Annotated in this window: 47 protein-coding genes, 3 tRNA genes and 1 pseudogene; 15 read left to right on the plus strand and 36 right to left on the minus strand. The window is 58.1% G+C overall.

Going from position 1 to position 53,023, the window contains the following annotated elements; translation table 11 throughout:
* The first annotated feature begins 214 nt into the window (after nt 1-214).
* Complete coding sequence (locus tag AC13CN_RS02470; RefSeq protein ID WP_044630773.1) at nt 215-1,123, plus strand: cation diffusion facilitator family transporter; 909 nt, start codon at nt 215-217, stop codon at nt 1,121-1,123.
* A gap of 106 nt (nt 1,124-1,229) precedes the next feature.
* Here the strand turns inward: AC13CN_RS02470 and AC13CN_RS02475 are convergent, their stop codons facing one another.
* Nucleotides 1,230-2,135, minus strand: coding sequence for a cation efflux transmembrane domain-containing protein (locus AC13CN_RS02475; protein WP_042924021.1), 906 nt, complete (start codon nt 2,133-2,135; stop codon nt 1,230-1,232).
* 78 nt (nt 2,136-2,213) lie between these two features.
* On the opposite strand from AC13CN_RS02475, the gene cadR reads away from it, so the two are divergent.
* Both cadR and AC13CN_RS02485 read left to right on the plus strand, forming a co-directional pair.
* A complete protein-coding gene (gene cadR / locus AC13CN_RS02480; RefSeq protein ID WP_170968092.1) occupies nt 2,214-2,624 on the plus strand; it encodes a Cd(II)/Pb(II)-responsive transcriptional regulator in 411 nt (136 codons plus the stop codon).
* A gap of 43 nt (nt 2,625-2,667) precedes the next feature.
* Nucleotides 2,668-2,844, plus strand: coding sequence for a type 2 periplasmic-binding domain-containing protein (locus AC13CN_RS02485; protein ID WP_228247729.1), 177 nt, complete (start codon nt 2,668-2,670; stop codon nt 2,842-2,844).
* 122 nt (nt 2,845-2,966) lie between these two features.
* Here the strand turns inward: AC13CN_RS02485 and guaA are convergent, their stop codons facing one another.
* Both guaA and guaB read right to left on the minus strand, forming a co-directional pair.
* Nucleotides 2,967-4,544, minus strand: a complete 1,578-nt coding sequence (gene guaA, locus AC13CN_RS02490) for a glutamine-hydrolyzing GMP synthase (protein WP_058578693.1) — start codon at nt 4,542-4,544, stop codon at nt 2,967-2,969.
* Between the two features lie 89 nt (nt 4,545-4,633).
* Complete coding sequence (gene guaB / locus AC13CN_RS02495; protein ID WP_228168722.1) at nt 4,634-6,103, minus strand: IMP dehydrogenase; 1,470 nt, start codon at nt 6,101-6,103, stop codon at nt 4,634-4,636.
* Nucleotides 6,104-6,320: 217 nt separating this feature from the next.
* Between guaB and xseA the strand changes: the two genes are divergently transcribed.
* Together xseA and AC13CN_RS02505 are read left to right on the plus strand one after the other, a co-directional pair.
* Complete coding sequence (gene xseA, locus AC13CN_RS02500) at nt 6,321-7,679, plus strand: exodeoxyribonuclease VII large subunit (protein WP_253557163.1); 1,359 nt, start codon at nt 6,321-6,323, stop codon at nt 7,677-7,679.
* Nucleotides 7,680-7,813: 134 nt separating this feature from the next.
* Nucleotides 7,814-8,083 (plus strand): helix-turn-helix domain-containing protein, encoded by a 270-nt coding sequence (locus AC13CN_RS02505; protein ID WP_044630769.1) that lies wholly within the window; start codon nt 7,814-7,816, stop codon nt 8,081-8,083.
* Here the strand turns inward: AC13CN_RS02505 and AC13CN_RS02510 are convergent.
* Nucleotides 8,038-8,610, minus strand: a pseudogene (locus tag AC13CN_RS02510) (transposase); the annotation flags it as partial. The gene AC13CN_RS02505 and the pseudogene AC13CN_RS02510 sit on opposite strands and share 46 nt — an antisense overlap.
* A 165-nt stretch (nt 8,611-8,775) precedes the next feature.
* Nucleotides 8,776-8,898 carry a hypothetical protein gene (locus AC13CN_RS02515; RefSeq protein ID WP_266100169.1) on the minus strand — a complete coding sequence of 41 codons (123 nt, stop codon included), beginning with the start codon at nt 8,896-8,898 and terminating at the stop codon, nt 8,776-8,778.
* Nucleotides 8,899-9,269: 371 nt separating this feature from the next.
* On the opposite strand from AC13CN_RS02515, the gene AC13CN_RS02520 reads away from it, so the two are divergent.
* Complete coding sequence (locus AC13CN_RS02520) at nt 9,270-10,124, plus strand: SDR family oxidoreductase (RefSeq protein ID WP_062372389.1); 855 nt, start codon at nt 9,270-9,272, stop codon at nt 10,122-10,124.
* 58 nt (nt 10,125-10,182) lie between these two features.
* Here AC13CN_RS02520 and AC13CN_RS02525 read toward each other — a convergent pair whose 3' ends face one another.
* The 4 genes from AC13CN_RS02525 to AC13CN_RS02540 form a co-directional block, all read right to left on the minus strand.
* A complete protein-coding gene (locus tag AC13CN_RS02525; protein WP_082051466.1) occupies nt 10,183-10,629 on the minus strand; it encodes a DUF2335 domain-containing protein in 447 nt (148 codons plus the stop codon).
* 255 nt (nt 10,630-10,884) lie between these two features.
* Nucleotides 10,885-12,201, minus strand: a complete 1,317-nt coding sequence (gene argA, locus AC13CN_RS02530) for an amino-acid N-acetyltransferase (protein WP_058578697.1) — start codon at nt 12,199-12,201, stop codon at nt 10,885-10,887.
* A gap of 179 nt (nt 12,202-12,380) precedes the next feature.
* Nucleotides 12,381-13,646 carry an inorganic phosphate transporter gene (locus AC13CN_RS02535; protein WP_044629977.1) on the minus strand — a complete coding sequence of 422 codons (1,266 nt, stop codon included), beginning with the start codon at nt 13,644-13,646 and terminating at the stop codon, nt 12,381-12,383.
* A 9-nt stretch (nt 13,647-13,655) separates the two neighbouring features.
* A complete protein-coding gene (locus AC13CN_RS02540; RefSeq protein WP_253557162.1) occupies nt 13,656-14,336 on the minus strand; it encodes a TIGR00153 family protein in 681 nt (226 codons plus the stop codon).
* Nucleotides 14,337-14,472: 136 nt separating this feature from the next.
* Between AC13CN_RS02540 and AC13CN_RS02545 the strand changes: the two genes are divergently transcribed.
* Both AC13CN_RS02545 and AC13CN_RS02550 read left to right on the plus strand, forming a co-directional pair.
* Complete coding sequence (locus AC13CN_RS02545) at nt 14,473-15,372, plus strand: CYTH domain-containing protein (RefSeq protein ID WP_253557161.1); 900 nt, start codon at nt 14,473-14,475, stop codon at nt 15,370-15,372.
* Between the two features lie 42 nt (nt 15,373-15,414).
* Nucleotides 15,415-16,317, plus strand: coding sequence for an ion transporter (locus AC13CN_RS02550; RefSeq protein ID WP_253557160.1), 903 nt, complete (start codon nt 15,415-15,417; stop codon nt 16,315-16,317).
* Between the two features lie 62 nt (nt 16,318-16,379).
* Here AC13CN_RS02550 and AC13CN_RS02555 read toward each other — a convergent pair whose 3' ends face one another.
* Both AC13CN_RS02555 and AC13CN_RS02560 read right to left on the minus strand, forming a co-directional pair.
* On the minus strand, nt 16,380-17,003 hold the full coding sequence (locus AC13CN_RS02555; RefSeq protein WP_058579610.1) for an L-threonylcarbamoyladenylate synthase: 624 nt from the start codon (nt 17,001-17,003) through the stop codon (nt 16,380-16,382).
* A 54-nt stretch (nt 17,004-17,057) separates the two neighbouring features.
* On the minus strand, nt 17,058-18,014 hold the full coding sequence (locus tag AC13CN_RS02560; protein WP_058579621.1) for a PHP domain-containing protein: 957 nt from the start codon (nt 18,012-18,014) through the stop codon (nt 17,058-17,060).
* 131 nt (nt 18,015-18,145) lie between these two features.
* Here AC13CN_RS02560 and AC13CN_RS02565 point away from each other — a divergent pair, with 131 nt between their 5' ends.
* Both AC13CN_RS02565 and mnmC read left to right on the plus strand, forming a co-directional pair.
* Complete coding sequence (locus AC13CN_RS02565; RefSeq protein WP_054641335.1) at nt 18,146-18,445, plus strand: YciI family protein; 300 nt, start codon at nt 18,146-18,148, stop codon at nt 18,443-18,445.
* A 157-nt stretch (nt 18,446-18,602) separates the two neighbouring features.
* On the plus strand, nt 18,603-20,642 hold the full coding sequence (gene mnmC, locus AC13CN_RS02570) for a bifunctional tRNA (5-methylaminomethyl-2-thiouridine)(34)-methyltransferase MnmC2/FAD-dependent 5-carboxymethylaminomethyl-2-thiouridine(34) oxidoreductase MnmC1 (protein WP_253557159.1): 2,040 nt from the start codon (nt 18,603-18,605) through the stop codon (nt 20,640-20,642).
* Here the strand turns inward: mnmC and AC13CN_RS02575 are convergent.
* From AC13CN_RS02575 to ccmA, 13 genes are all read right to left on the minus strand, one after another.
* Nucleotides 20,636-20,908 carry a YheU family protein gene (locus AC13CN_RS02575; RefSeq protein ID WP_054641334.1) on the minus strand — a complete coding sequence of 91 codons (273 nt, stop codon included), beginning with the start codon at nt 20,906-20,908 and terminating at the stop codon, nt 20,636-20,638. The genes mnmC and AC13CN_RS02575 overlap by 7 nt on opposite strands.
* Nucleotides 20,905-22,941, minus strand: coding sequence for an NAD-dependent DNA ligase LigA (ligA, locus tag AC13CN_RS02580; RefSeq protein WP_044629985.1), 2,037 nt, complete (start codon nt 22,939-22,941; stop codon nt 20,905-20,907). The genes AC13CN_RS02575 and ligA overlap by 4 nt, the downstream gene beginning before the upstream one ends.
* Before the next feature lie 89 nt (nt 22,942-23,030).
* Nucleotides 23,031-24,809 carry a cell division protein ZipA gene (gene zipA / locus AC13CN_RS02585; protein WP_213262837.1) on the minus strand — a complete coding sequence of 593 codons (1,779 nt, stop codon included), beginning with the start codon at nt 24,807-24,809 and terminating at the stop codon, nt 23,031-23,033.
* Between the two features lie 583 nt (nt 24,810-25,392).
* The gene (smc, locus tag AC13CN_RS02590; protein ID WP_253557158.1) at nt 25,393-28,893 is read right to left on the minus strand and encodes a chromosome segregation protein SMC; all 3,501 of its coding nucleotides are present in this window, start codon (nt 28,891-28,893) and stop codon (nt 25,393-25,395) included.
* Nucleotides 28,894-28,926: 33 nt separating this feature from the next.
* Complete coding sequence (gene ccmI, locus AC13CN_RS02595; RefSeq protein WP_062361579.1) at nt 28,927-30,168, minus strand: c-type cytochrome biogenesis protein CcmI; 1,242 nt, start codon at nt 30,166-30,168, stop codon at nt 28,927-28,929.
* Nucleotides 30,165-30,635, minus strand: coding sequence for a cytochrome c-type biogenesis protein (locus AC13CN_RS02600; protein ID WP_062361584.1), 471 nt, complete (start codon nt 30,633-30,635; stop codon nt 30,165-30,167). Before AC13CN_RS02600 ends, ccmI begins: the two co-directional genes overlap by 4 nt.
* Nucleotides 30,626-31,153: a DsbE family thiol:disulfide interchange protein gene (locus AC13CN_RS02605; protein WP_058579615.1), complete on the minus strand. Its 528-nt coding sequence runs from the start codon at nt 31,151-31,153 to the stop codon at nt 30,626-30,628. Before AC13CN_RS02605 ends, AC13CN_RS02600 begins: the two co-directional genes overlap by 10 nt.
* Complete coding sequence (locus AC13CN_RS02610; RefSeq protein WP_058579616.1) at nt 31,150-33,156, minus strand: heme lyase CcmF/NrfE family subunit; 2,007 nt, start codon at nt 33,154-33,156, stop codon at nt 31,150-31,152. Before AC13CN_RS02610 ends, AC13CN_RS02605 begins: the two co-directional genes overlap by 4 nt.
* Nucleotides 33,157-33,206: 50 nt before the next feature.
* Nucleotides 33,207-33,716 (minus strand): cytochrome c maturation protein CcmE, encoded by a 510-nt coding sequence (gene ccmE, locus AC13CN_RS02615; protein ID WP_044629992.1) that lies wholly within the window; start codon nt 33,714-33,716, stop codon nt 33,207-33,209.
* Nucleotides 33,706-33,960 (minus strand): heme exporter protein CcmD, encoded by a 255-nt coding sequence (ccmD, locus tag AC13CN_RS02620; RefSeq protein ID WP_044629993.1) that lies wholly within the window; start codon nt 33,958-33,960, stop codon nt 33,706-33,708. The genes ccmE and ccmD overlap by 11 nt, the downstream gene beginning before the upstream one ends.
* Complete coding sequence (locus AC13CN_RS02625; RefSeq protein WP_062361588.1) at nt 33,960-34,700, minus strand: heme ABC transporter permease; 741 nt, start codon at nt 34,698-34,700, stop codon at nt 33,960-33,962. Before AC13CN_RS02625 ends, ccmD begins: the two co-directional genes overlap by 1 nt.
* 14 nt (nt 34,701-34,714) lie before the next feature.
* A complete protein-coding gene (gene ccmB, locus AC13CN_RS02630) occupies nt 34,715-35,449 on the minus strand; it encodes a heme exporter protein CcmB (RefSeq protein ID WP_054641333.1) in 735 nt (244 codons plus the stop codon).
* Nucleotides 35,450-35,462: 13 nt separating this feature from the next.
* Complete coding sequence (ccmA, locus tag AC13CN_RS02635; RefSeq protein ID WP_044629996.1) at nt 35,463-36,083, minus strand: cytochrome c biogenesis heme-transporting ATPase CcmA; 621 nt, start codon at nt 36,081-36,083, stop codon at nt 35,463-35,465.
* 261 nt (nt 36,084-36,344) lie between these two features.
* Between ccmA and AC13CN_RS02640 the strand changes: the two genes are divergently transcribed.
* Entirely contained in the window at nt 36,345-36,800 is a 456-nt protein-coding gene (locus AC13CN_RS02640) for a LexA family protein (protein ID WP_228169011.1), read from the plus strand.
* 27 nt (nt 36,801-36,827) lie between these two features.
* Nucleotides 36,828-37,445, plus strand: a complete 618-nt coding sequence (locus AC13CN_RS02645; protein WP_044629998.1) for an IMPACT family protein — start codon at nt 36,828-36,830, stop codon at nt 37,443-37,445.
* A gap of 75 nt (nt 37,446-37,520) precedes the next feature.
* Here AC13CN_RS02645 and AC13CN_RS02650 read toward each other — a convergent pair whose 3' ends face one another.
* The 3 genes from AC13CN_RS02650 to AC13CN_RS02660 all read right to left on the minus strand — a co-directional run bounded on the left by AC13CN_RS02650 (nt 37,521) and on the right by AC13CN_RS02660 (nt 41,007).
* Nucleotides 37,521-38,843, minus strand: a complete 1,323-nt coding sequence (locus AC13CN_RS02650; RefSeq protein ID WP_044629999.1) for a sodium ion-translocating decarboxylase subunit beta — start codon at nt 38,841-38,843, stop codon at nt 37,521-37,523.
* 13 nt (nt 38,844-38,856) lie between these two features.
* A complete protein-coding gene (oadA, locus tag AC13CN_RS02655; RefSeq protein ID WP_172515474.1) occupies nt 38,857-40,659 on the minus strand; it encodes a sodium-extruding oxaloacetate decarboxylase subunit alpha in 1,803 nt (600 codons plus the stop codon).
* Nucleotides 40,660-40,749: 90 nt separating this feature from the next.
* Nucleotides 40,750-41,007 (minus strand): OadG family protein, encoded by a 258-nt coding sequence (locus AC13CN_RS02660; protein WP_044630001.1) that lies wholly within the window; start codon nt 41,005-41,007, stop codon nt 40,750-40,752.
* Between the two features lie 127 nt (nt 41,008-41,134).
* Between AC13CN_RS02660 and AC13CN_RS02665 the strand changes: the two genes are divergently transcribed.
* On the plus strand, nt 41,135-42,139 hold the full coding sequence (locus tag AC13CN_RS02665; protein WP_232068217.1) for a tRNA dihydrouridine synthase: 1,005 nt from the start codon (nt 41,135-41,137) through the stop codon (nt 42,137-42,139).
* 239 nt (nt 42,140-42,378) lie between these two features.
* Here the strand turns inward: AC13CN_RS02665 and AC13CN_RS02670 are convergent.
* The 9 genes from AC13CN_RS02670 to AC13CN_RS02710 all read right to left on the minus strand — a co-directional run bounded on the left by AC13CN_RS02670 (nt 42,379) and on the right by AC13CN_RS02710 (nt 49,595).
* Nucleotides 42,379-42,455, minus strand: a tRNA-Arg gene (locus AC13CN_RS02670).
* A 68-nt stretch (nt 42,456-42,523) separates the two neighbouring features.
* Nucleotides 42,524-42,600: transfer RNA gene (locus tag AC13CN_RS02675), tRNA-Arg, on the minus strand.
* A 30-nt stretch (nt 42,601-42,630) separates the two neighbouring features.
* Nucleotides 42,631-42,723 (minus strand) — tRNA-Ser (locus AC13CN_RS02680).
* 124 nt (nt 42,724-42,847) lie between these two features.
* On the minus strand, nt 42,848-43,036 hold the full coding sequence (csrA, locus tag AC13CN_RS02685) for a carbon storage regulator CsrA (protein ID WP_009722197.1): 189 nt from the start codon (nt 43,034-43,036) through the stop codon (nt 42,848-42,850).
* A 192-nt stretch (nt 43,037-43,228) separates the two neighbouring features.
* On the minus strand, nt 43,229-44,479 hold the full coding sequence (locus AC13CN_RS02690; protein WP_044630003.1) for an aspartate kinase: 1,251 nt from the start codon (nt 44,477-44,479) through the stop codon (nt 43,229-43,231).
* Nucleotides 44,480-44,585: 106 nt separating this feature from the next.
* Nucleotides 44,586-47,195, minus strand: coding sequence for an alanine--tRNA ligase (gene alaS / locus AC13CN_RS02695; RefSeq protein ID WP_062372353.1), 2,610 nt, complete (start codon nt 47,193-47,195; stop codon nt 44,586-44,588).
* A 224-nt stretch (nt 47,196-47,419) separates the two neighbouring features.
* Complete coding sequence (locus AC13CN_RS02700; protein ID WP_044630005.1) at nt 47,420-47,881, minus strand: regulatory protein RecX; 462 nt, start codon at nt 47,879-47,881, stop codon at nt 47,420-47,422.
* 38 nt (nt 47,882-47,919) lie between these two features.
* Nucleotides 47,920-48,981 carry a recombinase RecA gene (gene recA, locus AC13CN_RS02705; RefSeq protein ID WP_089675711.1) on the minus strand — a complete coding sequence of 354 codons (1,062 nt, stop codon included), beginning with the start codon at nt 48,979-48,981 and terminating at the stop codon, nt 47,920-47,922.
* Nucleotides 48,982-49,070: 89 nt separating this feature from the next.
* Nucleotides 49,071-49,595 carry a CinA family protein gene (locus AC13CN_RS02710; protein WP_044628864.1) on the minus strand — a complete coding sequence of 175 codons (525 nt, stop codon included), beginning with the start codon at nt 49,593-49,595 and terminating at the stop codon, nt 49,071-49,073.
* 121 nt (nt 49,596-49,716) lie between these two features.
* On the opposite strand from AC13CN_RS02710, the gene mutS reads away from it, so the two are divergent.
* Together mutS and fdxA are read left to right on the plus strand one after the other, a co-directional pair.
* Complete coding sequence (gene mutS / locus AC13CN_RS02715) at nt 49,717-52,284, plus strand: DNA mismatch repair protein MutS (protein WP_062361599.1); 2,568 nt, start codon at nt 49,717-49,719, stop codon at nt 52,282-52,284.
* 182 nt (nt 52,285-52,466) lie between these two features.
* Entirely contained in the window at nt 52,467-52,790 is a 324-nt protein-coding gene (gene fdxA, locus AC13CN_RS02720) for a ferredoxin FdxA (RefSeq protein ID WP_044628866.1), read from the plus strand.
* Nucleotides 52,791-53,023 lie beyond the last annotated feature (233 nt).

Genomic DNA, 53,023 nt, shown 5'->3' on the forward strand with positions numbered 1-53,023 from the left:
GTTTTCCTTTTGGTTCATGGTGTTAGGGGTAACAACATGATACCGGCGGGAAAGCCCCCGATCTCGTTGATAGCACTGAAATTTTCAACGCTATTCAGGCAGTTACAGCACCACCTGTGGAAAAGTGGGGAGACGCTAGACAGGCGACCAGGCACAGAGTAAGCTGAATACAGCAGATGCCTCTTTATAAATAGCCACCAACTAGGTTAACCCAATGAGTCACGACCATGTGCATATACCCCCCGAGACCAAGGATAAACGCGTTGCCATCGCCATCTGGGCGAACGGGATCCTGACCCTGGCTCAGATTGGGGGAGGTATCTTTGCCGGCAGTCTCGCCCTTATCGCGGACGCCTTGCATAACTTCTCTGACATGGCCGCACTCGTCATCGCGTTCGCGGCGCAAAAAATTGCGCGCCGCCAGGCTGACGCAAGGATGACCTTTGGCTACGGACGCATTGAAATCGTTGCAGCTCTCATCAACTACACTACCTTGATCATTATCGGGATCTACCTGGTTTACGAAGGTGGCATGCGGATAATCGATCCTCCAGAGGTAAAGGGCTGGTGGGTCGTCTGGCTTGGTGGTATCGCTCTGGCTGTGGACGCCTTGACAGCGTTGCTCACCTATTCGATGCAGAAAGACAGCGTCAATATCCGTGCACTGTTTCTTCACAATCTGTCGGATGCACTCGCGTCGGTCGCCGTGGTCATTGGCGGGACTCTTATTTTGCTCTACGACATGCGCTGGGTTGATCCTGCCATCACCATCGGTATCGCGGGCTATATTCTCTACCTGGGCCTGACAGAAATCGGCGGCACCATCAGAACACTCATGCTGGGTAGCCCGGTGGACATCGATACCGATGCCGTCATTGTTGCCCTCTCCAATATCGAAGGCGTTATCGACCTTCACCATGTGCATTTTTGGCAGATGGGCGAACACGATGCCTCGCTGGAGGCCCATGTGATTATCGAGGAAAGTGCATGGGATCAGCTTGAGAATATCAAATACAGGATAAAACAGGCTCTGGCGCAGGAATTCAACATACGTCATTCAACACTGGAATTCGAGCACCCGGACCACATGCACAAGGATGCCCACACCTATGGGCACGGTTGACAGAAAATTCTCCATAAGCATCGGCGAGAGCGGCGACTATTTTAATAGGCCGCCCAGGCGCGGAATTTTGCCGGCATGAATCCGAGCAGCGAGAAAGGACCAGAGACTAATAGCGCAGTTGCAGAATTCGCCGGGCGCCATTCAGCACAATCAGCCCGATGATCAGACCAATAACCAGGTCGGGATAACGGGAACCCGTCCAGGCGACCAATACACCGGCGACGATAACGCCCACATTGGCGATGACATCGTTAGCGGAAAAGATCCAACTTGCTTTCATGTGTGCGCCGCCGTGCCGGTTTCTTGCGATAAGCACCAGACACCAGACGTTGGCCGCCAGGGCCACAAGACCAAAACCCATCATTAACGCGGATACGGGTTCGCTGCCGAAAACAAATCGCCGCCCGACTTCAGCCAGGACTCCCAGCGCCAGAATCAACTGCAGCCAGCCTGACAAATGCGCCGCGCGCAGCTTGGTGCGAAGGCTGTTCGCCACCGCATAGAGGGCGACGCCATAGACCGCGGCATCAGCAAACATGTCCAAAGAATCCGCTATCAAGCCAGTGGATTGCGCCAGCCAGCCTACCGTCAGTTCAACCACGAACATAACGCCGTTGATGGCCAGCAACCACTTCAGTATACCGGCTTCGACCTGGGCGGTTGCCTCTTCCTTCTCCCTGGCCAGGACTAAATCCTCTTCCCCCGCCGGGGTGGTTTTTTCGAGCGTGGCACCCAGCCCCAGGGAACGCATCCTCTCCTCGATGGCAGCCCCATTGTCGCCATGGAATACCCGCACCTTCCGATTCGGTGTATCGAACTCCAGTAAAACCCGGGGCTCAATACTGTCCAGAGCCATGCGGATCATCCCCTCTTCCGACGGGCAGTCCATTTTTGGTACCCGGTAGTCACTGACATAGCCATGTTGAAAAGCCGTATCAGTATTCGCTATCCCAGAAGTGGGGGCACTGGCAATCTTGTTGCTCTGGCAGTTGTCATTACACGGGTCAGACATCGAAAAAAGCCCTTGAGAATGTACAGACGGTCACTATAAACTCTATAACAACTATAGAGTCAATCGGAATATTGAGAGATGATAAAAATCGGCGAACTGTCGAAAGTGACTGGCTGCTCCGTGCAAACCATCCGGCATTATGAAAAGGAACAATTGATTGCCTCCGCAGAACGCAGTGAAGGTAATTTTCGCCTGTACGATGAAGTTGCCGTTGAGCAATTACTGTTCATCAAGCACTGTCGCAGCCTGGATCTCAGTTTGCCGGAGATCCGGCAATTATTGGGATTAAGCCGTTCCCCCGGCGCACAATGTGATGACGTGAATCGGATGATGGATAGGCATATCGAGCAGGTGGAGGCGCGTATCCAGGAACTAACCAAACTGAACGAGCAACTGAGAATGCTGCGCCGCAGCTGTTCAAACCGTCGGACAGTCGAGCAATGCGGCATATTGCGGAATTTGTCGGCTACTCCGGTTTCGAGCGGCTGACACCCGGTTCCAAAAACTCTCCTGAACGTTCTGTAACAGGGGCATTTTTCCAGCGTGGGCGCCGACCGCAATGGTGAGAGAAGAACTGCACAGCGGAAAACCGGTCAGTCTGTTGAATGACTGGTTTACCACCTATGACGGCTATTACCTGTATTACCCGAGTCGCCGTCAATCATCCCCGCTGTTTCGCTTGCTGGTGGATGCACTGAGGTTCAAATAGAAAAACCGGGTAATTCCAGGTAATTAATCAAAGTCCAAAAACAAACAACCCGGCAATGGCGCCGGGTTGAATGAACGCCTGTCATTGACAGACGGTTACCAGAGAGTGCCCGTCGTTGCCGGCTACTCCCACTCAATCGTAGCAGGCGGCTTACTGCTCACATCATAAGTCACCCGCGAAACGCCTTCCAACTCGTTGATAATCCGGTTGGAAACCTTCTCCAGCAGCTCGTAGGGCAGGTGCGCCCAGCGGGCGGTCATGAAGTCGATGGTTTCGACGGCGCGGAGCGCGATGACCCATTCGTAGCGGCGGCCGTCGCCAACCACGCCTACGGATTTCACCGGCAGGAACACGGCGAAGGCTTGGCTGGTTTTTTCGTACCAACCGGCGGCGCGCAGTTCTTCGATGTAGATGGCATCCGCATCGCGCAGAATGTCGGCGTACTCTTTCTTCACTTCACCGAGAATCCGCACGCCCAGGCCGGGGCCAGGGAATGGGTGGCGGTAGACCATATCGTAGGGCAGGCCGAGTTCGAGGCCGAGTTTGCGCACTTCGTCTTTGAACAGTTCGCGCAGCGGCTCGACCAGCTTGAGCTTCATGGTTTCCGGCAGGCCACCCACGTTGTGGTGGGATTTGATCACGTGCGCTTTGCCGGTTTTCGAGGCCGCGGATTCGATCACGTCCGGGTAGATGGTGCCCTGGGCCAGGAACTCCACGCCTTCGATTTTGCTGGCTTCTTCATCGAACACGTCGATAAAGGTGTTGCCGATGATTTTGCGCTTGGCTTCCGGGTCGTTTTCGCCTTTCAGCTTCTCCAGGAACAGCTCTTCGGCGTCAACGCGGATCACCTTTACGCCCATGTGCTTGGCGAAGGTTTCCATCACTTGGTCGCCTTCGTTCTTACGCAGCAGGCCGTTATCGACGAACACGCAGGTGAGCTGGTCGCCAATCGCTTTGTGCAGCAGCGCAGCCACAACGGAAGAGTCGACGCCGCCGGAAAGGCCCAGCAGTACGTGGCGGTCGCCGACTTGCTCGCGTACGCGCTGTACTTGGTCTTCGATGATTTGCGCGGGCGTCCACAGCTTCTCGGCTTTACAGATATCCAGCACGAAGTGCTCAAGAATCCGCTGGCCTTGCAGGGTGTGGGTCACTTCCGGGTGGAACTGTACGCCGTAGAACTGCTTCTCTTCCCAGGCCATGGCCGCAATCGGACAGCTCGGGGTAGAGGCGGTCACGGTGAAGGTGTCGGGGGCTTTGGCGACTTTATCGCCGTGGCTCATCCATACATCCAGCAGCGCGTTGCCGGTGGCGGCGTCTACGTGGTCTTTGATGTCTTTGAACAGCGCGCTTTCTGCGTCCAGGCGAATCTGGGCGTAGCCAAACTCACGCTGGTTAGAGCCTTCTACCTTGCCGCCTAGCTGCTCGGCCATGGTTTGCATGCCGTAGCAGATACCAAATACCGGCAGGCCCATTTCGAACACGCACTGCGGGGCGCGGGGGGAATCCAGCTCGGTGACGGATTCCGGGCCACCGGCCAGGATGATGCCGTTAGGGTTGTATTCGCGAATCTCTTCTTCGGTGATATCGAAGGCGCGGATTTCAGAGAATACGCCGATTTCACGTACCCGGCGGGCGATCAGCTGGGTGTACTGGGAGCCAAAGTCGAGAATCAGGATCTTATGGGCGTGAATGTCACTCATGGCGGAGCCTCTATAACGCGGAACGGGCCGCATTGGCTAAAAAGCAAGCGGCGGGGCAATGCCCGCCGCCGTGTAACTTAATGCGCTGGTTAGCTCACCCGGTAGTTGGGGGCTTCTTTGGTGATCTGCACGTCGTGAACGTGGGACTCGTTAAAGCCAGCGCCGGTGATTTGTACGAACTCGGGCTTGGTGCGCATTTCTTGAATATCGCGGCAGCCGGTGTAACCCATGGAGGCGCGCAGGCCGCCCATCAGCTGGTGGACAATAGCGCCCATCATGCCTTTATAAGGCACGCGACCTTCGATGCCTTCCGGTACCAGTTTTTCGGCACCGGCATCTTTGTCTTGGAAGTAGCGGTCGGCGCTGCCTTGGTTCTGGGACATCGCGCCCATGGAACCCATGCCGCGGTAGGCTTTGTAGGTACGGCCTTGGTAAAGCTCCACTTCACCCGGCGCTTCTTCGGTACCGGCCAGCAGGCCACCCACCATCACGGCGCTTGCGCCAGCGGCAATGGCTTTCGCCAAGTCGCCAGAGAAGCGTACGCCGCCATCGGCAATCAGCGGAATGTCGAACTCTTTCAGCGCTTCGGCTACGTTGGAAACGGCGGTGATTTGCGGTACGCCAACGCCTGCCACAATACGCGTGGTGCAGATAGAGCCGGGGCCGATGCCTACTTTCACGGCGTCTGCGCCTGCTTCGGCCAGCGCTTTGGCAGCGGCGGCGGTGGCGATGTTGCCGCCGATCACTTGAATCTCGGGGAAGTGCTCTTTGATCCAGCGAACGCGGTCGATGACGCCTTGGGAGTGGCCGTGGGCGGTATCGACGATGATCACGTCAACGCCGGCTTCGGCCAGTGCCGCGACGCGGTCCGGGGTTTCCGGGCCGGTGCCTACCGCTGCGCCTACTAGCAGGCGGCCGTCGCTGTCTTTAGCGGCCATCGGGTAGGTGCGGGCTTTTTCGATGTCTTGGAAAGTTACCAGGCCGCGCAGGTGGAAGGCGTCATCGACAATCAGCATTTTCTCGATGCGGTGTTCGCGCATCTTGGCTTTGCTGGTTTCAAGGTCGGTGCCTTCTTTCACTGTTACCAGTCGCTCGCGGGGAGTCATAATGTCGGCAACGCTGTCGCCCACGTTGGGCTGGAAGCGCATGTCGCGCTCGGTCACGATGCCTACCAGGGTTTCGCCTTCTACCACCGGGAAGCCGGAGAAGCCGTTTTCGCGGGCCATCGCCAGCAGGTCTTCCAGCTTGGCTTTGGGGCTAACGGTGACCGGGTCTTTGACAATGACGCTTTCGTGCTTCTTCACCTTGCGCACTTCAGCGGCCTGTTGCGCCATGGTCATGTTCTTATGGATGATGCCGATGCCGCCTTCCTGAGCCATCGCAATGGCTAGACGCGCTTCAGTTACAGTATCCATTGCAGCGGAAAGCAGGGGAATATTCAGGAAGAGATTGCGGGTCAGGCGGGTTTTGAGGCTGACATCCTTTGGCAGAATGTCGGAGAAGCCGGGAACGAGGAGTACGTCATCGAACGTAAGCGCTTCTTGGGCCATACGTAGCATAGCGGCAACACCCATTGAGAAGTGGGAAGATGGGGCGTAAAAAGTTAATCGCCTATTATAACGTTTTGAGGGCCGCCCCAGCAATGCAGAGTCGCGGTTAGGCTTATACCAGTTGCTAATGACGCTCAAGGCCCTGCGGGAATAAGCGCCGTTGGCAAGGCTCACGCACCTCGTTTGAGGTATCGTGTCATCTACGAAATGATCACCAAGGCCAACGATGGAACTGACAAGCACATCACCCACTCCCAAAGCGCTCTCCGTGAGCCAGCTGAACCAGCGCGCCAAGCAAACCCTGGAGCGCGATGTGGGGGAAGTGTGGGTAGAGGGCGAGCTTTCTAATGTGTCTCGCCCGGCCTCGGGGCATATCTATTTCACTTTAAAAGACGACCGGGCGCAGATTCGCTGTGCGCTGTTTCGTCAGCGGGCGCGCTTTGTGGCCGCCCCCATGCGCAACGGCGACCAAGTGAAGCTACGCGGACGGGTCTCGCTGTTCGAGCCACGGGGCGATTACCAGCTCATTGCTGAAGCGGTGCAAGCCGCTGGCCTTGGCGAGCTGCTGGCGGCCTTCGAGCGTTTGAAAGCGCAGCTGGAAGGCGAAGGCGTGTTCGCCAATACGCGCCCCCTGCCCTTTCCCCCGCGCAAGATTTTGATTTTAAGCTCCGCCACTGGGGCGGCCATTCGCGATGTGCTGGCCGTATTGGCCGCTCGCTGGCCGCTGGCGGACGTGACGCTGATTCCCGTACCGGTTCAGGGCGCTGAAGCCGCCCCGGCGATGATCTCGGCGCTGGGCCTGCTCAACCGGCAGTCGCGGCTAGACCCCGAGCAAGATGTGGTGCTAATCACCCGTGGTGGCGGCAGCCTGGAAGATCTCTGGGCGTTTAATAACGAGCATCTGGCGCGGGCGATTTTTCACTCCCGGCTGCCGGTGATGTCGGCAGTGGGCCACGAGGTGGATGTCACCCTGGCGGATTTTGCCGCCGATATGCGCGCCCCGACTCCGTCTGCCGCCGCTGAACGGCTAGTGCCCGACCAACACGCTCTTAAGCGCCAGCTCGCTCAAGCGGAGCAGCGTTTGCACCGAAGCATACAGGCGCGGTTAGAACGCGATAGCCAGCGGCTAGATACCCTACGCGCCCGCCTTCGTCACCCCGGTGAGCAGTTGGCTCGCCAGCGCCAGCACCTCACTACGCTGCAGCAGCGCCTTACCCGCGCCATGCAGCAAACGCTCGCCCAGCAAAAAGCCCACGTGGCCCAGCTCACCCGACGCCTCGCCAGCCAAGATATGGCACGGCTGCACCGCGCCGAAAGCGAGCGTATCAGCAGCCTACAGCGTCGTTTAGCCAGCGCCATGCAGCGCCTGTTGGAAACGCGGCAAGCACGCCTGCACAGCGCCGCCCGCGAGCTAAACGCCGTCAGCCCGCTGGCCGTACTCGGCCGCGGCTACGCCATCGCCCAAGATACCCAAGGCCAAGTCATCCGCCGCGCCGAAGACACCCAGCCCGGCCAACTGCTCAAACTGCGCCTGGGCGAAGGCCGCCTCAACGTCGAAGTAAAACGGCGCTACAAGAAGCACTGAATTACCGCTCGGTAATCATTAGACGCCTTTAGATACAGAGATAGCAAAAAATTACCGTTCGGGAATATTTTGCCAGCAAGATCATTGCCTTTCGGCTATTCTTACCGAACGGTAATTTACGAGAGGCACTCGCAATGGCGACTTCAACTCCTCCTGCGACTCGAGTACGCACCTCACAAGAACTCGGCGCGCTGATAAAACAGGTGCGCCAATCCCAAGCACTACTGCAAAGCGACGTGGCAGGCCTTGCCGGTACCGGCAACCGTTTTATTGTCGACCTAGAGCGCGGCAAGCCTACGCTTCAACTGCAGAAGGTACTCGATACACTCGACTTGATGGGCTTAGAGGTCGTGGTTCAGCGTAAAAATCCGTTTAATCGCTGGTACAAGATCAGCCGCCACTGATTGGCCCACCAGTGCGTGCTGGAGGTACGGTCAGCGAACAGGCTCAGTTGTTGATCCTTGATCCGGTTCTCCATGTCACCCCGGGCACAGTACTGCTCGTAGTAAAGCTTGAAGCCGTCATCGTAACGGGAACTGATGATAAACCGGGGATTAGAGCCCAGCTCGCCTTCTTCCAGACGGGCCACCACCCAGCGTGGGTATTTCCAGGAGTGTGCTTGATACGGAAAGCGAAACGTCTCTGCCACTTTCCCTCCCACCTGCCATTGGGTCTTGCGTACCAGCATCATGGGCACATCCACTTCCTTGAGCAGCCGGCTGTTCTTGGCGATTCCCACGATGTAGTCGACGTGATGCCGATCGCACCAGTTCAGCATCCGGGGACGACAAAAGTGGCTATCACCTCGTAACACGATGCGGGTATCGGGCCAGTATTGGCGGATAAAGCGTACCAGTAAGGCGAGGATCGCCCAGCTATGGCGGCTGTCGCTGCGGTCACTGGTGCGCAGATAGTCGGCTTCAATTTGGCGGCGTGAGAGTGGCGAGAAGGTCAGCTTTTCAGGTACCATTTTGGAAGCGGCTGTTGGTGCTTGATGGATTGGTTAGGTTCTTGAAATCATAGCACTTTCAGCCGCTTTCTTTTATACCCTGTGAGAAATCCAGGCTAACAACAGCGCCTTTTTAATCTCTCTTACTTACTTTTTCTCTGACTTTTTCTCGGCATCAGGATTGACGTGGTGCGTGTCAGGCATTGGGTTTGCGTCATCGTGGTGGTCGTCACGCTGATCTTTCTTCTGGTCGTCTTTATCAGGGGACATAGTACCTCCTACTCCTTGCCGGTGGTCGAGATATTACTGGGATAAAGCCTCACTCACTATAGCTGCTGCCGGGGTTCTTGCCATGGTGCGCTATCCGCCTAATACCATCACCACTTACTTACGCTTAATCAAAAACCATTTATAACAGTCACTTAAAAAAATAAGCAGGAGCAATCTCCTATTGATCGTCTGTTTAAATAGCCTTTATTAATTCTCGCTATTCCAGGTTACTGATGCGCCCGCACTATTTGCTCTATCCTTCGCCTTTGGTCTACGTTGAAAGCTCGACATTCGGCAGCTAGCCGCCTGAGGAGACGGGCAGCCCTGCCAGCTAATCGAAGCGATTCGTGCACACAAAGGAGTGACCGCACATGAGCGACCAACAGCAGCCCCCGCAGCACCAGAACAAACAGCCCGGCGATGAACACGCCATGCGCCCAGCACCTGAATACATCCGCAATAGCTATCGCGGCGCTGAAAAACTGCTCGATAAAGTAGCCATTATTACCGGCGGCGACAGCGGCATTGGCCGTGCCGTGGCCGTGCACTACGCCCGTGAAGGGGCGGATAGCGTGATCGTGCATCTCAAAGAGACCAAAGACGCCGAGGAAACCAAGCGGCTAGTGGAAGCAGAAGGACGCCGCTGCCTGGTGTTGAAAGGCGATGTGGCCGCCCCGGCATTTTGCCGCGAGATTGTTAAGCGCACCCTGGATCACTTCGGCAAGATCAACATCGTGATCAATAACGCCGCTGAGCAGTACGACTGGGACGATATTACCGAGATCCCCGACGAGCAGCTGCAGCGCACGTTCCAGACCAATATCTTCAGCCACTTTTACCTGACCAAAGCGGCGCTGCCCCATTTGAGTGAGGGCGATACGATCATTGCCACCTCCTCCATCAATGCGTTCAAGGGCAACGACACGCTGATTGACTACACTGCCACCAAGGGCGCCATTCAGGGGCTGATACGCTCGCTGGCGATGTCGCTGATGGACCGAGGCATCCGTGTCAACGCCGTGGCTCCCGGCCTCATCTGGACACCGCTGATTCCGGCCAGCTTCGATGAAGAGAAAGTCGCGGAGTTCGGCAGTCAGGTGCCGATGAAACGCGCCGGACAGCCCAGTGAAATCGGCCCGGCCTATGTGTACCTGGCCTGTGAAGAGTCATCCTACATGAGCGGCCAAACGCTGCACCTGAACGGTGGCGTGATTCTGAATACCTAGCAACCCTCTGAGGCGGCGATGCCGCCTCACCCGTAGAACACGACTATTACAGCCTACCCTACTGCTTGTTACGCACCTTTATAAATACAGTCGCCACCGCCGCAACCCCGCCAAGTCCTAATGTTGACGCAGCAACTTCATGCCCGTTCAGCCCGAGCATCACTGTAATACCCAGAAAGATAAGGCCAAGGCTGTAGGCCATCCACTGCCCGCGCTTGATCTCGCTGATACTGGCATCCTGCGAGCGTATATTGGACTCAGCAATACGAGAGTTGACGGCGTTTTCTTTCTCTTCTTGCGCGTGGCGATGCGCTTGCTCCTTCTCGGCCATGGCTAAAATACGATCTGCCGCGCCGGGGCTGATGCGCTCGTATTTTTCCATTTCTGCAGAGGGCGGCAAGGGACCTGAGTAGGTCAATTGTTGAGCAATAATGCTCTGATTGTTAGAAGATGTTGGTGATTGCTGCGATGAATCACGAGTGTGAGAGTCTGGGGAGTCGGTCATATTGCTCCATCGCCTTTTGCATATCTTTTCCAACCTTCAGAAAATCGCTGCTCAATGCCTCTGCATCGCTCTCGTGCACGACAAACTCGACAGGTTGGATTGCCTGCCGCTTTTGCGGAAAGATCGTAGTGACACTGGCAATGTGTGCGATATGTTTGAGGTTCATTGCGGCATCCCTCGGTTAGTTTCTTTTACCATAGCGCAAAGTGACTCTCGTTAGGTAGTCGATAGCGCGCATGGTGCCGGTTTTCCCCACTAACCCGCCAGATTTTTCACCAGCACCTTGGATTTACGGGCGTGGTTGTAGGCCTCGCGTTTGAGGGGGGGCAGGTCTTCCAGGCTGGCGGCTCGGAAGCCGCGCTCCACGAACCAATGGGCGGTATGGGTGGTGAGCACGAACATATCGGAAAGCCCCCGCTGGCGGGCGCGTCGCTCCAGGGCTTCGACCAGTCGCTCGCCGCGCTCGCCGCCCCGGTAATTGCCATGCACGGCCACGCAGGCCAGCTCGCCCACGGTGGTCTCGGGGAAGACGTGTAGCGCCGCGCAGCCAATTACCATGCCGTCCCGCTCAATCACCATGTAATCATCAATTTCGTGCTCTAACCGCTCTCGGGAGCGTGCTACCAGCATACCGCGCCGCTCTAGCGGCTCTAGCAGCTCTAGCAGGCCTGCCACATCGTTCAGCGTGGCGGGGCGCAGCTGTTCGTAGCGGTGCTGGGTAATCATGGTGCCCACGCCGTCACGGGTGAACAGCTCGCCCAGCAGCGCGTCGTGATTGCGCCACGAGAGCAAGTGAGTACGTGCTACACCCTCACGGGCGGCGGTGCAGGCAGCACTCAAGTGTCGCGCCAATTCGCTACCCGGCGCGGCTTGCTGCAGGCGCGGCTCTGCCTCAAAAGGGGAAAGCTGGCGCAAGAGCGCGCCCTGCTCGTCTTCCAGGCCTTCGGACTCGCCCAGCAGAATCAGCTTGTCTGCCTTGAGCGCCACGGCGGCGTGCTGAGCCACTTCCGAGGCGTCTAAATCGAACACTTCCCCCGTGCTGGAGAATCCCAGCGGCGGCAGTAGCACTAGCGAGCCTTTTTCCAGCAGCCCCTCAATGGCGCTGGCCCGCACCCGGCGCACTTCGCCGCTATGGTCAAAATCCACTCCTTCGCGCACGCCAAGCGGCTTGGCGGTGACTAGGTTGCCGGAAATCACGCTGAGTTCTACGCCGTGTAGCGGCGTGCTCGGCAGGCCAAGGGAAAGCCGGGCTTCCAGCCAGAGCCGCTGGTGCGCCGCTACCTGCTCAACGTGGGCCATCACAGCGCGATCGGCCACCCAGCGGCCATCCACCCGGGTGGGTTCTACGCCAGCGGCAGTCAGTGCCTCATGTACCTGAGGGCGAATGCCGAACACCACTACCAAGCGCACACCTAAGGTGTGCAGCAGCGCTAAATCTTGGATGAGCTGCTCCCCTCGGCCAGAGGCCATGGCTTCGCCCTCAATCAAGATGACAAAGGTTCGCCCCCGGTGCGCATTAATGTATGGGGAGGCGTTACGAAACCAATCTACAAAGGGGAAACGAGTGTCCAAGGGCCGCTCTCCGGCAGCAGGTGAATGAAGGTAACGCTGTTTACTTTAACAGAGCACAAAAAACAGCGGCACCTTCTATTGCAAAGATCTGATTCAAAGATCGTGTGCTAAGAAGGTGCCGCTGTAGGCTTGGCGGTTCAGCCGAGCTGTGGCATTCGGTGCGGAGTTAGCTCCGTCTGTTAACCAAACATGCCTTTAAACATAAAGAAGAACAGAATCGCCAAACCAGCACCAGCAGGCAGCGTAATCAGCCACGACATGGCAATGGTGCCAATCACACGCAGGTTAAGCGCCGCCATACCACGGGCCAAACCTACGCCCAGCACCGCGCCCACTAGGGTGTGAGTGGTCGATATGGGCAGACCAGTACCCGATGCCAGCACTACGGTGGTAGCCGCCGCCAGGGTGGCCGCAAAGCCACGGCTAGGCGTCAGCTCAGTAATGCCGGTACCGACCGTCGCGATGACTTTATGGCCATAGGTAACCAAGCCAACGACGATACCGCCGCCACCTAGTACCAGTACCCACCAGGGCACAAGGGCCGAGCCCTCAATTTCACCGCCGGTTTGCACCACGCTGATCACCGCTGCCAGCGGGCCAACCGCATTGGCAACATCATTAGAGCCGTGGGCAAAGGCCATGGCACAGGCAGTGAAGATCATTAGTACGCCGAACACTCGCTCCACGTTGGCGTAACCAAAATGGTCGTTAGCGGTCTTTTCGAATTTGATGCGGCGCTGCATCAGCATGCCAATGCCCATAATGACCAAGCCGAGCAGGATGGAGAGCAGCAGGCTTTGGTTAAAGGTCAGGTCGAGCCCCACGTGGGAGAGCCCTTTGGTCAGCGTGACCATGGCAACAATAAAGCCCACCAAAAATACATAGCCCGGCACGTAGCGCTTGGCGGCGGTAAACGGGTTATCGTTTTCAAAAATCAGGTGGTGGACCGATTTGAACAGCACAAAGCCGATGGTACCGGCCAGCAGCGGGGAAACGACCCAGCTTGCGGCAATCTTGGTAACCGCCCCCCAATCCACGGTAGAAGCCCCCAGGCCTGCCACCGCGAAGCCCACAATCGCGCCCACAATGGAGTGCGTGGTGGAAACGGGCCAGCCTTTCATGGAGGCCACCAGCAGCCAGGTTCCCGCTGCCAGCAGCGCCGCTAACATGCCGTACACCAGCAGCTGTGGGTCTTCCTGCAACAATTCAGGATCGATGATGCCTTTACGAATGGTGTTGGTGACTTCGCCACCGGCCAGCCATGCGCCTAAAAACTCAAAGACAACGGCAATAAGGATCGCCTGTTTGATGGTAATCGCTTTCGACCCCACCGAGGTTCCCATGGCGTTAGCGACGTCGTTTGCGCCGACGCCCCACGCCATAAAGAAGCCAAATACACAGGCCAGAATGATAAAAATGTCACCGTGCTGGGCAATAATCTGCATGAGTATCCCTTAGCGTGCGGTCAAAATCTGCAGGCGGCTACCTACGCGTTCAGCGCGATCAGAGACTTCGCCCACCCATTCAATGATCTTGTAGAGGAAGATCACATCCACTGGCGGCAGCTGGCTCTCTAGCTCGAACAGCTGGCGACGAATCGCAATCTGCTGGCTGTCAGCCTGGTGCTCAAGGGTGTGTAGCTCGCGAATCATGTTCTGCATCACATCGGACACGTTGCGACCAAAACCGGATTCCAGCAGGTCTTTCAGCTCTTCAAGCGCTTGGCGGGCTTGGGCCACACAGGCCACACTGGTGCGCATGTAGTCGCGCATCGGTTCGGCCAGCTCATTGGGTACGCGCATTTTACGCCCCAGCATAATGCCGGTAATGTCGCGCACTTTGTTGGCAATCTTGTCCTGAACACTGATCAAATCGAGCAGGTCAGAACGCGATACCGGCAGGAACATGGTGTTAGGCAGGTTCAGCCGCAGTTCTGTTTTCAGGGTGTCGGCGTCGTGCTCTAAGCGCGTGACGTTCTCGCGCAGCTCAGCCGCCGTGTCCCAATCACCGACAAGTGTTGCCTCGAAGAACGGCAGCAGTTGGTCGGCACATTCATTGGCCTTGACGATGTGAGCCAGCAACGGCTGGAATGGCGAGCGGCCAAACATCGCGGAAAAAGGGTTGGAGGTTACCATATAGCCTTTAGCCTGTTTTCGGGGAGCCTGGAAATGGCGGGCGCCAGTATAAAGAGTGCGTCCGCCGCCGTCATGAAAAGTTCATAACGTCATCAAAAATTAACCAAAATGTCATAATAGTGAGGTGGCGATTGTCATGAAAAACTCAACCAGCATGCCAGCACCGAACGAGGTAGAGCTAAAACTGGCACTGCCACCCACCCAGATCGACGCGCTGTTACACCATCCGGTGCTCGCCAGCACTCCCCCCGTTCAGCAGCAGCTGGCCAACACCTACTTCGATACCCCGGCGGGAGATTTAGCCGCCGCACGAATAGCGGTGCGCCTGCGCCAGCTGGATAGCCAAGTATTGCAGACGGTAAAAACCGCCGGCCAAGGGGGTGGCGGGCTCTCCAGCCGACAGGAGTGGGAGTGGCAAGTTCCTGACCCCAGCTTAGATCAATCCGCCCTGGCCGCCCTGCCGCCCTTTCAAAACGCGTTAGCAGACAAAATTGCGGCACTGCGCTCGACGCTAAGCACAGACTTCACCCGCCGCAGTTGGCAGCTTGCCTGGCAAGGCAGCAAGATTGAGCTGGTGCTGGATGAGGGCGAGATCGTTTGTGGCAAGGCTCGCGCGCCGATTTGCGAAGTGGAGCTAGAGTTAAAAGCAGGCGACCCTGAGGCGCTATGGTCGCTGGCGGCCGAGCTGGCCAGCCAAGTACCACTGCGTCCCTCCGACAGCAGTAAGGCATCGCGGGGCAATGCGCTGGGCCGCCAGCAGTGGCCGCTGCCTGATGCCCAGCACCCGGCCGAGTGGCTACACCGCGCGACAGTCGCACTCGACGCCTATCACGATAGCGGTGACGCGACGCACTTAATCGCCGCGCAGCAGGCATTGGCAACGCTTGCCCAGCACCCGCAGCTGGATAGCGCCGCACGGGCAGATGCTGAGATGCTGCCTAAGGCATTAGATAGCGCAGGCATGCCCACCACCGCCTACGGCGCGGCTGCGTTAAATTTGGCTCGTCGCTTCGCTTATGAAACCGCGCTACGCTAAACACGTTTCAACCACTCATTAAGCCCACCTCAGGATGACGCGATGAGCTTTCCCCTTACTCCCGGCGCCGAAGGACTCCGCGCCCGGCTGTTCCATATTATTTTTGAATCCGATACGCCGGGGGCGAAGGCGTTTGATATTGCGCTAATCGTCGCCATTCTGCTCAGCGTTGCGGTGATTTTGCTCGGTAGCGTTGAGATCTATGCCGAGCGTTACGGGCATATTTTCTTCTACATCGAATGGGCCTTTACACTGCTGTTTAGCCTGGAACTGCTGGTACGGCTCTACTGCCTTGAACGCCCCACGGTGTATTTAAAAAGCTTTTACGGCGTGGTGGATGTGATTGCAATTATCCCCACTTGGCTAGTGCTGCTGGTGCCTGGCGCGCATGCGCTGGTGATGGTGCGGATTTTGCGGGTGTTGCGCATCTTCCGCATTTTGCGACTGATGGAGTTTGTGGGGGAAGGCAGGCTACTGCTGGATGCGCTTAAACGTAGCCTGCGCCAGATTTTGCTATTTTTCAGTAGCATTCTCATGGTGGTCACACTGTTTGCCGCGCTGATGTACACCATTGAGTCCCCTGAGTCGGGCTTTACCAGCATCCCCATGTCGATATATTGGGCCATCGTGAGCATTACCACCGTCGGGTATGGGGATATTGTGCCCACCACTTCGCTGGGCAAAGCCATCACAGTGATTCTGATGCTGATTGGCTACTCGATTATTGCCGTGCCCACCGGGGTGTTTTCTGCCCAAGTGATCCGCTCGATTCGTGAAGACCGCTACTCAGAAGAAGCCTGCCCTGGCTGCGGCCACGACCGCCACGAAAAGCGTGCCCGCTACTGCCTGCGCTGCGGCACTTGGCTGGATGAGAACAGCGAGGACCCGCGCAAAAAAGCGCACAAAGAGAGCAGCGACGATGAGACGCCAAGCGAGGATAAATAGCACCTCGCCGATACGAAAACGGAGACGCTAAGCGCCCCCGTTTTAATAGTGCTCAGTGACCGCTACTCTTGAAACGGCGTTATATCGCCACGCCCTTCCCGCACGATTTTGGGCGGCAGTTCACGAAGATCAATCACGCTCGTTGGGTCAAGGTGGCAGGCACCGCCATCAATAATCAAATCCAGATGGGCACCAAAGCGCTCACGAATCTCCTCGGGGTCGCTCATCGGCAGCGCTTCGCCTACCGGAATCAGCGTCACGCTCATTAGCGGCTCACCCAGCGCCTCTAGCAGCGCGTGGGTGATGCGGTGATCGGGCACCCGCACACCAATTGAGCGGCGCTTAGGGTGCAGCAGCAAGCGCGGCACTTCGGTAGTGGCATCCAGAATGTAGGTGTAGGGGCCGGGCGTGTGAGCCTTCAGCAGCCTGAACACGGCGTTATCCACTTTAGCGTAAGTGCCTATTTCGGAAAGATCCGAGCACACCAGAGTAAAGTTATGCTTGTCATCCAGCGAGCGCAGCCATTTGATCTTCTCGATGGCCTTTTTTTCGCCTAAATGGCAGCCCAGCGCGTAGCCTGAGTCCGTTGGGTAAGCGACTACTCCACCCTTACGAATAATCTCGGTGGCTTGGTCAATCAGCCGCTTTTGCGGGTTTTCCGGATGAATCTGAAAATATTGGCTCATCGCTTACTCCTGCCTGTAGGCATCTATTAGCTAAGGTTTTTAGCGATATCACTTTTAGCTTAGCTGATTCAGCGGCTTAGCACCCAACATACCGCTCGGGGCATCGCGCAGGTGGGCTAAACGGGGGTGCTGCCAAATAGGCGGCGCGGCGGTACGGGGCACCGAGCTCATGCTGCCAGGCGCGGCATAGCTGCCAGGAAAGTGGAAATCACTGCCCAGCGAGGCGTATAGCTCCCGCTCTACCAGCTGGCGCGCCAAATCACGGGTGGCGTCTGGGTTTTGCTGGCCGCTAACAAGCTCTACGCCTTGACCACCGGCTTCCATAAAGGTATCCATCAATAGGCCGCGCTTGCGCCGGGTAAGCCCGTAGCGCAGCGGATGGGCCAGCACGGCCACACCGCCAGAGGCCACGACCCAGCCCACTGCTTCGCTGATTTCCGGCCAATGGGCTTTAACATCGCCTTTTTTGCCGCTGCCCAGGTAGCGCTTAAACGCGCCAGCCCAATCGGCCACCACACCTTCTGCTACCAACGCTCGGGCAAAATCAGGCCGCCCCAGCGGGCGGTCGCTGCCTGCCTGGGCGCGGGCTTTTTCCAGCGCGTTGGGTAAGCCCATTTTTTCTAAACGCTCGGCGATCACTTCAGCGCGCTTGATACGCGCTTCCCGCTGCTGCTCAAGCCCCTCTATCATCGGCCCCTGCAGCCCGCCGGGCATTAGCGCTACCACGTGAATATTAATTCCCTGCCAGCGGGTGGATAACTCACATCCCGGCACCAGGCAAAGCCCTGCCTGCTGGGCGGCGCGGCTCGCTTCTTCCACCCCTTCCATAGTGTCATGGTCGGTGAGCGCCATGTGAGTAAGCCCACGCCCAGCGCATAGGGTTACCAGATCCGTCGGGGAAAGCGCCCCATCAGAAGCGGTTGAGTGCATGTGCAGGTCAACCGAGTAGCGCTGGTCGGCATCGAATGCGGTAGGCAGTACGGAGGCAAGAGCGTTAGGAAGTAGTGGCATTAGCATGACGCCGTGTGGCGAGTTTAGAATAGGCGTGTTGAACACGAACAAGCTCGCCATGGTGCGCGCTAACCGGAGTGCGGTCAATGCTATGGCCGATACGTTACCCCTGCCTTCAAGGAGTTATCCCCATGCTTTACGCCATTATCAGTGAAGATGTTGCCAACAGCTTAGAGCGCCGCTTAGCAGCCCGCCCCGACCACTTAGCGCGGCTTGAAGCACTGCGCGATGAGGGGCGGCTTATTCTGGCCGGCCCGCACCCCGCCATTGATTCCGACAACCCCGGCAATGCGGGCTTTAGCGGCAGCTTAGTGGTGGCGGAATTCGATAGTTTAGAGGACGCCCAAGCCTGGGCAGATGCCGATCCATACATCATCGCTGGGGTCTATGCCAAGGTAATTGTTAAGCCGTTCAAAAAAGTTTTGCCTTGACCAATAGGGGCGAGCGTGGAGGGTCCGCCCGCTTTTTCACAGAGCCTGTGGAAAACTCTGTGAAAACTCGGCGGACGCTTTTCTATAAGCCAGAGATAGCGCCCCGATTAACAAATTGATCATTTTTTAACCAATTATCGCCACCACGGATGCCCGCGTGACTCAACGCCCTGCTCAACCCCCTAGTGCTCTACCTCCACTTGAGGCGTTAACCGCCCCACAGCTGACGTGGAACGACACTTCTCCCCATTCAGACGCCTTCGACGACGTCTATTTTTCCCGTGAGGATGGGCGTGCAGAAACCGAGCACGTTTTTTTAGGGGCCAACCGACTTCCCGAGCGGTTTGCGGCTTGGCAGGAAGCACGGGCCTTTGTGATTGGCGAGACAGGCTTTGGCACCGGGCTAAATATACTGTGCGCCTGGGCCTGCTTTGAGCAGCACGCCCCAAAAGGCGCACGGCTGCATCTGTTATCCACAGAAAAATTTCCCCTCGACCGGGAAGCGCTTACCCGCGCCCTAAGCGCCTGGCCGTCGCTGGCCAGTTATTCACAAGTGCTGTGCGAACTATGGCCAGAGGCGGTAAGCGGCATCCACCGTTTGCACCTAAGCGAGCGCGTCACCCTCGACCTGCACTTTGGCGACACCACCGAGCGGCTGAACCTGCTGGAGGGCCAAGTGGATGCTTGGTTTTTAGATGGCTTTGCCCCCTCTAAAAACCCGGATATGTGGCAGCCGGAACTGTTTGAAGCCATGGCGGCCCGTTCCCGCCCTGGCGCCACCTTTGCCACCTTTACCTGTGCGGGCATCGTCAAGCGCGGGCTGAAAGCGGCGGGGTTTCACTGGAAAAAAGTGCCTGGGTTTGGCCGTAAGCGGGAGATGCTAGCGGGCGGTATAGAAGCACCGCCCACAGATACGCGGCGCAACGCGGCGCCCTGGTTCACGCCCCCCGCCCACCGCGATGCCAACCACGTGGTAGTGATTGGCGCGGGCATAGCGGGCAGCAGCGTAGCGGCAGCGCTGGCTAAGCGCGGCAAGCAAGTCACGGTGGTTGAGCGTGACGCCCCTGGCGCGGGCGGCTCCGGCAATCGTCAAGGGGCGCTCTATGTGAAGCTGGCAGTAGAAACCAACCCCCAAAGCCGTGTTTACCTAGCAGGGCTGCTATACAGCCAGCGCTGGCTGGGCCAACTGGCCGCCGCTTTTCCACAGGAGCCGCCGCTCTGGCAGCCTTGTGGCGTGTTACAGCTCGCGCTAAGCGATAAAGAGGCTAACCGCCAGCAGCGTTTTCTGGCCAATCATCCGCTGCCAGAATCGGTGGTGTCTGCACAGACCAATGCGCTAAGCGAGCTGGCGGAAGTACCGGTCTCTGCAGCCCACGGGCTATTTTATCCCCAGGCGGGCTGGGTTCAGCCCAAAAAGCTCTGCGAACAGTTGTTGCAGCACGCCAATATCACCCTACGGCAGGGCGACGTCAGCGAGCTACAGCAAGCCCAGCAAGCCTCCCAAACGGCGCAGTGGCAGGTCACGCTGGCCAGCGGCGAAACGCTGCAGGCTGATCATGTGGTCGTGGCTACAGCATCCCTGGCTAACCAGTTTGCTCAAACCGCCGAGCTGCCGTTGCAGCAGGTGCGCGGCCAGGTCAGCGAGCTAACGCTGCCAGCAGGTACGAAGGTGCCCACTAAAGTGGTATGTGCGGGAGGCTATGTATCACCACCGATGGATAACGTACTGACCTTTGGCGCCAGCTTTGTGCCCAATAACGCCACAACGCAAGTGGTCGAGGAAGAGCACCAGCGCAATATTGATGAGCTACGCCAAGCGCTGCCAGAGTGGGTCGCCGCGCTAGAGGCAGCTGGCGTTACGTTAAGCCCAGAAGCGCTGGAAGGCCGGGCTGCAGTGCGAGCCGCCAGCCCCGATAAAACCCCTTACGCCGGGCCGGTGCCCCACACAGCCGCGTGGCAGCGGGATTACGCAGTGCTGCGTAAAGATGCCTCGAAAGTGCCGCCTGTTAATGGCGAGCACCATCCAGGGCTGTGGATCTCCACCGCCCACGGTTCCCGAGGGCTGGCCAGCGCGCCGCTGTGCGCGGAGGTTATCGCATCGCGCATTTGCGATGAGCCGCTTCCCATCGAGCAGCCATTGGCTGACCACCTTCACCCAGGGCGGCGCATCATTAGCGCGCTGGTGCGGGCTCAGTAATCGCCCTCTTCTTCATCATCTGCTAACTCTCGCCCAAAGGAGCGCCACTGGGCGAGGGTCATCACTTCGGTCATTTCCAGCTCTAGGTCGTGGGCAATGATCAGCTCGTGTCGGTCAAGCTGCTGCTTAAGCTCAGCGACCCAGCCGCTCATGCCTTCGCCGGTATCGGTGGTGTCGTAGCCTTGTCGAGTAACAAACGCTTCCAGCAGCGCGGTTAAGGTTTCTGACGGCAGCATCCGCGCGGGCACTTCGATAAATCGGCTCATTCGCTTTGCTCCCAAGCGGCTAAACGCTCAATAAAGGTGGCTTCGTCGATCACTTCAACCCCCAACTGCTCGGCTTTGGTGAGCTTACTGCCTGCAGCTTCGCCCGCCACTAGGCAAGTCGTTTTTTTAGAGACGCTGCCCGCCACCTTGGCCCCCAGCGCCTGAAGCCGCGCCTTGCCTTCGTCACGGGTCATGCTCTCCATGGCACCGGTCAGCACCCAGGTTTGGCCCTCTAGCGGCGTGGGGCCTTGGGTGACTTCTGACTCTTGCCAAGTAATGCCCGCCTCAATCAGCGCTTGGAGTGTTTCCAGGTTATGGGGCTGGCGAAAAAACGTGTGGATATGCTTGGCAACAATGGGGCCTACGTCATTCACCGCTTCCAGCGCCGCTTGATCGGCGTCTTGCAGCGCTTGCAGCGTGCCGAAATGGTTGGCGACGTTAGCAGCCGTGGCTTCGCCCACCTCACGAATGCCCAGCGCGTAGATAAACCGCGCCAGCGTGGTCTGCTTGGCCTTTTCCAGGGCGTTAACCAAGTTGGTGGCGGATTTTTCGCCCATACGCGGCAGGCTCTTTAACTGCTCCACGCTGAGATGGAAGAGATCGGCAGGCGTTTTCACCCACTCCTGATCCACCAACTGTTCAATCAGCTTCTCGCCCAGGCCGTCGATATCCAGCGCTTTACGGCTGGCAAAGTGCTTCAGCGCCTCTTTACGCTGGGCAGCGCAGTAAAGCCCACCAGAGCAGCGTGCCACCGCCTCGCCTTCCAGGCGCTCGATATCCGAGCCGCACACGGGGCAGTGGTCGGGGAAGGTAATCACACGGGCATCCGCCGGGCGCTTCTCTTCATCCACTCGCACCACTTGTGGAATCACATCCCCTGCGCGGCGAATGGCTACCGTATCGCCAATCATCACGCCCAAGCGAGTAATTTCATCGGCGTTATGCAGCGTGGCGTTAGAGACCGTCACTCCCGCAACGGTGACCGGCGCAAGGCGCGCCACCGGCGTAATCGCCCCGGTGCGACCTACCTGAAACTCCACATCGTTGAGGGTCGTGACTTCTTCTTGGGCAGGGAATTTAAACGCCACCGCCCAACGCGGGGCACGGGCAACAAAACCCAGCTCTCGCTGGTGGCGCAGGTCGTTGACCTTAATCACCACACCATCAATGTCATAGCCAAGCTGGTCGCGTTTAGCGCCTAGCTGCTCGCAGTAGTCGGCTACCGCGTCGGGGCCGTACATCGTGGTTAACTCTGCACTAGTGCGAAAGCCCAGAGTGGACAGCCGTGCCATCAGCGCACTGTGGGTGGCATCGCCCAAGTCTGGCTCCAAGCGTGCTGCTTGGTAGGCGTGGAACTCCAACGGGCGGGTCGCCGTAATGCGCGGGTCGAGCTGACGCAGGCTGCCAGCCGCAGCGTTGCGCGGGTTGGCAAATACTTTGCTGCCCTCTTCTCTGGCACGCTCGTTGAGCGCTTCAAAGCCGGAGTGGCGCATAATCACTTCGCCGCGCACTTCGACCAACTCAGGCACGTTTTTGCCCATGAGCTTAAGCGGCACCGAGCGCAAGGTACGCAGGTTAGAGGTAATGCCTTCCCCCGTGCGACCATCCCCACGGGTCGCACCGCTGACCAACACGCCCTGCTCATACACCAGCGATACCGCCGCGCCATCCAGCTTCGGCTCGCAGCTAAACTCAATCTCTTCCGACTGACACTCCAAGCGTTCCGCCACGCGTTCGGCAAAGGCCACAATATCGTCACGACTAAAGGCATTATCCAGCGAGAGCATCGGAATGGCATGGGCAACCTCGGGAAAGCCCTCTGCCGGAGCGGCGCCGACTCGCTGAGTGGGCGAGTCGGGGGAAATCAACTCGGGGTGCTCGCCCTCTAACTGCTTTAAGCGCTGCAACTTACGGTCGTAGTCAGCGTCGGTTAACGTTGGCTCGTCTAGCACGTAGTAGCGGTAGTTGGCGTCATCCAGATCAGCGCGTAGTTGGCTGATCTCTTCCAGCAGGGTGGGGTCAGGCTGACTCATTCAGAGGTTCCGAAGACAAATAAAACAGGTAATTAGTAACAAAAACACCCGCCTTCTTGAGGAAGGCGGGTGTTCGCACAACGCGGCGTTTAGCGAGCCTGCATATGGCGGTGCAGGCGGTGGCGACGCTCAAATTCATGAACACGCTGCCGGGCAAACTCGATGGTTTGCGCCGTCATCACGCTGCGGTTTTCATCTTTAAGCTCGCCGCCCATGTGGCGTACCACCACCATGGCCGTTTCGACCATTGCTTCAAAAGCAGCCGAGCTATCCACCGCGCCGGGCAGGGGCATTAAGAAAGTGATCCCAGGCGTTACAAACTCATCCATCTCTTCGATGGGGAAAGTGCCGGGTTTGAGCACGTTCACCATCGAGAACTGCAGCTCGCTATTGGGGCTTTCCGTTTCAAAGCGATTGAAGACGCCCATCGCGCGGCAATAGCGCAACCCACAGGCCATCATTAGTTCAAGCAACTTGTCGCCATCAAAACCTTCGGGATCACGCGACAGCACGCTAATGACTACCAACTCGTCAGCATTGGCAAGCGTCTCTTTGGCGTGCTCGCCGTTCACGTCATGACGCAGAGCTTTTTCCAACGTAGGGTGCGCGCGCACAACGCCTTGGGCTGCATAAGCGTCATCGTACTCGTCATCAACGCTCTGGTAGTGATCTTCATAGCGGCTAGCGCTGTTTGCGTAGCGCTCTAATTCAGACTCGGCATGCGCCTGCTGCACGGCGTCGCGCTGGGCGGCAGCTTCATTAGCAGCAGCGGCTTCGCGAGCTTGAGCTTTTTCTTGAGCGATACGCGCTTTTTCCGCTTCAGCGGCCTGCCTCGCTTCACGGCGCTGCTCGGCTGCCAGCGCTTTGCGTTCGGCTTTCTGTTTGGCTAAAGCTTCAGCACGCTTGGCTTTTTCAGCTTTTTTAATGGCCTTCTCTTTACGGCGCTCAATAATACGCCGCTTGAAGGAACGGCCAATGCCTTCAAAGTCGACCAGTCGGTACTCATCAATTTCGTCGTCATCTAACTCGTGATCGCCCACCGTGTCGGCGCGCAACTGGCGGCGCTTGGGTGCGTCGGAAGCGTGCTTGGCAAATACCGCATCTTCAGGCTCGGCGCGAAGCACCGGCTCGGGCTCAGGAGTAATATCTGGCTCAACGGCCGCTGGCTCTTCAGGAGCTTGGTTGCTTTCCAGCTCAGCATGGAGCTCTGGTGTATGAGAGGCGTTTAGCTCAGCGGTGTTCGGCTGTTCGCTAGGTGCTTCATCAGTGGCGGAGAACGACGCAGGTGCTGTACCTGTTTGCTGAGACTGGGGGGCTTCGTCTTCCATGGCACTCATGGACGACTCCGGGGTCGCTGGCTGGGGGGTCTCTGCTTTCGGGGCCTCTTCACGAGCTGTAAAGACACTTGGCTCACGGCGTGGCGGTTCGCGCATTTCGTTTCTGGTTTCAGCAGACGCATCAGCTGTTGCTGACACATTAGCAGTAGCTGCCTGGACAGCCGGCTCCGCCTTGTTAGATTTCGCTGCTGCAGGTTTTGGCTTTCCTGAGGGTTTGGTAACCGAGCGACGGAAATCAGACAGCACCCTAGAAGGCCCTGGATGCTCTTGGCGCTCTAACTTGGGTTTTTGCCCCAGCCCACTGTAATCGGCGGGCTTGACCACCCGAGCACCGCCGTTTGGCAGCTCCCAATTGATCTCGGCTTCTTTCGCCTCGTCGTCTAACTCTTCCAACTTCGCGGTAGGCAAATCTTTTACCGCTTGGTCTAGCCGGGGCACACGACGCTGACGCTGGAGCCTACGCACACCGTCGACAACGATTAGCGAAACCAGTGCCAGTCCTAGAATGATTAACCACTCTCTTAATTCCATGTCGAGCATTCCATGGGTCATCTAACCGGTTACTAGGGCACAGTGAGCGGCACTGCGCCAGAATATGGGAACCTTCTTATAAATCGATATTTAGCACCAAGCATAGCGCGGTTGCTACGAAAAGAGCCAATTTTTGCTGATTTTCACACGTTTGAGCCGCTAAGGGAGCTTTTTAGGCGATTTTTTCGACCTTATCAACCATCAAAAGTGCCCTTTCCGCGTCATTCCATCTCTGATACGGGTGGCCAAACGCGGAGTGCCGTGTGAGGCCGCTACCCACTCAGTTCACCCTATTTAAACGTTATGCTAGTGAATGTTTTTCACTATCGCTAGTTTCTTATGAACGCATTGCGCTTTAACAACAGGTAATGATTCGCAAGCGATAAGCGGGACTTAAGCCTATACGGCCGCGACGACCCCACCGCCAACACCACGTTTTTTCAACAACTTGCTGTTATCAAAGCATTTCGTGGGCATGGCGTTACTATCCGCTTGCGCTGGCGCACCCAGGTGACAGGCACGCCTTGGCAAATAAGGAAACTCTAGGGAAGTCGCAACACGGCGCAGCCATGAGCCACACGCACTATTCGACCAACTCAGCGGCCTCATCGATACCCACGGAAACCAAACGTGAAACGCCGGGCTCTTGCATGGTGACCCCCATCAGGCGCTCGGCGGCTTCCATGGCAATCTTGTTGTGGGTGATATAGATGAACTGCACGCTTTCGGACATCTCTTTCACCAGCTTGGCGTAGCGGCCAACGTTGGCGTCATCCAGCGGAGCGTCGACCTCATCCAGCATACAGAACGGGGCCGGGTTGAGCTGGAAAATGGCAAAGACCAGCGACAGCGCAGTTAGGGCTTTTTCCCCACCGGATAGCAGATGAATCGTGCTGTTCTTCTTACCCGGCGGGCGGGCCATGATGGCCACGCCGGTTTCCAACAGGTCATCACCGGTCAGCGTCAGCCACGCCGCCCCACCGCCAAACACACGGGGAAAGAGCGTTTGCAGACCGTTATTGACCTGATCGAACGTCTCCCGGAAACGGACGCGGGTTTCTTGATCGATCCGCTTGATCGCCCGCTCCAGCGTTTCCAGTGCTTCGGTGAGCTCGGCATGCTGGGCTTCTAGGTAATTACGCCGCTCGGCCTGCTGATCGTACTCCTCGATGGCCGCAAGGTTGATCGCCCCCAGGCGGCGGATTTTTTCCGAGGTACTTTCCAAACGCTCTTGCCACGCAGGTTCGCTGGCATCGCTGGGCAGCGTGCTGGCGAGCGCATCGGCATCGTGGCCTAGTTCTGCTAACTGCTCATCCTGGGTCGCTGCTTTGAGCGCTAGTGCCTGCACGTCCATGCGGCGCTGCTGGAGCTGTTCGCGACTCTGTTCAAGATTGCGCTCGTGCTGCTGGCGGGCTAACTCATCGTTGCGCAGCTGCTCGGCCAGCGCCTGGGCCTGTTGGCGCGTTTCATTGAGCCGTCGTTCCTGCTGTTCGCGCTGGTGGAGCAGCTCTTCGAGCTCCTCAGCGGCCAGCTCGTCGGGCTCGACCAGCATTTCACGGGACTCTTCCAGCTCGGCAATACGCAGTGAGAGGCGCTCTTCGGTATCGCTTGAGCGGGACTGCTGCGCGCGCAGGCTGTCGCGCTCGGCTTTTAAGCGCTCACGCTCCAGGGCCAGCGCCTGCTGACGCGCTTTGAGCGGGGCATGCTGTTGATTGAGCTGCTCACGCTGCTCACGCTGGCGGTGGCGCTGTTCGGCGCTGGTTTCGCGGGCTTCTGCGGCGGTTTCCAGTTGCTCCATGGCCGTGTGCCAACGAGCGCGCTGCTCTTCTAAAGTAAGCGTTAACTCCGCCTCATCTTCTTGCAGCTGGGCCAGTTCGTCGTCCAGCTCCGTGGCGCGACTGGAGAGATGCTCAAGGCGTTGGGCAAGCCGCTGCTCTTGCACCGCTAGTTGTTGGCGGGTGGCCGCATGGTCACGCTCCTGCTCCGCCTGCTGCTCACGGGTCAGTTCTAACGTTTCAATCGTCTCGTTGGCGGCTTCGCACTGTTCATCTAAGAGTGCCAGCGCCTCTTCCGCCCGCTCACGCTCTGCGGCCAGCTCCTCATAGCGGCGACGCGTCACCAATAGCGCATCGACACCCTCGCCGTTCGACTGCTGGTGCAGCCAACCGCGACCGCGCCATACGCCGTCTTGGCTGACCACACTCTCACCAGGGGCAAGCCTAGCCAGCAGCGCCTCGGCAGCCTCGGCGGTATCCACATAGTGAATACTTGCTAACCACTCTGTTAGCGCGCCTGCGCCTTTCACCAAATCGCTGAGGCGATTGCCTGGGCCCGCCGTGGCTGTGGAAGGCGGCGCTTGATCAATCAAGCACCACTCCGTCGCCAGCGCTTCGGGCAGCGCGTTTAGCTGATGGGCAGCTACCAGTCGGGCGTTTAACCAAGGGGCGAGTAGCCAGGAAATAACCCGCTCCCAGCCTTGGCTGACCGAAATGGCTTCACCCAAGCGGGGTGCATCGGCGAGGCCATGAGCGGCCAGCGTTTCGCTTAGCTGAGGGTCGTGATCGGCCAGAGCGGCATCCATCAGCGCCTGCAGCGAGGCAAGTTCACCCTGCTGCTGGCTCAGCGCAGCGCGCTGCTCGTCGCGGCAGGTTACCGCTTGCTGGTAGGCGCTTTTGGCATCGCTGTAGCGCTGCTGCCACTGCTCACGCTCCACTTGGAAGGCGTCGGCACGTTGGTCGGCTTCTTCCAGGCGGGCTTGGTATTCGGCGTGCTCGTTTTGTAGCGCGGTCATGTCGGCCAGCTCGCCGCGCTGCTGGCGGCGGCGCTGCCCTTCTGCCTGCAGGCGGGCAATACGTTGCTCTAAGTCGCGCAGTTGGTCTTGGCTACGGTCGGCATCGCGGCTGGCCTCGCGCCAGCGGTTTTCGGCGTCGGCCCACTGCTGTTCGGCGGCTTCCAGCGCTGGCGTTGCGTCGGCCAGGGTCTGATCGAGCATTTCGAGCTGCTCTTCCAGCACTTCATGCTCGGGCAGCAGCTCCTCAAAGCGCTCATCGATCACCGCGAGCCGCTCCTGGTCGCCCTCGCTGACCTGGCGCTGCTCGTCGAGATCCCGTCGGGCGGTGGCAATGTCATTGGCCAACTGCGCTTCGCGGCTGCGGCGGTGGGCCTGGTCCTGCTCTAAGCGGGCAATGCGCGTGGTGGTTTCATAAAACTGCTGCTGGTGGCGGTCCAACACGTCGGCCAGCTCGTCGTGCTGTTCGCGGGCCTGCTCCAGGCGGGTTTCGCACTGACGCACGCCAAACACGTCTTTTTCGACGGCAATTTCCAGCTCGCGGACACGGCTCTCTTGGTGAGACTGTTCGGCCCGCAGGGTTCGGCCGCGCAGCAGCGCCAACTCGCCTTTTAAGCGATACTCTTGCTGTTTGAGCTCTTGGTAACGCTTGGCGGCTTCCGCTTGGCGCTTGAGGCGTTCGAGCTGTTTATCCAGCTCTTCGCGAATATCGTCCAGGCGCTCCAGGTTCTCCTGGGTGCGCCGCATGCGGTTTTCGGTTTCCCGACGGCGCTCTTTGTACTTGGAAATCCCCGCGGCTTCTTCGAGGGTGGCGCGAAGGTCATCCGGGCGCGCTTCGATCAGCCGCGAGATCATCCCCTGGCCGATAATGGCGTAGGAGCGCGGGCCTAGGCCGGTCCCCATGAACAGGTCGGCGATATCCCGGCGGCGGCACTTCTGGCCGTTGAAGAAGTAGTTGGACTGGCCATCCCGGGTCACCAGGCGTTTGACGGCAATTTCTGAGTACTGGGCGTATAAACCGCCCATGCCGCCATCGCGGTTATCGAACTTCAGCTCGATAGAGGCCTGCCCTACCGGCTTACGCCCGGTAGAGCCGTTGAAGATAACGTCGGCCATGGATTCGCCGCGCAGGGTTTTGGCGGAGGACTCCCCCATCACCCAGCGCACGGCGTCGATAATATTGGATTTACCGCAGCCGTTGGGCCCAACGATGGCCGTCATGTTGCCATCGAAGGGCACGGTGACCGGATCGACAAAGGACTTGAACCCAACGAGACGAATAGAGGTTAAGCGCATTGCGACCCTTGGCAGAAGTTGCTTTCGTGGGTTTTATTCAAAAACACGGTTAATAACGACATTGGCCGCATCGTCTTCGCTGATAGCACCTACGCTGACGCTCTCCAAATCGCCAAACAGGTCGCCCGGCTGCGGCGTGGCCTGCCCAGATTCTGAGACACGCACCACCAAGCGTGCTTCACGCACCTGGGAGATTTGCGCTTGCGGCGACATGGCGGCGGTATCGTCCAGCACCACGGTCATCGGCAGATCGGCAACCTGTGCGCGGATCACTGCCAGCGGCGGCAGCTCGCCGTCGATGTCCCGTGCGGTAATGAACACCGTCGCATCGTCGCTGACACGGTCTGCCAGCGCCTCATCCAGCGAGACGCTCACCCGCACGCCTTGGCCCTGAGCGGCGGCAGATGGCTCCGGTGCGACACCCATGCGCTCTTGGGCCACACGGATACCATCACGCAGGGAAGCAGCCGTCTCTGGGTCTGAAATATTGGCAACGGCACGGCGCCAACGGTCGACGGCCGTTTCATAATCACCGTTATCGAAGGCGTGAATGCCCAGAAGCCCCAACACGGTGGGCTGACGGGGGTCTAGTTCAAGCGTTTCATCGACCAGCGCCTGTACCTCGGGCGTTAACTCCCGCTCGGCCATGAAGAAGCGGAGCTGCGCCAACTGAGCGAGCAGCGGCGGAATGCGCCCTTCGATGGCGATCAAGCGCTCCAGCGCATCGACTGCTTTGTCAGGCTGACCAGTATCCCGGTAGAGTGGAAACAGCGAGCTCCACACGTTGGGGTTGTTAGGCTGGCGCTCGGCTTCGGCTTCCATGCGCTCCAGGAACATCATCAACGAGCCTTCCGGGTCGTTTCTGATCTCTTCTTGAATCGCGTAGAGCGTCAGGTCTCCTTCGGCACCGTTTTGCTGATACCAAAACGTACTGGCACCCACCACCGCTACCATGACCAGCGGCACCACCAGCCGTCCAGCGCTCGCAGCTTTCAGCGGCCGCTTGGCCTGAGTGGCAGTGTCTTCCAGCAGGCTGCGCTCTAGCTCTAGGCGATCTTCATTAAAACGAGCGTCGTCGATGTCGCCACGCTCGCGTGCCGCTTCCAGGGACGCCATGCGCCGCTGGAAAATCGCCACGTTCTGCTCGGCAGACGTATCGTTGGCTTCAAAGTGATCTAGCTGGTCGCGCAGAACGCGGGCACCGCGCATGGGGGCAACTAATAGCCACAGCGCGGGCAGTAACAGTAAGGCAATCGCTATCCAGAGCGGTGTCATGAAGACCTCTCGCGGTTAATCAGGGCATCCAAGCGGGCGCGTTCTTCTGCGCTCAACGCTTTCGCAGATGCATTGCGGCGGGCGCGTACCATCAGCACGACGACCAGCATGCCTAGCACCACCAACCCAATGGGTAGCCCCCACAGCAGGTAGGTGCGGTTTTCCAGGCGCGGGTTGTAGAGGATGTACTCCCCAAAGCGCTGCACCATGTGGTTGATGATTTCGATATCCGACTGACCGTCTTGAAGCAGCTGATAGACCCGCTCGCGCATATCACCAGAGATCGGCGCGTCCGAGTCATCGATCGCCTGGTTTTCGCATAGCGGGCAGCGCATGGAGGAGGTCAGATCACGGTAGCGCTGCTCCATCACCGGGTCGTCGAACTCGCGGAGTTCAATGCCTGCCGCGACAACGCTGCCTGCCAGCGTTAGCAGAACAGCAGCGAACACCCAACGCATTAACGCCATTTTTCCACCTCCGGCAGGATGCGCTCGCGAACGTCTTCAGGTGACACGTAGCCTTTATGGTGGTAGCGAATCACTCCATCGGCATCCACCAAGAACGTTTCCGGTGCGCCGTAGACGCCAAGATCGAAGCCCAGGCTGCCTTCAGGGTCGAAAACATTCACTTCAAAGGGGTCGCCAAACTCGCTTAAAAACTCTAAGCCTTTCTCGCGGGTATCTCGGTAGTTGATGCCCACCATACGGATGCCGTTATCAGCGAGTTCTAACAGCTGCGGCATTTCCTGCTTGCAGGCGGGACACCATTCGCCCCATACGTTGACGAGCGTGACCTCCCCTGTCAGCAGCGATTGATCCACCTGACGGTTGGCATCCCGCAACGTGGAGGCTTCGAACGCAGGAAAATCCCGCGCCATCAGCGCTGAGTCTCGCTGTGAAGGGTCGCGCCCCAGCCCTTGATAGAGAAACAGCGCGATGCCCACAAAACCGATGGGTAAAAGAAGCAACAGCAGGCGGCGTGTCATACCGTGGCCTCCTGTGACGGAGATTGATCAATACGTGAGGATGCAGGTTGGCGCGCGGCTGCGCGGCGGTAGCGCTTATCCGCTACGGCCAAGATGCCGCCGAAGGCCATGAGCAGGCCGCCTAACCACAGCCAGCGCACAAACGGCTTGTACTGGACGCGCATGGCATAGCTGCCGTCGCCCAGGTCTTCACCCATGGCCACATAGAGGTCGCGGAACAAACCAGGGCGCAGCGCAACTTGGGTCATGGGCATGCCGGTGGCGAGGTAAAGGCGCTTCTCGGGGCGCATCACGAAGCTGCGTCCCTCGTCCCCGCGCTGTACCTGAATGATCGAAGTATCGGCCAGGAAGTTGGGGCCACGTCGGTTGGTGAGTTCCGTCATGGTGAACTGATAGCCCGCCACTTCCACGGTGGTGCCCGGCGACATGCGCACGTTGCGTTCGATGTTGTAGTTCGAAACGACGGCAACGCCCACGATGGTCACCGCAATGCCCACGTGGCCCAGCACCATTCCCCAATAAGAGAGCGAGAGCTTGCGCAGCCCGGCGACAAACGAGCTGGCGTGACGGGTCTTGTCGAACAGGTCGCGCACCATGGGCAGCACGATCCATAGCGCCGACACGATTCCCAATGACACCCACAAATTCCATTCGCCGCCGTAGACCAACGGCATGGCTACACCCAGCACAATGGCAGCTGCCGCCGCGAGACCTAGCTTACGCCACAGCTCACGACCACTCATGCTTTTCCAACGCGCCACCGGCCCCAAGCCCATGAAGACACACATCACCACGGTGAGCGGTACGAACAGCGCATTGAAGTAAGGCGGGCCTACGCTGATTTTACCCAACCCCAGAGAATCCAGAATCAGCGGGTACACCGTGCCCAAGAGCACCGTGACGGTCATGATGACCAAAATGATGTTGTTGATCAGCAGCAGCGAATCCCGCGAGAGCCAGTTAAAACCGACCTTATGGCTCACCCGCGGCGCACGCAGGGCAAACACTAGCAGCGATAGCGTGACGGTAATCGCCAGCAGCATCAAAATGAAGAAGCCACGGGTGGGGTCATTGGCAAAGGCATGGACCGAGGTCAGTACGCCCGAGCGCACCAAGAAGGTGCCCATCAGCGACAGCGAGAACGTCGAGATCGCCAGCAGCACCGTCCAGCTCTTGAACGAGCCACGTTTTTCGGTCACCGCCAGCGAGTGAACCAGTGCCGTGCCCGTTAGCCAGGGCAATAGCGAAGCGTTCTCCACCGGGTCCCAGAACCACCAGCCGCCCCAGCCAAGCTCGTAGTAGGCCCACCAGCTGCCGAGTGCGATCCCGACGGTGAGAAACGCCCAGGCCACGTTGGTCCAGGGGCGCGCCCAGCGGGTCCAAGCGGCGTCTAAGCGCCCGCCCAGCAGGGCGGCAATCGCGAAAGCAAACACCACCGAAAAGCCCACATAACCCATGTAGAGCATCGGCGGGTGAACCACTAGGCCAAAATCCTGCAACAGCGGATTCAGGTCCGCGCCATCCTGCGGCATGTTGGGCAGCAGGCGTTCAAAGGGGTTGGAGGTCATGAGAATGAAGAGCAAGAAGCCCACACACACCATGCCCATGATGCCCTGCACCCTGGCCACCATGTCGCGGGGCAAGTCGCCCGAGAAGACCGATGCCGCGAATCCCCAACCCGCCAGCATCAAGCTCCATAGCAGCACCGAGCCTTCATGGTTACCCCACACGGCGCTGAATTTGTAGTACCAGGGCAGCAGAGAGTTGGAGTTGTTAGCGACATTAGCCACGCTGAAATCGTCCAGCATGTAGCTGGCGGTCAAGCAGAGGTAGGCAATGGTCACAAACAGGAATTGGCCGATGGCCATGGGACGACCATAGGCCATCCACAGCGGGCGACGCGTGGCAGCCCCGGCAAGCGGCATCACCGCCTGAACCACCGCCATGAGTAGCGCGATAACCAGGGCAAAGTGGCCGATTTCAGGAATGATCTTAATCAACATGGGTGCTCCGAATTAGCATCAGGCTTTATCGCACAGCGTGCGTGCAGTCGTTAATAGTCGCTTCCTTCTGGGGAGCCTTCCTGCTCTAGGCGCTTGCCCACTTCGGCAGCTTTCGCTTGAAAGTCGGCCGGGGAGTAGCCTGCTTCTTCCAGCGCCTGCGCCACTTCGGGCGGCATGTAGTTTTCATCGTGGCGCGCCAGTACTTTATCGGCGTAGAGGCGGCCATCGGCCTGCAGTTCGCCGACCACCACCACGCCCTGCCCTTCACGGAATAGGTCCGGCAGAATACCGCTGTAGTAGACCTCTAGATCATCCACGTAGTCAGTTACCACGAACTCCACATCCAGGCTTTCCGGGTCGCGGGACACAGAGCCCTCTTTGACCATGCCACCCGCGCGAATTTGGCGCTCCATAGGGGCATCGCCTTGGGCAATTTGTACCGGGCTGAAAAACAGATTGATATTGGCGCGCAGCGCATACAGGGTGAGCCCCACCGCAATGGCGGTGAGCGACAATAGCCCTAAGATAACAAACAGCTTCTGTTTACGTTTAGGCGTCATGGTGAACGTCCTTCTGAGCAGAGTTAACTGGCTCTTGCAGGGGCTGCGCGTGCGATGGCTGAGCGTTGCGCTGGGCATTTTCACGACGCGCCCGGCGCTTTACCACGTTGAGTAGCTGGCGGCGTTCCTGACGTGCGTGCCACACAATCACTAGCATCAACAGCGCAGTGACTCCCCAGGCAGCCCACACGTAAACCGCGTGACCGCCCATGGCAAAAAATTCGTTTAGCGAGGAAAAGGCCATTAGTTCGTCTCCTCGGCAAGCTCGCGCACCCAGCGCTTGTTGGCTTCACGACGCAGAATTTCGCTACGCGTGCGCATCAGCGTGAGCGCAATGAAAAAACTGTAAAAGCCCAACACCATGATGAGCAGCGGCGCCCACATATCCATGGTCATGGCAGCGCGGCCGGTAATCGTAAAGGTGGCGGGCTGGTGAAGGGTGTACCACCAATCCACTGAGTACTTAATAATCGGAATATTGATCACGCCAACCATCGCTAGCACAGACGCGGCACGGGAGCCGCTATCGCGGCTGCTAAACGCACCGCGCAAGGCAATTACGCCCAGGTAGAGAAACAGCAGAATCAGCATGGAGGTAAGCCGTGCATCCCACATCCACCAGGTTCCCCAGGTGGGCACGCCCCATACTGCGCCCGAAAAAAGCGCTACGAAGGTCATCGCGGCACCCAGCGGGGCCATCACGGTGGCGACCATATCCGCCACTTTGATCTTCCAGACCATGAATACCAGCCCGGAGACCGCCATGGAGACAAAGATGGATTGGGCTAGGAATGCGGCGGGTACGTGGACATAAATGATGCGAAAACTATTGCCCTGTTGATAGTCCACAGGCGCAAAGGCCAACCCCCAGACGGTGCCTACCAGCAGCAGTAGCGTCGCCGCCACCCAAAAAAGTGGCTGCAGCTTGGCGCTAATGGCATAGAACCACTTGGGTGATCTTAGTTTGTTGATAAAGGCCCACATGGTGTTCCCGTCCTCTAACCGTTAATGCTGATGCGCAGCGATGCCGCAATGGCCCAGGGAGCCAACATCAGCGCCAGCGCTAACAGTGCGCCTAAAATCGCCAGATGCGCGGCAATGCCCTCGCCAAAAATAGCGGCTTGTACGGCACCTGCGCCGAAAATTAGTACTGGTATATAGAGCGGCAGCACCAGCAGCGAGAGCAGCACACCGCCACGGGCCAGCCCTACTGTTAGCGCCGCTCCGATCGCCCCAATTAAGCTCAAGCTGGCCGTACCGAGTGCCAACGACAGCGCTAGCACGGCGTAGCTTCCCGCTGGAAGCGACAGCATGATGCCCAGCAGCGGTGCCATCAGTGCCAGCGGCAGCCCCGTCAGCAACCAATGTACCGCCACTTTTGCCAACCCCAGCGCCGCCAGCGGCTGGGGTGCCAGTAATAGTTGTTCCAGGCTGCCATCGTCGTAGTCGCTGCGAAACAGGCTATCCAGCGAAAGCAGTGCCGCGAGCAGTGCGGCCACCCATAAAAGCCCTGGCGCAATGCTTGCCAACAGCTCTGGATCCGGTGAAATACCAATGGGAAACAGGGTAATCACCAGGGCAAAGAACACCAGCGGATTGAGCACTTCGCCACGACGGCGCAGCATCAGGGTGAGGTCGCGTTTGAGGGTTGCCTTTATGGCCACCAGCAGACCGCCCTGGGGAGCATGGATAGCCACCTCTGGGGTGCTCAGTTGAGCGTGTGAACGTTGCAACGCTGTCTCCTTCTTACCCCAGCTGAATGCGCCTAAGCACAGGTGACTCGGTCAACGCGTGGTGAGTAGTGACCAGAACGCAGCCGCCAGACTGCGCATGCGCCACCAGCTGCGCCTCTAGCGCCGCCACCCCTTGGCGATCAATCGCGGTGAAAGGCTCGTCGAGCACCCACAGCGCCCGCTGGGTCAGGGTCAGGCGTGCCAGCGCCACGCGCCGCTGCTGCCCGGCGGAAAGCTGGCCGGCAGGAACATCTTCAAACCCCGCCAACCCAACGGCAGCCAACGCTGCCTCACGTGCAGGCTCGCTGCCCTTTTCTCCGCTAAGCGCCTGATACCAAGCTAGATTTTCCAGCGGTGACAGGCCTGCTTTCACGCCTGGGGCATGACCTAAATAGAGTAAATTGGCGAGAAAATGTTCACGGGCTTGGCGCATGGGTTCGCCATTCCAGTAAAGCTCGCCACGGTAATCGGTTAATTGCCCGGAGAGTATTTTCAGCAGGGTCGTCTTGCCGCTGCCGTTGGGGCCTTCAATGCGCACAATCTCGCCGCTTTGAATATCGAGATCGAGCCCTTCAAACAGCCAACGGTCGTCGCGTTCACAGGCCAATTGTCGGGCTTGCAGGCACAGGCTCAAAAGACACTCCAGGCACGTTGATTTTGGGTCGAACTCTACACGGAAAGGCCCTTTCTCGCCAGTCACGCTCTGCGGTCTTGGGTCGCAGCGTGACCTGTCTCAATTTCCGCGTAAGAAACCCAGGTGTGAGACAGCACTAGCACTGTATGCAAAAACAGGCTTATACTGTAACAACTGTATAAATAGACACCACAGAATAAAACTACAGCTATCGACTCAATCAAACGCCTTGGCAACGGGCGCTGCATGGGAGAACACACTATGACGATTTGCCTATCCCCTCAGGTAACGTCTCACGTACCTTCTTACGTACCCTCTCAGACGCTGTCTCAACCGGTAGCGCCATCGACGCCTACCCCACTAGCGTCTCGCAGCGCCTCATCACATGCGCGCCAAGCGTGCACACCCCCTCGCGTCACACGTCGCAACACCTACGCCCTGCGTATTCGCGGCGATCGCATGCGCGACTGCAACCTCTTCGACGGCGATGTCATCATCATTCATCGCCACCAGCACGACGCTCATCAAGAAACCGTCGTAGCAACGATTAACCAGCGGGAAGTGGCGCTGAAGCAGCTCTCTATCAGCCGTTTAGGCATTCATTTATGGCCCGAAGATGCAGCGATGTCCGAAGTCTTCCTGCATAATTGTGATATCCAGGTGCTGGGCATGGTAATGGGCGTAGCCCACCACGCAACGGAAACCCGGCACCATTAACGTTATCCACCCTGCTGAGAGTACTATTTGCGCTATCGAGTCCCTGATTTAGCCCCTGAGACATGGCACACCGCCGAGATTGACGTTGAAAAGAGTCAGTTCTTGGCCTGGGTGTGCCACGCTCCTACCACCGACGCCTTCGACGCGCTGCTTCAAGCGGCCAAAGCTGCCCACCCGAATGCCAGCCATCACTGCACTGCGTTTATCGCCGGACCTCCTGGAGAGCAAACGCATATTGGCTTTTCCGACGACGGCGAGCCCGGCGGAACCGCAGGCCGTCCGATGTTCCAGGCGTTGCAGGGCAGCCAGATTGGCGAAATTGGTTGCGTGGTGATTCGCTACTTTGGCGGCACCAAGTTAGGTACCGGAGGTTTGGCACGCGCTTATGCGCAGGCGGTCAATGCCGGGCTGGAAACGCTGCCCACCCGGGAAGTCGTCGAGCGGGATAGCTATTTATTAAAGGTCAGCTTCGCCCACGAAGCGCAAGCCCGCGCTTGGTGCGACGAGCAGGCACTGCCCGTGCAACAGGCGGAGTACGATGGCAACGGCGTGAGCTTAACCATTGGCTGGCCACGCGATGTCGAGCTGGATATCAGCGGACTGGAAAACCGCCTTAAAACATCCATTGAGCTACAGCGAACATAAAAAAACGCGGCTTACACGAGCGCTTGCTCGGTAAGCCGCGTTCTATAGCGGCAGACGTGCTGTCTAACTAGCCGCTTATCCCAGGTACTTGATCATCACACCGGCAGCCACTGCCGAACCAATGACCCCAGCAACGTTCGGCCCCATGGCGTGCATCAGCAGGAAGTTATGCGGGTTCGCTTCCAGACCCACCTTATTCGCCACACGCGCCGCCATCGGCACGGCAGACACACCCGCCGCGCCAATCAGCGGGTTGATGGGCATTTTGCTGACTAGGTTCATCAGCTTGGCCATCAATACGCCAGCGGCGGTGCCGATGCCGAAGGCTACGATCCCCAGCCCCAGAATACCCAGGGTTTCAAACGCCAGGAAGCTATCGGCCATCAGTTTCGAGCCCACAGAGAGCCCGAGGATGATCGTCACGATATTGATCAGCGCGTTTTGCGCGGTATCGGAAAGGCGCTCGACCACACCACACTCGCGCATCAGGTTACCAAAGCAGAACATGCCTAGCAGAGGTGCTGCGTCCGGTAGAAACAGCGCCACGGCGATCAATAGCATCAGCGGGAAAACCACTTTTTCGAGCTTGGAGACCGGACGCAGTTGCGTCATAGTGATCTTGCGCTCTTTTTCAGTGGTCAGCAGACGCATGATGGGTGGCTGAATCAGCGGTACCAGCGCCATATAGGCATAGGCCGCCACGGCAATCGCCCCCAGCAGCTCCGGCGCAAGTACGCTGGACACATAGATAGAGGTCGGGCCATCTGCCCCGCCGATAATACCAATCGCTGCCGCCTGATTGAGCGAGAAGTCCATAATGCCCATGGACGTGAGCAGCACGGCGCCGAACAGCGTAGCGAAAATGCCGAACTGTGCCGCCGCGCCCAGAAACAGCGTGCGCGGGTTGGCCAGCAGCGGGCCGAAATCGGTCATTGCCCCAACGCCCATAAAGATCAGCAGCGGCGCAATGCCCGAGCCAATGGCGACCTTATAGAAGTTGTAGAGCATGCCGTCGCTGTAGCCGACGCTCACTGCGATATCTTTCGCGGCGCGCAGCTGATCCGGCGCAGCCGAATCATGGGCAATCGCTTTCAGCGTCTCGCGCCAACCCTCTACCCCAGTCAGCGGATCTAGCGTCGCGCCCAACGCTGTAGCCATTTGCTGCAGCACGGCGGGCTTGGCGACTTCAATCGCTTGATCCAGCGCTGAAATCGCCAAGCCTGCCTCAGGAATATTGGCAAGAATACCGCCAAACCCGATTGGCACCAGCAGCAGGGGCTCAAACTTCTTGTAGATCGCCAGGTAGAGCAACCCAAGCCCTACCAGGATCATAACCGCTTGGCCCAGCTCCAGATTATAGAGCCCGGAGCCTTCCCATAAGGTGATTAATTTATCCATTCCCGAGTTGCCCTTAAAGCTCAATCAGTGCATCGCCAACAGCGACGCTATCGCCTTCGCTGACATTGACTTTCGATACCGTACCGGCACTGCTGGCACGCACTTCGGTTTCCATCTTCATGGCTTCCAGGATAATCACCACATCGCCTTCGGCCACTTGGTCGCCTGGGCGTACATTCACCTTGAAGATGTTACCGGCCAGCGGCGCATCGATGCTTTCACCGCTGGGCGCTGGGGCGGCAGCCTCAGACTGTGCAGCAGGCTGCTCCTGAATATCGCCAATCTCGCCACCTTCCGACACCTCGACCACGTAAGCCTTACCGTTGAGCTTCACGGTGTAGGTTTCCGGACCACCGGCAGGCGCAGGTGCTGCTGCGGGAGCCTCTGCCTTAGCTGGGGCGGCTGCCTGAGGCGCTTCGGGCGCAGGCTCAAAGGCGTCTTTATTGTCGCGGTTTTTGAGGAATTTCAGGCCAATCTGCGGGAACAGCGCATAGGTCAGCACGTCATCCACTTCCCGCTCGCCCTCGGCAAGGCGAATGCTATCGGCGCTGGCTTTCTCTTTCAGCTCGGCCGCGAGCTTGTCCATTTCTGGAGAGAGATTATCTGCCGGGCGGCAAGTAATCGGCTCGCCGCCTTCCAGTACACGCTTTTGCAATTCGGCATTGAAAGGAGCCGGGGCAGAGCCGTATTCGCCCTTCAGCAGCGCCTGCACTTCTTTAGAGATCGACTTATAGCGCTCGCCCATCATGACGTTCATGACTGCCTGAGTGCCCACAATCTGTGAGGTGGGCGTCACCAACGGAATAAAGCCGAGGTCTTCGCGTACGCGGGGGATTTCGCTCAGCACGTCATCCAGCTTGTCGCCAGCGCCCTGCTCTTTTAGCTGGCTCTCCATATTGGTGAGCATACCGCCGGGAACTTGGGCCACCAGAATGCGCGAATCGATGCCGCGCAGCGAACCTTCAAAAGAAGCGTACTTTTTGCGCACTTCACGGAAGTAGCCGGCGATATCTTCCAGCAACTCCAGGTCTAGCCCAGTGTCGCGGTCAGTATCTTTGAGCATGGCAACCACGGATTCAGTCGGGCTGTGGCCATAGGTCATCGACATGGAGGAGATCGCCGTATCGACGTTATCAATCCCCGCTTCGACCGCTTTCAGGATGGTCGACGTGGATAAGCCAGTCGTCGCATGGCAGTGCAAATGCACTGGAATGAAGAGCTCTTTTTTCAGCCGTGAGACCAAATCGTAAGCGGTATACGGCGTGAGTAGCCCCGCCATATCCTTGATAGCCAGAGAATCTGCGCCCATTGCAGCAATGGTTTTGGCAAGATCTACCCAGCTATCCAGGGTATGTACCGGGCTCACCGTGTAGGAAATGGTGCCCTGTGCATGGCCGCCGACTTGGCGAACCGCTTTGATGGCGCGTTCCAGATTGCGCGGGTCGTTCATGGCATCAAACACGCGGAACACATCAACGCCGTTGGTTTTAGCACGCTCGACGAACTTATCGACGACATCATCGGCATAGTGGCGGTAGCCCAGCAGGTTCTGACCGCGCAACAACATCGCCTGAGGTGTGTTCGGCATCGCCTCTTTAAGGGCACGAATACGCTCCCACGGGTCTTCACCTAAATAGCGGATACACGCATCAAACGTTGCTCCACCCCAGGTTTCCAGAGACCAGTAGCCGACTTTATCCAGCTTTTCGGCGATGGGCAGCATGTCATCTAGGCGCAGGCGCGTAGCAAACAACGATTGGTGCGCATCGCGCAGGACAACATCGGTGATTCCCAGAGGACGTTTTATTTCGTTCATGGTCGTGGCTCACAGTTTAGCGTTATGGATGTAGTAAATTTAACAAAAAAATAGCCATTAGGGCGAAATAGGCACACAAAAGCGTGCGTCTTACGGACGGCGGGACGAGCGGTAACGATGCACTGCAGCACTGATCACCGCGGCAACTTCGTCATTTTGGCCGTTACTGGCGGGTGTTTTTGCACTATTTCGACCCGCTGGCGCTGCCACTGGAGCAGGCTGAAAGCGGTCGATCAACTTCGACATCAGCGTAACGCTAATGACCAAAATAGTAAGAAAAACAAAAACAAAGCCCATACCAAGGCCCATTAGAGCGAGCCCCTCTTGGAGTAACTCCGACCCCTGCATAGCGTGCTCTCCTTGTTTTATAGGGTTATTGGCACGCCAAACGCCTCTAACGGCGCTTGGCGCAATAAGGGTAATACACTAACCTGCCACATTCAGGATAGAATGCAATCGCGCCATAGTGGAAGTCATGGTTGTTAATTTACTACATAAAGGCAAGATCGGTCTTGCACCGATGGAAGGCGTTATTGATGCGCTCACCCGCGATCTACTGACTCGCCAGGCCGGTTTCGACTGGACGGTGACGGAGTTTGTCAGGGTAGTGGATACCCGCCTTCCCCCACGGGTGTTTTACAAACACTGCCCCGAACTCACCGAGCGCCCGGTAGCGACGCCTAACGGCGTACCCGTCCATCTGCAGCTACTCGGCTCCGACCCTAGGGCACTAGCCGAAAATGCCCGCCAGGCGCTAGCCCTTGGGGCCATTAGCCTGGATCTCAACTTTGGCTGCCCAGCCAAGCTGGTGAACCGCCACGACGGCGGCGCATCGCTACTGCGCCAGCCAGACCGCGTCTACCAGGCCGTCAAAGCGGTCGCAGAGGCGCTAGACGGCGCAATTCCGGTGACCGCGAAGATTCGCCTGGGATTTGCCAATCGCCGCTTGGCGGTGACCTGTGCGCAGGCGACGGAAGCAGGCGGCGCAGCGCGCTTGGTCGTACATGGCCGGACACGGGACGAGGGATATCGCCCACCCGCTCACTGGGAGTGGATTGGCAAAGTGCGCCACCACCTCTCGATCCCCGTGGTGGCCAATGGCGATATCTGGACGCTTGAGGATTACTGGAAGGCACGCACGCTCTCCGGCTGCTGCGATGTGATGCTCGGACGCAGCGCGCTGGCTGACCCCTGGCTGGCACCTCGGATTCGCTACTGGCAACAAACCGGCGAACGTTTGGCGGAAACCACTTGGGAAATGCGCGCCAGCGTACTGCAAGAGTACGCCGCGCTCCAGCGTCAACACCTTCCTGACCGCGTGGTCGTGTCGCTGGTGAAGCAGTGGCTTGCCCAGATGCGTCAAGGCAACGCTGAAGCCGACCAGCACTTTCAGCGCCTGAAGCGCCTGACCGACTTGGATGCACTTCTCGGCAGCCTTACCCCTAGCGCAAGCTCCCTCGCCGCCTACGAACCCGCCTAAGCCGGGCGAAGTGCCTGAACCAGCCGCCGTTGAACCTGCTGAGTCAAAGCGCCTATCGAGGCGCTTTTTTTCGACCCATACGCGGGCTCGACCCACCTCATTTCCTTCGAGCCAAAAAAAAGCGCCCTTCCGCAAAGTTGCGGGGGCGCTTTACACGATCGCAAGACTAACGCGCGAGCCACGTTAGTCAGGCTAGAAAACAGAAAACCCGCTCTCATTAAAGAGCGGGTTTTGAAATCTGGCGCGCCCGGGAGGATTCGAACCTCCGACCACCTGATTCGTAGTCAGGTACTCTATCCAGCTGAGCTACGGGCGCTTTTCAGTCATTGCCTAATTCGTCAAGCAATGAAATCAGTGTAACATCAAGCACTTAGCTTTGCAACTTGGCGCGCCCGGGAGGATTCGAACCTCCGACCACCTGATTCGTAGTCAGGTACTCTATCCAGCTGAGCTACGGGCGCGTATCAAATTACGATGCTACATCATGCAGTTGGCGGAGAGAGAGGGATTCGAACCCTCGATAGGGCTATAAACCCTATACTCCCTTAGCAGGGGAGCGCCTTCAGCCACTCGGCCACCTCTCCTCAACGGCACGGCGCGAATATTACCGATTTTGATGACTGGTGTCCAGTCTTATTCCGATTTTTTTCGCGCTGGCCTAAAATCACCGCTTAAACGCCCTTTAATGAGCGTAACACGGGCGGCCATTTATTCTGATTCGCTTTCACTATTACGTTCACGCTGAATGCGCTGATAGATCTCTTCACGGTGAACCGCGACATCTTTTGGTGCGTTCACACCAATGCGCACTTGATTACCTTTCACACCTAATACTGTGACGGTAATTTCATCACCGATCATCAGCGTTTCGCCAACGCGGCGGGTTAGGATGAGCATGGCTGATCTCCTTCTCAGACGTTTTATACAACGGGATGTGTCCGCCAGCGGCGTCACCATGCCATTATGCGGCATGGTGACGCCTGCCACCAAAGGCTTTGGCCCCTATGACACCTTACCCTCCCGTTGAAAGAAAGCTCACCACCACACGGCAGCGAGTAACTTCAGCGTAGAAGGTTTAGGCCACAATTGTTATTCAGATTCGATATCGGACTTATCGAGACCAAACGCTTTGTGTAAGGCGTTAACTGCAAGCTCCATATGTTTTTCGTCAATTACGACAGAAATTTTAATTTCTGAAGTAGAGACCATACGGATATTAACGTTTTCATCGGCCAATACGCGGAACATTTTAGAGGCAACACCCGCATGAGAGCGCATGCCAACGCCGACCAGCGACACTTTGGCAATGTTGTCATCGCCGCGCAGCTCACCTCCGCCCAGGTCAGGAATAACGGTCTCTTCTAGCAGCTTTTTGGTGGCTTTATAGTCACCTTTTGCCACGGTGAAGGTGAAGTCGGTGTAATCGCCAGCTGGTGCAACGTTCTGGACGATCATATCTACTTCAATATTCGCGTCGGCAATCGGCCCCAAAATACGTGAAGCCACACCAGGTACATCCGGCGTATTCAGCAGGGTGAGTTTGGCTTCGTTCTTGGTAAACGCGATACCGGAGATTAGCGGTTCTTCCATAGAATCCTCGTCTTGGTCTGAATCTGCAACAATCAGGGTGCCAGGGCCGTCTTCAAAGCTAGACAGTACCCGCAGCGGCACGTTGTATTTACCGGCGAATTCAACAGCGCGAATTTGCAGCACTTTGGAGCCCAAACTAGCGAGTTCGAGCATTTCTTCTACGGTGATGCTTTCAAGGCGCTGCGCTTTGGAACATACACGGGGGTCCGTGGTGTAAACACCGTCTACGTCGGTATAGATTTGGCACTCATCAGCCCCCAAGGCGGCAGCAAGCGCCACGCCGGTGGTATCAGAGCCGCCACGCCCCAGCGTGGTGATATTGCCGTCTTCGTCTACGCCTTGGAAACCAGCGACCACCACGACCTTCCCTGCATCCAGGTCAGATTTGAGATCGTCAGTTTCAATACGCTGAATACGCGCCTTGGTGTAGGCGCTGTCGGTATGAATCCCTACCTGGGCACCCGTGTGCGAGGTCGCCGACACGCCAATTTGCTGTAGCGCCATGGCCAGTAGGGAAATGGTCACCTGCTCCCCTGTTGAGAGCAACATATCCATTTCACGCGGGGCGGGATCCTCGTTCAGAGCATGGGCCATTTCGGTCAGGCGGTTGGTCTCGCCGCTCATCGCGGAGACAACAACCACTACCTGATGGCCCTGGTCGCGAAAGCCTTTAACTTTTTCCGCCACGGCCTTGATACGGTCGACAGAGCCCACCGAGGTGCCGCCGAACTTCTGTACGTATAGTGCCATATGCCGTTTTTCCTTTACGTTCGGGAATGGAGGGTGAATATTATTGTTGCCAACTTTCCTAACTAGCAAAAAGGCCGGTAGCAAATAATGCCACCGGCCTCTCTATTTAGCGAAGTGTGTTTTCCAACCAAGCCGGGACACTGTTCAACGCGTCCGGCAGCGCCTCTGGCTGACTGCCGCCTGCTTGAGCCATATCAGGGCGCCCACCCCCTTTGCCACCCACTTGGGAGGCCACATGATTAACCAGCTCGCCCGCTTTAACACGGCCAGTTAAATCAGAAGTGACCCCAGCAATCAGGCTGACTTTACCAGCGGCCTTGTCAGCAGTGGCTAGCATAATCACGCCAGAGCCTAGCTTGTTTTTCAGCTGATCCAATACGCCGCGCAGATCTTTACCAGACACGCCATCCAACTCAGTTACCAGCAGCTTCACGCCGCCCACTTCCTGCACTTGGCTGAGCATATCGCTACCCGCCGCGCTCGCCAGCTTCGCTTTGAGCTGCTCAAGCTCTTTTTCCAGGCTGCGGTTGCGCTCCACCAGCGATTCGACACGCGCTTCCACTTGCTCTGGCTTGGTTTTTAAGCGTTCGCTAATCCGCTGAACGCGGGCTTCTTGCTCACGGAAATACGCCAGTGCGTTTTCGCCGGTGATCGCTTCAATACGACGCACCCCCGAGGCAATACCTACTTCGCTGACCACGTGGCAGCAGCCAATGTCGCCACTGCGCTTGACGTGGGTACCGCCGCAAAGCTCGATGGAGAAGTCATCGGCACCGATGGTCAATACGCGCACGTTATCAGCGTATTTGGCTTCGAACAGTGCTGCCGCGCCTTTGGCCTTGGCATCGGCGAGGCTCATCTGCTCGATTTTGGTCGGCGCGTTGGCCAAGATTTGCTCGTTGACGATGCGCTCGACCTCAGCAAGCTGCTCTGCGGTCATCGGTTCGAAGTGGCTAAAGTCAAAACGCAGACGCTCGGCGTTGACCAACGAGCCCTTCTGCTGAACGTGATCGCCCAGCACCATACGCAGTGCTTTGTGCAGCAGGTGGGTCGCGGAGTGGTTACGAATGGTCGCGCTGCGCAGGCTGGCGTCCACTTCACCGCGTACGTTGGCGCCGACACTCAGACTCCCTTCGACCATTACCCCCTGGTGAAGGTGGTGGCCACTCTGTTTCTGGGTATCGTTCACCTGAAAACGACCACCATCGACGTGCAAGTAGCCAGTATCGCCCACCTGGCCGCCGGACTCGCCGTAGAATGGCGTGCGGTCCAGCACCACGGTGCCCTTCTGGCCCGCTTCCAGAGCCGCCAGAGCATTGCCTTCGCTGTCCACTATGGCGGTCACGGTGGCTTGGTCTTCCAGCCGCTCGTAGCCGGTAAACTGGGTTTCGCCGTCCAGTTCGATAGAGGCCGTGTAATCCGCGCCAAACTGGCTGGCGGCACGAGCGCGTTCGCGTTGAGCTTCGAGTTCACGCTGGAAACCGGCTTCATCCAGTGTCACTTCACGTTCTCGGCACACGTCAGCAGTCAAATCGAACGGGAAGCCGTAGGTGTCGTAGAGTTTGAACACGGTTTCGCCGGGCAGCACGTCACCTTGCAGCTCTTCGAGCGCCGCGTTCAGCAAGCCCATACCGTGATCCAGCGTCCGCGCAAACTGCTCTTCCTCTTTCAGCAACACGCGAGCAATCTGCTCGCTGGCCTCACGCAGCTCGGGGTAGGCATCACCCATTTCGGCATCCAGCGCACTCACCAGCTTGTGGAAGAACGGCTCGGCCGCGCCCAGCTTGTGGCCGTGGCGAATGGCGCGACGAATAATCCGGCGCAGCACGTAGCCGCGGCCTTCATTGGAGGGCAGTACGCCGTCGGCAATCAAGAAAGCACAGGAGCGAATGTGGTCAGCGATGACGCGTAGCGAGGGCGCGGTGGTATCGCTATGTCCCGTGGCGTCTGCTGCCGCCTTAAGAAGATTCTGGAACAGATCAATTTCGTAGTTGGAGTGCACACCCTGCATGACAGCCGCCACACGCTCCAGCCCCATGCCGGTATCGATAGAGGGCTTCGGCAGTGGATTGAGGGTGCCTTGGGCATCGCGCTCGAACTGCATGAAGACGAGGTTCCATATCTCGATGTAGCGGTCGCCATCCTCTTCAGGGCTTCCGGGCGGACCACCCCACACTTCCGGGCCGTGATCGAAAAAGATCTCAGAACTGGGGCCGCAAGGGCCGGTGTCGCCCATTTGCCAGAAGTTGTCCTCGTCCAGCTTGGAGAAACGCTCGGGGTCGATACCGATCTCATCTTTCCAGATGCGCTCGGCTTCGTCGTCGCTGATATGTACGGTGACCCAGAGTTTCTCTTTGGGTAACCCCAGGGTTTCGGTCAAAAATGTCCAGGCAAAGCGGATGGCGTCACGTTTGAAATAGTCGCCAAAGCTGAAGTTGCCCAGCATTTCGAAGAAGGTGTGGTGGCGCGCAGTGTAGCCAACATTATCTAAGTCATTATGTTTGCCGCCGGCACGCACACAGCGCTGAGCAGAAGTGGCACGCACGTAGGGGCGAGGGTCACGACCCAAAAACACATCTTTGAAAGGCACCATGCCCGCATTAGTGAACAGCAGCGTCGGGTCGTTGCCCGGCACCAGCGAGCTAGACGGAACAGCCGTGTGGCCGTGCTCTTCAAAAAACGTTAAAAAGGCCTGTCTGATCTCTGCGCTTTTCATAGGGTATCCGTAACAAGAAAGCGTGATGCCCCAGGGCGCTGTCGCCGCCACCCGCTGGGGTCGCAAAGGGACCATTATAACGCAGTTGTCAAACGACTAAAGCCGCAGTTAGTGGCAAAACCAAAACAGACGGCCCAAACAGAGAAGAAACAAACAGGAAGAAAGCCGCTGTAAGCTAGGGCAGTAACAGCCCTGAGCGGGGTTATAGACAGCCCTGAGCGGGGCTACAAACAGGAAAGAGCATAGCGAATTTGTTCAAAATCAAACCCACGCGCTGCTAAAAAACGCTCGCGCTTGGCACGCTCTTTGGGGGAATCACCCGGAGTGGAAAAACGCCTTTCCAGCGTTTCTCGAGCAAGCTCAAACCAGTCTACCGCTTCACGCTCTTCTACTGCTGCCAACGCGGCGGCCTGAGTTTCCTGGTCAACCCCGCGTTGGCGAAGCTCGCCTTTAATGCGAATTAGGCCCTGCCCTCTGGAAATACGCGAGCGTATAAAGCTCTCGGCAAAGCGTGCATCGGACTGCAGCGACTGCTCGGCCAAGGCGTCTAGGCAAGCAGAGATTTCATCGGCATCAAAAGTTTTTTGCTGTAACTTACGCGCCAGCTCGGCGCGAGAATACTCGCGCCGAGCCAGTAGTTGAATCGCTACTTCACGTGCAGAAGCATCCACATTAGAGGAAAACATCGAGTTTCCCTCTTAGCACATGCAATGGAGGTAGCGGCTTAAAGCAGATCATCATCGCTATCTGTAGCCACATCAGCGGCAGACGCTTCTTCCTTCTTCGGCTCCGCCTTGGCCAGTAGCTGATCACGAATCTGAGTTTCAATCTCGTTCATGATTTCAGGATGCTCTTCCAGGTACTGCGCCGCATTGGCTTTACCCTGGCCGATCTTGTTGCCTTTATAGCTGTACCAAGCGCCTGCTTTGTCTACTAGGCTGCACTGCACGCCAAGATCGATAACCTCACCCGCGTGGTAGATACCTTTGCCGTAAAGGATCTGGAACTCAGCTTGCCGGAACGGCGGTGCCACCTTGTTCTTCACTACTTTCACGCGGGTTTCGTTACCGGTGACTTCGTCGCCCGACTTCACCGAACCGGTGCGGCGAATATCCAAGCGCACGCTGGAGTAGAACTTCAGCGCGTTACCTCCGGTCGTGGTCTCGGGGCTACCGAACATCACGCCAATCTTCATACGAATCTGGTTGATGAAGATCACCAAGCAGTTGGCGTTTTTGATGTTACCGGTGATTTTACGCAGCGCCTGGGACATCAAGCGCGCCTGCAGGCCCACGTGGGAGTCGCCCATTTCGCCTTCGATTTCCGCACGCGGAGTCAGCGCAGCCACGGAGTCGATGATAATCACATCCACGCCGCCCGAGCGGACCAGCATATCGGTGATTTCCAGCGCTTGTTCACCGGTGTCCGGCTGGGAAACCAGCAGGTCGTCCAGGTTGACGCCCAGCTTCTCAGCGTAGCTGGGGTCGAGCGCGTGCTCGGCATCAACGAAGGCACACACTTTGCCCTGCTTTTGCGCTTGGGCAATGACCGAAAGCGTCAGGGTAGTTTTACCCGATGACTCTGGGCCAAAGATTTCGACGACACGACCAAACGGTAAACCACCAATGCCGAGTGCAATATCCAGCCCCAGCGAACCGGTGGAGACAGACGGCATCACGACGCGTGGCGCATCGCCAAGGCGCATAACGGTCCCTTTACCAAACTGGCGATCAATCTGGCTGAGTGCAGCATTAAGCGCTTTTGTGCGGTTGTCTTCCTGAGCCATGCGGAAATTCCTCATAACAAGCTGTATAATTAGCCAGTAGTATGCCAAAGATTAGCGGCTAAACAAATCCTCAGCGGCAACTTTAACGATTATTTCTTCTGCGCCTGAGCGCTCAGCCTCGACACTAAACCCGCCAGCGCTTCGCGCACCGCCTGCTCCCGCACCGCTTGGCGGTCGCCGGGGAAGTGGAAGCACTCTGCCTGCTGCTGTCCAGCACTGCCCCAGGCAATCCATACGGTACCTACCGGTTTTTCGTCGCTGCCGCCCTCCGGGCCGGCCACACCGCTCACCGCAACGGCTAAATCAGCCCCGCTTTCACGGCAGGCTCCCGCCACCATCGCCTTCACCACGGCCTCGCTAACGGCTCCATGGGCTTCAAGCGTGGCAGGCTCCACACCCAGCAGGCGGGTTTTCGCGGCGTTTGAGTAGGTCACATAGCCCGCTGTAAAGTACGCCGAACTGCCTGCCGCCGAGGTAATCGCACTGGCAATGCCTCCTCCGGTGCAAGACTCTGCGGCGGTCACTTCAACGCCAAGCTGAAGGCAAAGCCGCCCCAGCCGCTGGGCAAGCAGCGATAAATCGAGGTTCTTGAGGCTAGAAACGCTGGGGGGCATGGTGACTCCTTCATGTAAGACCTTAGGGTAGCGTAGAATACTGCGTTTAGCTTTCTCAATGAAATTGCTCAACGAACATGCCGCAGGCCAACCGCTTGCGCCACGCTCAATCAGGACGCCCATGTCACAGGCCAGCCCCGCCCATACGCCAATGATGGCGCAATACCTTAACATCAAGCGCGAGCACCCCGAGGTACTGCTGTTTTACCGCATGGGGGATTTTTACGAGCTGTTTTTCGATGACGCTAAACGCGCCGCTGCGCTGCTGGATATCACCCTGACCCAGCGCGGCCAGTCGGGGGGTAAACCCATCCCCATGGCCGGGGTGCCCTACCATAGCGCGGAAGGTTATTTAGCCCGCTTAGTAGCAGGCGGTGAGTCGGTGGCGATTTGCGAGCAAATCGGCGACCCAGCCACTAGTAAAGGCCCGGTGGAGCGTCAGGTGGTGCGCATCGTCACCCCCGGCACACTGCACGATGAAGCCCTGCTAGATGCTCGGCGAGATAACGTTCTGGTGGCCGTTGCCCCCGGAAAAGCTGGCTGGGGACTGGCATGGCTGGAGCTCTCCAGCGGTCGTTTTAACGTACTGGAAGTCGAGAGCGAAGCGGAAATGCTCGCCGAGTTGACCCGCCTCTCCCCTGCGGAGCTGCTGGTGCCGGAGAGCCTGACCCTGCCCGATGCGTGGTCGCAAAAGCGCAGCCTACGCCGCCAGGGGGAGTGGCTATTCGATCTGGAAAGCGCCACCCGCAGCCTGTGCGACCAATTTGAAGTTAGCGACCTGCGTGGCTTTGGCTGCGCGCATCTCTCCACGGCGCTGATCGCGGCCGGTGTCTTGATCGACTACGCGCGCGATACCCAGCGCTCGCGCCTGCCCCACGTGACCGCCATCAGCGTAGAGAACCGCGACGATGCCGTGGTGATCGACGCCGCCAGCCGCCGCAATCTGGAAATCGACATCAACCTCGGCGGCACCGGCGATAACACCCTGGCCAGCGTGCTTGATACCTGCACCACGGCCATGGGTTCGCGGCTTTTAAAGCGCTGGCTGAATCGCCCGCTACGCCAGCGGGAGATCGTCGAGGGCCGCCAAGCCGGCGTGGCCCTACTCTCTATTGATGCCAACTATATGAGCCTGCGGGATACGCTGAGCGACGTGGGGGACGTGGAACGCATACTCGCCCGCGTCGCTCTTTACAGCGCACGCCCACGCGATCTCGCGCGACTGAGAGATGCGCTCGCCACGCTGCCCACGCTGGAAGCGCTGCTGACCGATATCGACAGCGGCAGCGCCCTGGATAGCCTCAAGCCGCACATTCGCCCCTACCCCGAGCTGGCCGATACGCTAGCGCGAGCGCTGGTCGACAACCCGCCCGTAGTCATTCGGGATGGCGGCGTGATTGCCGACGGCTTCGATGCCGAGCTAGATGAGCATCGCGGCATGGCCGAAAACGCAGGCGACTATCTCGTTCAGTTAGAACTGAGAGAGCGCGAACGCACGGGACTTGCCAACCTAAAAGTTGGCTATAACCGCGTACACGGCTACTTTATTGAGCTACCCCGCGCCCAGGCGCAGCATGCGCCAGCCGACTATATCCGTCGTCAAACGCTGAAAAACGCCGAGCGCTTTATTATCCCAGAGCTGAAGGAGTTTGAGGACAAAGCGCTTTCCGCCAAGTCGCGGGCGCTGACGCGGGAAAAATGGCTCTACGATCAGTTGCTAGCCGAGCTCAACGCCCAACTGCACGAGCTACAAAACACCTCACGCGCGCTGGCTGAGCTGGATGTACTGTGTGCTTTTGCCGAGCGTGCCGGCGCTCTTAACTGGGTACGCCCGCAGCTAGTGGACGCGACCGGCATTACCATTACCGCCGGACGGCACCCGGTGGTCGAACAGGTGAGCGACACGCCGTTCGTGCCTAACGATGTTATGCTAACGCCCAAGCAGCACATGCTGATCATCACCGGCCCCAACATGGGCGGTAAATCGACCTACATGCGCCAAACCGCCCTGATCGCCCTGCTGGCCCATAGCGGCAGCTTCGTACCCGCCGATGCCGCCGAGATCGGCCCGGTTGACCGCATCTTTACCCGGATCGGATCGTCAGATGATCTAGCGGGAGGGCGCTCTACCTTCATGGTAGAAATGACCGAAACCGCCAATATTTTGCACAATGCCACCGAACACAGCCTGGTGTTAATGGATGAGATTGGCCGTGGCACTAGCACCTTCGATGGGCTTTCCTTGGCCTGGGCAAGCGCCGAGCATCTCGCTAACGCTCGGGCGCTCACGCTGTTTGCCACGCACTATTTTGAAATGACGGCACTGCCTGAGCAGGCGGAGGGCATCGCCAATATTCATTTGACGGCAACGGAGCACGGCGATGGTATCGTGTTCATGCACCGTATCGAGGCAGGCCCCGCCAGCCAGAGTTATGGCTTACAGGTCGCCCAACTCGCCGGGGTCCCGGCTCCGGTAATTCGTCGCGCTCGGGAAAAGCTGATGATGCTCGAACAGCGGGATGTCGACGAGCAGCAGCGGCCCTCAGCGAGCCCTGCGATACCGCAGCAAAACGACCTGTTCGCCAGCGCCCCGCACCCGGTGGTAGAAGCGCTCGGCAAGGCGGATATCGACGACTTGTCGCCTCGCGAAGCGCTGACCTTGTTGTATCAGTGGCGAGAGTTGCTATAGACAATGGATATAATGAGCGTCAGTAATCGCATCAACAGATGAGCGCGAGCGCTTGCCGCCGGGTATGGGCACCACTAGAATGTCGCCCATACCTTTTTACCTTATAAAAAACCGCAGATTTATAACCATTCACGATTGACCACGACCGGGAGGCTTCTCGGTCTCGCAAGAGGGATAGCAAGATGACGTTTGTCGTTACCGAGAACTGCATCCAATGCAAATACACCGACTGTGTGGAAGTTTGCCCAGTCGACTGTTTCTACGAAGGCCCCAATTTCCTAGTTATTCACCCGGACGAGTGCATCGACTGCGCGCTGTGTGAGCCAGAGTGCCCTGCTGAGGCAATATTCTCGGAGGATGAGCTGCCAGATGGCCAAGAGCAGTTTATCGAGATCAACGCGGAGTTGGCCGAAGTGTGGCCCAATATTGCCGAGAAGAAAGACCCTCTGCCCGATGCAGAAGAGTGGGATGGCAAAACGGGTAAGCTGGAAAAACTCGAGCGTTAAGCGCAGAGTGTTAGCACATCCCAAAAAAACCAGCGTTTACGCTGGTTTTTTTGTAGTCGGATGGAAGGCGTCCATGATTGCGTGAATGGCCTAATCGAGTAGGAGGGGGAGTCGCCTCCCCCGTCCTCTCACACCACCGGGCAAACGGATCCGTACCACGGCGGTTCCTGTCCCCCATTATCGGGCTGAGCTTCGTTCCGCTGAATTCGCTCGCCTGTGTGCTCTGAGCGCTT

The organism is Vreelandella sp. L-25 (genome assembly GCF_056857535.1).

Bases quoted from the DNA above. Each gene is read 5' to 3' on its own strand.
- AC13CN_RS02470 (WP_044630773.1), top strand. From the start codon at position 215: ATGAGTCACGACCATGTGCATATACCCCCCGAGACCAAGGATAAACGC.
- AC13CN_RS02475 (WP_042924021.1), bottom strand. From the start codon at position 2,135: ATGTCTGACCCGTGTAATGACAACTGCCAGAGCAACAAGATTGCCAGT.
- cadR (WP_170968092.1), top strand. From the start codon at position 2,214: ATGATAAAAATCGGCGAACTGTCGAAAGTGACTGGCTGCTCCGTGCAA.
- guaA (WP_058578693.1), bottom strand. From the start codon at position 4,544: ATGAGTGACATTCACGCCCATAAGATCCTGATTCTCGACTTTGGCTCC.
- guaB (WP_228168722.1), bottom strand. From the start codon at position 6,103: ATGCTACGTATGGCCCAAGAAGCGCTTACGTTCGATGACGTACTCCTC.
- xseA (WP_253557163.1), top strand. From the start codon at position 6,321: ATGGAACTGACAAGCACATCACCCACTCCCAAAGCGCTCTCCGTGAGC.
- AC13CN_RS02505 (WP_044630769.1), top strand. From the start codon at position 7,814: ATGGCGACTTCAACTCCTCCTGCGACTCGAGTACGCACCTCACAAGAA.
- AC13CN_RS02515 (WP_266100169.1), bottom strand. From the start codon at position 8,898: ATGTCCCCTGATAAAGACGACCAGAAGAAAGATCAGCGTGACGACCAC.
- AC13CN_RS02520 (WP_062372389.1), top strand. From the start codon at position 9,270: ATGAGCGACCAACAGCAGCCCCCGCAGCACCAGAACAAACAGCCCGGC.
- AC13CN_RS02525 (WP_082051466.1), bottom strand. From the start codon at position 10,629: ATGACCGACTCCCCAGACTCTCACACTCGTGATTCATCGCAGCAATCA.
- AC13CN_RS02535 (WP_044629977.1), bottom strand. From the start codon at position 13,646: ATGCAGATTATTGCCCAGCACGGTGACATTTTTATCATTCTGGCCTGT.
- AC13CN_RS02540 (WP_253557162.1), bottom strand. From the start codon at position 14,336: ATGGTAACCTCCAACCCTTTTTCCGCGATGTTTGGCCGCTCGCCATTC.
- AC13CN_RS02545 (WP_253557161.1), top strand. From the start codon at position 14,473: ATGAAAAACTCAACCAGCATGCCAGCACCGAACGAGGTAGAGCTAAAA.
- AC13CN_RS02550 (WP_253557160.1), top strand. From the start codon at position 15,415: ATGAGCTTTCCCCTTACTCCCGGCGCCGAAGGACTCCGCGCCCGGCTG.
- AC13CN_RS02555 (WP_058579610.1), bottom strand. From the start codon at position 17,003: ATGAGCCAATATTTTCAGATTCATCCGGAAAACCCGCAAAAGCGGCTG.
- AC13CN_RS02560 (WP_058579621.1), bottom strand. From the start codon at position 18,014: ATGCCACTACTTCCTAACGCTCTTGCCTCCGTACTGCCTACCGCATTC.
- AC13CN_RS02565 (WP_054641335.1), top strand. From the start codon at position 18,146: ATGCTTTACGCCATTATCAGTGAAGATGTTGCCAACAGCTTAGAGCGC.
- AC13CN_RS02575 (WP_054641334.1), bottom strand. From the start codon at position 20,908: ATGAGCCGATTTATCGAAGTGCCCGCGCGGATGCTGCCGTCAGAAACC.
- ligA (WP_044629985.1), bottom strand. From the start codon at position 22,941: ATGAGTCAGCCTGACCCCACCCTGCTGGAAGAGATCAGCCAACTACGC.
- zipA (WP_213262837.1), bottom strand. From the start codon at position 24,809: ATGGAATTAAGAGAGTGGTTAATCATTCTAGGACTGGCACTGGTTTCG.
- smc (WP_253557158.1), bottom strand. From the start codon at position 28,893: ATGCGCTTAACCTCTATTCGTCTCGTTGGGTTCAAGTCCTTTGTCGAT.
- ccmI (WP_062361579.1), bottom strand. From the start codon at position 30,168: ATGACACCGCTCTGGATAGCGATTGCCTTACTGTTACTGCCCGCGCTG.
- AC13CN_RS02600 (WP_062361584.1), bottom strand. From the start codon at position 30,635: ATGGCGTTAATGCGTTGGGTGTTCGCTGCTGTTCTGCTAACGCTGGCA.
- AC13CN_RS02605 (WP_058579615.1), bottom strand. From the start codon at position 31,153: ATGACACGCCGCCTGCTGTTGCTTCTTTTACCCATCGGTTTTGTGGGC.
- AC13CN_RS02610 (WP_058579616.1), bottom strand. From the start codon at position 33,156: ATGTTGATTAAGATCATTCCTGAAATCGGCCACTTTGCCCTGGTTATC.
- ccmE (WP_044629992.1), bottom strand. From the start codon at position 33,716: ATGACGCCTAAACGTAAACAGAAGCTGTTTGTTATCTTAGGGCTATTG.
- ccmD (WP_044629993.1), bottom strand. From the start codon at position 33,960: ATGGCCTTTTCCTCGCTAAACGAATTTTTTGCCATGGGCGGTCACGCG.
- AC13CN_RS02625 (WP_062361588.1), bottom strand. From the start codon at position 34,700: ATGTGGGCCTTTATCAACAAACTAAGATCACCCAAGTGGTTCTATGCC.
- AC13CN_RS02640 (WP_228169011.1), top strand. From the start codon at position 36,345: ATGACGATTTGCCTATCCCCTCAGGTAACGTCTCACGTACCTTCTTAC.
- AC13CN_RS02650 (WP_044629999.1), bottom strand. From the start codon at position 38,843: ATGGATAAATTAATCACCTTATGGGAAGGCTCCGGGCTCTATAATCTG.
- oadA (WP_172515474.1), bottom strand. From the start codon at position 40,659: ATGAACGAAATAAAACGTCCTCTGGGAATCACCGATGTTGTCCTGCGC.
- AC13CN_RS02660 (WP_044630001.1), bottom strand. From the start codon at position 41,007: ATGCAGGGGTCGGAGTTACTCCAAGAGGGGCTCGCTCTAATGGGCCTT.
- AC13CN_RS02665 (WP_232068217.1), top strand. From the start codon at position 41,135: ATGGTTGTTAATTTACTACATAAAGGCAAGATCGGTCTTGCACCGATG.
- csrA (WP_009722197.1), bottom strand. From the start codon at position 43,036: ATGCTCATCCTAACCCGCCGCGTTGGCGAAACGCTGATGATCGGTGAT.
- AC13CN_RS02690 (WP_044630003.1), bottom strand. From the start codon at position 44,479: ATGGCACTATACGTACAGAAGTTCGGCGGCACCTCGGTGGGCTCTGTC.
- alaS (WP_062372353.1), bottom strand. From the start codon at position 47,195: ATGAAAAGCGCAGAGATCAGACAGGCCTTTTTAACGTTTTTTGAAGAG.
- AC13CN_RS02700 (WP_044630005.1), bottom strand. From the start codon at position 47,881: ATGTTTTCCTCTAATGTGGATGCTTCTGCACGTGAAGTAGCGATTCAA.
- recA (WP_089675711.1), bottom strand. From the start codon at position 48,981: ATGGCTCAGGAAGACAACCGCACAAAAGCGCTTAATGCTGCACTCAGC.
- AC13CN_RS02710 (WP_044628864.1), bottom strand. From the start codon at position 49,595: ATGCCCCCCAGCGTTTCTAGCCTCAAGAACCTCGATTTATCGCTGCTT.
- mutS (WP_062361599.1), top strand. From the start codon at position 49,717: ATGTCACAGGCCAGCCCCGCCCATACGCCAATGATGGCGCAATACCTT.
- fdxA (WP_044628866.1), top strand. From the start codon at position 52,467: ATGACGTTTGTCGTTACCGAGAACTGCATCCAATGCAAATACACCGAC.